The sequence below is a fragment of the Geodermatophilus sp. SYSU D00766 genome (assembly GCF_054049915.1).
Window position 1 is genome coordinate 172,121 of record NZ_JBJGYI010000004.1, and the last position, 54,151, is coordinate 226,271.

The 54,151-nt window shown below is 74.3% G+C and carries 58 protein-coding genes, 1 tRNA gene and 3 pseudogenes (2 of these 62 cut by a window edge); 31 read left to right on the plus strand and 31 right to left on the minus strand.

The annotated features are described in order from the left end of the window. The 3 genes from ACI8AD_RS05775 to ACI8AD_RS05785 all read left to right on the plus strand — a co-directional run. Window positions 1-940: the 3' portion of a carboxyl transferase domain-containing protein gene (locus ACI8AD_RS05775; protein WP_456869571.1), read on the plus strand. It extends 593 nt beyond the left edge of the window; 940 of the gene's 1,533 nt are visible here — the last part of the coding sequence; its start codon lies beyond the left edge, outside the window; the stop codon is at window positions 938-940. Between the two features lie 339 nt (window positions 941-1,279). Continuing rightward, window positions 1,280-2,587 carry an aminotransferase class I/II-fold pyridoxal phosphate-dependent enzyme gene (locus ACI8AD_RS05780; protein WP_456869572.1) on the plus strand — a complete coding sequence of 436 codons (1,308 nt, stop codon included), beginning with the start codon at window positions 1,280-1,282 and terminating at the stop codon, window positions 2,585-2,587. 41 nt (window positions 2,588-2,628) lie between these two features. Further along, window positions 2,629-3,045: a DUF1232 domain-containing protein gene (locus tag ACI8AD_RS05785; RefSeq protein ID WP_456869573.1), complete on the plus strand. Its 417-nt coding sequence runs from the start codon at window positions 2,629-2,631 to the stop codon at window positions 3,043-3,045. Between the two features lies 1 nt (window position 3,046). On the opposite strand, the gene ACI8AD_RS05790 is transcribed toward ACI8AD_RS05785, so the two are convergent. The 3 genes from ACI8AD_RS05790 to ACI8AD_RS05800 all read right to left on the minus strand — a co-directional run bounded on the left by ACI8AD_RS05790 (window position 3,047) and on the right by ACI8AD_RS05800 (window position 4,599). Beyond that, the gene (locus tag ACI8AD_RS05790; protein ID WP_456869574.1) at window positions 3,047-3,625 is read right to left on the minus strand and encodes an MBL fold metallo-hydrolase; all 579 of its coding nucleotides are present in this window, start codon (window positions 3,623-3,625) and stop codon (window positions 3,047-3,049) included. Between the two features lie 46 nt (window positions 3,626-3,671). After that, window positions 3,672-3,986, minus strand: a complete 315-nt coding sequence (locus ACI8AD_RS05795; RefSeq protein ID WP_456869575.1) for a YdhR family protein — start codon at window positions 3,984-3,986, stop codon at window positions 3,672-3,674. Window positions 3,987-4,146: 160 nt separating this feature from the next. Beyond that, entirely contained in the window at window positions 4,147-4,599 is a 453-nt protein-coding gene (locus tag ACI8AD_RS05800) for an SRPBCC family protein (protein ID WP_456869576.1), read from the minus strand. A 221-nt stretch (window positions 4,600-4,820) separates the two neighbouring features. Here ACI8AD_RS05800 and ACI8AD_RS05805 point away from each other — a divergent pair, with 221 nt between their 5' ends. From ACI8AD_RS05805 to mscL, 3 genes are all read left to right on the plus strand, one after another. Continuing rightward, a complete protein-coding gene (locus ACI8AD_RS05805) occupies window positions 4,821-5,165 on the plus strand; it encodes an FmdB family zinc ribbon protein (protein WP_456869577.1) in 345 nt (114 codons plus the stop codon). Window positions 5,166-5,249: 84 nt separating this feature from the next. Beyond that, on the plus strand, window positions 5,250-5,864 hold the full coding sequence (cpaB, locus tag ACI8AD_RS05810) for a Flp pilus assembly protein CpaB (protein ID WP_456869578.1): 615 nt from the start codon (window positions 5,250-5,252) through the stop codon (window positions 5,862-5,864). A gap of 32 nt (window positions 5,865-5,896) precedes the next feature. Then, the gene (gene mscL, locus ACI8AD_RS05815; RefSeq protein ID WP_456869579.1) at window positions 5,897-6,331 is read left to right on the plus strand and encodes a large conductance mechanosensitive channel protein MscL; all 435 of its coding nucleotides are present in this window, start codon (window positions 5,897-5,899) and stop codon (window positions 6,329-6,331) included. Between the two features lie 487 nt (window positions 6,332-6,818). Here the strand turns inward: mscL and ACI8AD_RS05820 are convergent, their stop codons facing one another. After that, window positions 6,819-7,454 carry a maleylpyruvate isomerase family mycothiol-dependent enzyme gene (locus tag ACI8AD_RS05820; protein WP_456869580.1) on the minus strand — a complete coding sequence of 212 codons (636 nt, stop codon included), beginning with the start codon at window positions 7,452-7,454 and terminating at the stop codon, window positions 6,819-6,821. 399 nt (window positions 7,455-7,853) lie between these two features. Between ACI8AD_RS05820 and ACI8AD_RS05825 the strand changes: the two genes are divergently transcribed. Then, entirely contained in the window at window positions 7,854-8,630 is a 777-nt protein-coding gene (locus tag ACI8AD_RS05825) for an ANTAR domain-containing protein (RefSeq protein WP_456869581.1), read from the plus strand. A 184-nt stretch (window positions 8,631-8,814) separates the two neighbouring features. On the opposite strand, the pseudogene ACI8AD_RS05830 reads toward ACI8AD_RS05825, so the two are convergent. Both ACI8AD_RS05830 and ACI8AD_RS05835 read right to left on the minus strand, forming a co-directional pair. After that, window positions 8,815-9,781 (minus strand): annotated as a pseudogene (locus tag ACI8AD_RS05830) (IS481 family transposase). A gap of 106 nt (window positions 9,782-9,887) precedes the next feature. Then, entirely contained in the window at window positions 9,888-10,580 is a 693-nt protein-coding gene (locus tag ACI8AD_RS05835) for a YbaK/EbsC family protein (protein ID WP_456869582.1), read from the minus strand. Between the two features lie 89 nt (window positions 10,581-10,669). Between ACI8AD_RS05835 and ACI8AD_RS05840 the strand changes: the two genes are divergently transcribed. Beyond that, window positions 10,670-11,029, plus strand: a complete 360-nt coding sequence (locus ACI8AD_RS05840) for a VOC family protein (protein ID WP_089405122.1) — start codon at window positions 10,670-10,672, stop codon at window positions 11,027-11,029. Beyond that, window positions 11,026-11,445, plus strand: a complete 420-nt coding sequence (locus tag ACI8AD_RS05845) for a PaaI family thioesterase (protein ID WP_456869583.1) — start codon at window positions 11,026-11,028, stop codon at window positions 11,443-11,445. Before ACI8AD_RS05840 ends, ACI8AD_RS05845 begins: the two co-directional genes overlap by 4 nt. 16 nt (window positions 11,446-11,461) lie before the next feature. Here ACI8AD_RS05845 and ACI8AD_RS05850 read toward each other — a convergent pair whose 3' ends face one another. Genes ACI8AD_RS05850 through ACI8AD_RS05865 form a run of 4 tightly spaced genes read right to left on the minus strand, consistent with a single transcriptional unit; the run spans window position 11,462 to window position 14,079 of the window. Then, window positions 11,462-12,424: an MSMEG_6728 family protein gene (locus ACI8AD_RS05850; protein ID WP_456869584.1), complete on the minus strand. Its 963-nt coding sequence runs from the start codon at window positions 12,422-12,424 to the stop codon at window positions 11,462-11,464. 31 nt (window positions 12,425-12,455) lie between these two features. After that, window positions 12,456-12,752 (minus strand): biopolymer transporter Tol, encoded by a 297-nt coding sequence (locus ACI8AD_RS05855; RefSeq protein ID WP_456869585.1) that lies wholly within the window; start codon window positions 12,750-12,752, stop codon window positions 12,456-12,458. Continuing rightward, window positions 12,749-13,600: an NAD-dependent protein deacetylase gene (locus ACI8AD_RS05860; protein WP_456869586.1), complete on the minus strand. Its 852-nt coding sequence runs from the start codon at window positions 13,598-13,600 to the stop codon at window positions 12,749-12,751. The genes ACI8AD_RS05855 and ACI8AD_RS05860 overlap by 4 nt, the downstream gene beginning before the upstream one ends. Window positions 13,601-13,641: 41 nt before the next feature. Beyond that, on the minus strand, window positions 13,642-14,079 hold the full coding sequence (locus tag ACI8AD_RS05865; RefSeq protein WP_456869587.1) for an SRPBCC family protein: 438 nt from the start codon (window positions 14,077-14,079) through the stop codon (window positions 13,642-13,644). 92 nt (window positions 14,080-14,171) lie between these two features. On the opposite strand from ACI8AD_RS05865, the gene ACI8AD_RS05870 reads away from it, so the two are divergent. After that, window positions 14,172-15,026: an alpha/beta fold hydrolase gene (locus ACI8AD_RS05870; RefSeq protein WP_456869588.1), complete on the plus strand. Its 855-nt coding sequence runs from the start codon at window positions 14,172-14,174 to the stop codon at window positions 15,024-15,026. Here the strand turns inward: ACI8AD_RS05870 and ACI8AD_RS05875 are convergent. Beyond that, the gene (locus ACI8AD_RS05875; protein ID WP_456869589.1) at window positions 14,977-15,306 is read right to left on the minus strand and encodes a hypothetical protein; all 330 of its coding nucleotides are present in this window, start codon (window positions 15,304-15,306) and stop codon (window positions 14,977-14,979) included. The two genes, ACI8AD_RS05870 and ACI8AD_RS05875, sit on opposite strands and share 50 nt — an antisense overlap. 94 nt (window positions 15,307-15,400) lie before the next feature. Here ACI8AD_RS05875 and ACI8AD_RS05880 point away from each other — a divergent pair. Further along, a tRNA-Arg gene (locus tag ACI8AD_RS05880) sits at window positions 15,401-15,476 on the plus strand. 30 nt (window positions 15,477-15,506) lie between these two features. On the opposite strand, the gene ACI8AD_RS05885 is transcribed toward ACI8AD_RS05880, so the two are convergent. Beyond that, complete coding sequence (locus ACI8AD_RS05885; protein ID WP_456869590.1) at window positions 15,507-16,667, minus strand: tyrosine-type recombinase/integrase; 1,161 nt, start codon at window positions 16,665-16,667, stop codon at window positions 15,507-15,509. A gap of 949 nt (window positions 16,668-17,616) precedes the next feature. Here ACI8AD_RS05885 and ACI8AD_RS05890 point away from each other — a divergent pair. Both ACI8AD_RS05890 and ACI8AD_RS05895 read left to right on the plus strand, forming a co-directional pair. Next, the gene (locus ACI8AD_RS05890; RefSeq protein ID WP_456869591.1) at window positions 17,617-18,174 is read left to right on the plus strand and encodes a hypothetical protein; all 558 of its coding nucleotides are present in this window, start codon (window positions 17,617-17,619) and stop codon (window positions 18,172-18,174) included. A 258-nt stretch (window positions 18,175-18,432) separates the two neighbouring features. Further along, the gene (locus ACI8AD_RS05895; protein ID WP_456869592.1) at window positions 18,433-18,693 is read left to right on the plus strand and encodes a hypothetical protein; all 261 of its coding nucleotides are present in this window, start codon (window positions 18,433-18,435) and stop codon (window positions 18,691-18,693) included. A 1,633-nt stretch (window positions 18,694-20,326) separates the two neighbouring features. On the opposite strand, the gene ACI8AD_RS05900 is transcribed toward ACI8AD_RS05895, so the two are convergent. From ACI8AD_RS05900 to ACI8AD_RS05910, 3 genes and pseudogenes are all read right to left on the minus strand, one after another. Further along, window positions 20,327-21,212, minus strand: a protein-coding gene (locus tag ACI8AD_RS05900; protein WP_456869593.1) for an IS5 family transposase whose coding sequence is annotated in 2 segments (ribosomal slippage) — window positions 20,327-20,833 and window positions 20,835-21,212 — 885 coding nt in all. Because the reading frame shifts where the segments join, the coding sequence is not laid out codon by codon here. Window positions 21,213-21,258: 46 nt separating this feature from the next. After that, window positions 21,259-22,172 (minus strand): annotated as a pseudogene (locus ACI8AD_RS05905) (IS481 family transposase). 722 nt (window positions 22,173-22,894) lie between these two features. Beyond that, window positions 22,895-23,314, minus strand: coding sequence for a hypothetical protein (locus ACI8AD_RS05910; RefSeq protein WP_456869594.1), 420 nt, complete (start codon window positions 23,312-23,314; stop codon window positions 22,895-22,897). Window positions 23,315-24,040: 726 nt separating this feature from the next. On the opposite strand from ACI8AD_RS05910, the gene ACI8AD_RS05915 reads away from it, so the two are divergent. Beyond that, complete coding sequence (locus tag ACI8AD_RS05915; RefSeq protein ID WP_456869595.1) at window positions 24,041-24,196, plus strand: hypothetical protein; 156 nt, start codon at window positions 24,041-24,043, stop codon at window positions 24,194-24,196. A 95-nt stretch (window positions 24,197-24,291) separates the two neighbouring features. Here the strand turns inward: ACI8AD_RS05915 and ACI8AD_RS05920 are convergent, their stop codons facing one another. The 3 genes from ACI8AD_RS05920 to ACI8AD_RS05930 form a co-directional block, all read right to left on the minus strand. Then, a complete protein-coding gene (locus tag ACI8AD_RS05920) occupies window positions 24,292-24,480 on the minus strand; it encodes a hypothetical protein (protein ID WP_456869596.1) in 189 nt (62 codons plus the stop codon). Between the two features lie 640 nt (window positions 24,481-25,120). Next, a complete protein-coding gene (locus ACI8AD_RS05925; RefSeq protein ID WP_456869597.1) occupies window positions 25,121-26,293 on the minus strand; it encodes an aminotransferase class V-fold PLP-dependent enzyme in 1,173 nt (390 codons plus the stop codon). A 55-nt stretch (window positions 26,294-26,348) separates the two neighbouring features. Then, entirely contained in the window at window positions 26,349-27,080 is a 732-nt protein-coding gene (locus ACI8AD_RS05930; protein ID WP_456869598.1) for a dienelactone hydrolase family protein, read from the minus strand. Window positions 27,081-27,318: 238 nt separating this feature from the next. On the opposite strand from ACI8AD_RS05930, the gene ACI8AD_RS05935 reads away from it, so the two are divergent. Genes ACI8AD_RS05935 through ACI8AD_RS05945 form a run of 3 tightly spaced genes read left to right on the plus strand, consistent with a single transcriptional unit; the run spans window position 27,319 to window position 28,979 of the window. After that, the gene (locus tag ACI8AD_RS05935; RefSeq protein WP_456869599.1) at window positions 27,319-27,900 is read left to right on the plus strand and encodes a dihydrofolate reductase family protein; all 582 of its coding nucleotides are present in this window, start codon (window positions 27,319-27,321) and stop codon (window positions 27,898-27,900) included. Then, window positions 27,897-28,535, plus strand: coding sequence for a Type 1 glutamine amidotransferase-like domain-containing protein (locus ACI8AD_RS05940; protein WP_456869600.1), 639 nt, complete (start codon window positions 27,897-27,899; stop codon window positions 28,533-28,535). The genes ACI8AD_RS05935 and ACI8AD_RS05940 overlap by 4 nt, the downstream gene beginning before the upstream one ends. A gap of 36 nt (window positions 28,536-28,571) precedes the next feature. Beyond that, window positions 28,572-28,979, plus strand: coding sequence for an ester cyclase (locus tag ACI8AD_RS05945; protein WP_456869601.1), 408 nt, complete (start codon window positions 28,572-28,574; stop codon window positions 28,977-28,979). 27 nt (window positions 28,980-29,006) lie between these two features. On the opposite strand, the gene ACI8AD_RS05950 is transcribed toward ACI8AD_RS05945, so the two are convergent. The 3 genes from ACI8AD_RS05950 to ACI8AD_RS05960 are packed head-to-tail and all read right to left on the minus strand — an operon-like array spanning window position 29,007 to window position 29,961. Continuing rightward, window positions 29,007-29,186: a VOC family protein gene (locus tag ACI8AD_RS05950; protein ID WP_456869602.1), complete on the minus strand. Its 180-nt coding sequence runs from the start codon at window positions 29,184-29,186 to the stop codon at window positions 29,007-29,009. Between the two features lie 26 nt (window positions 29,187-29,212). Further along, window positions 29,213-29,341: a VOC family protein gene (locus tag ACI8AD_RS05955; protein ID WP_456869603.1), complete on the minus strand. Its 129-nt coding sequence runs from the start codon at window positions 29,339-29,341 to the stop codon at window positions 29,213-29,215. Next, on the minus strand, window positions 29,338-29,961 hold the full coding sequence (locus tag ACI8AD_RS05960; protein ID WP_456869604.1) for a dihydrofolate reductase family protein: 624 nt from the start codon (window positions 29,959-29,961) through the stop codon (window positions 29,338-29,340). Before ACI8AD_RS05960 ends, ACI8AD_RS05955 begins: the two co-directional genes overlap by 4 nt. A 154-nt stretch (window positions 29,962-30,115) precedes the next feature. Here ACI8AD_RS05960 and ACI8AD_RS05965 point away from each other — a divergent pair, with 154 nt between their 5' ends. Beyond that, window positions 30,116-30,688, plus strand: a complete 573-nt coding sequence (locus ACI8AD_RS05965) for a hypothetical protein (RefSeq protein ID WP_456869605.1) — start codon at window positions 30,116-30,118, stop codon at window positions 30,686-30,688. Window positions 30,689-30,772: 84 nt separating this feature from the next. On the opposite strand, the gene ACI8AD_RS05970 is transcribed toward ACI8AD_RS05965, so the two are convergent. Continuing rightward, window positions 30,773-31,399: a hypothetical protein gene (locus ACI8AD_RS05970; RefSeq protein ID WP_456869606.1), complete on the minus strand. Its 627-nt coding sequence runs from the start codon at window positions 31,397-31,399 to the stop codon at window positions 30,773-30,775. A gap of 178 nt (window positions 31,400-31,577) precedes the next feature. Here ACI8AD_RS05970 and ACI8AD_RS05975 point away from each other — a divergent pair, with 178 nt between their 5' ends. The 5 genes from ACI8AD_RS05975 to ACI8AD_RS05995 all read left to right on the plus strand — a co-directional run bounded on the left by ACI8AD_RS05975 (window position 31,578) and on the right by ACI8AD_RS05995 (window position 35,171). Further along, window positions 31,578-31,874: a hypothetical protein gene (locus ACI8AD_RS05975; RefSeq protein WP_456869607.1), complete on the plus strand. Its 297-nt coding sequence runs from the start codon at window positions 31,578-31,580 to the stop codon at window positions 31,872-31,874. Between the two features lie 16 nt (window positions 31,875-31,890). Then, complete coding sequence (locus tag ACI8AD_RS05980; protein ID WP_456869608.1) at window positions 31,891-32,514, plus strand: hypothetical protein; 624 nt, start codon at window positions 31,891-31,893, stop codon at window positions 32,512-32,514. 112 nt (window positions 32,515-32,626) lie between these two features. Continuing rightward, window positions 32,627-32,947 carry a GNAT family N-acetyltransferase gene (locus ACI8AD_RS05985; protein ID WP_456869609.1) on the plus strand — a complete coding sequence of 107 codons (321 nt, stop codon included), beginning with the start codon at window positions 32,627-32,629 and terminating at the stop codon, window positions 32,945-32,947. Between the two features lie 48 nt (window positions 32,948-32,995). Further along, window positions 32,996-34,369, plus strand: coding sequence for a cryptochrome/photolyase family protein (locus ACI8AD_RS05990; protein ID WP_456869610.1), 1,374 nt, complete (start codon window positions 32,996-32,998; stop codon window positions 34,367-34,369). A gap of 19 nt (window positions 34,370-34,388) precedes the next feature. Further along, window positions 34,389-35,171 (plus strand): Fpg/Nei family DNA glycosylase, encoded by a 783-nt coding sequence (locus ACI8AD_RS05995; protein WP_456869611.1) that lies wholly within the window; start codon window positions 34,389-34,391, stop codon window positions 35,169-35,171. A gap of 78 nt (window positions 35,172-35,249) precedes the next feature. On the opposite strand, the gene ACI8AD_RS06000 is transcribed toward ACI8AD_RS05995, so the two are convergent. Continuing rightward, entirely contained in the window at window positions 35,250-35,561 is a 312-nt protein-coding gene (locus tag ACI8AD_RS06000) for a putative quinol monooxygenase (protein WP_456869612.1), read from the minus strand. 83 nt (window positions 35,562-35,644) lie between these two features. Here ACI8AD_RS06000 and ACI8AD_RS06005 point away from each other — a divergent pair, with 83 nt between their 5' ends. Further along, window positions 35,645-37,033, plus strand: a complete 1,389-nt coding sequence (locus tag ACI8AD_RS06005; protein WP_456869613.1) for an FAD-dependent oxidoreductase — start codon at window positions 35,645-35,647, stop codon at window positions 37,031-37,033. Here ACI8AD_RS06005 and ACI8AD_RS06010 read toward each other — a convergent pair. Further along, on the minus strand, window positions 37,030-38,091 hold the full coding sequence (locus ACI8AD_RS06010) for an inositol monophosphatase family protein (RefSeq protein WP_456869614.1): 1,062 nt from the start codon (window positions 38,089-38,091) through the stop codon (window positions 37,030-37,032). The two genes, ACI8AD_RS06005 and ACI8AD_RS06010, sit on opposite strands and share 4 nt — an antisense overlap. A 65-nt stretch (window positions 38,092-38,156) precedes the next feature. On the opposite strand from ACI8AD_RS06010, the gene ACI8AD_RS06015 reads away from it, so the two are divergent. After that, complete coding sequence (locus tag ACI8AD_RS06015) at window positions 38,157-39,077, plus strand: glycosyltransferase family 2 protein (RefSeq protein ID WP_456869615.1); 921 nt, start codon at window positions 38,157-38,159, stop codon at window positions 39,075-39,077. Between the two features lie 10 nt (window positions 39,078-39,087). Here ACI8AD_RS06015 and ppc read toward each other — a convergent pair whose 3' ends face one another. Beyond that, window positions 39,088-41,895, minus strand: coding sequence for a phosphoenolpyruvate carboxylase (ppc, locus tag ACI8AD_RS06020; protein WP_456869616.1), 2,808 nt, complete (start codon window positions 41,893-41,895; stop codon window positions 39,088-39,090). 57 nt (window positions 41,896-41,952) lie between these two features. Here ppc and ACI8AD_RS06025 point away from each other — a divergent pair. Continuing rightward, a pseudogene (locus ACI8AD_RS06025) lies at window positions 41,953-42,711 on the plus strand (SMP-30/gluconolactonase/LRE family protein); the annotation flags it as partial. 247 nt (window positions 42,712-42,958) lie between these two features. Here the strand turns inward: ACI8AD_RS06025 and ACI8AD_RS06030 are convergent. The 3 genes from ACI8AD_RS06030 to ACI8AD_RS06040 form a co-directional block, all read right to left on the minus strand. Further along, entirely contained in the window at window positions 42,959-43,819 is an 861-nt protein-coding gene (locus ACI8AD_RS06030; protein ID WP_456869617.1) for a tetratricopeptide repeat protein, read from the minus strand. 117 nt (window positions 43,820-43,936) lie between these two features. Continuing rightward, a complete protein-coding gene (locus tag ACI8AD_RS06035; RefSeq protein WP_456869618.1) occupies window positions 43,937-45,118 on the minus strand; it encodes an ABC transporter permease in 1,182 nt (393 codons plus the stop codon). Then, a complete protein-coding gene (locus ACI8AD_RS06040) occupies window positions 45,115-46,041 on the minus strand; it encodes an ABC transporter ATP-binding protein (protein ID WP_456869619.1) in 927 nt (308 codons plus the stop codon). The genes ACI8AD_RS06035 and ACI8AD_RS06040 overlap by 4 nt, the downstream gene beginning before the upstream one ends. Window positions 46,042-46,171: 130 nt before the next feature. On the opposite strand from ACI8AD_RS06040, the gene ACI8AD_RS06045 reads away from it, so the two are divergent. Continuing rightward, on the plus strand, window positions 46,172-46,849 hold the full coding sequence (locus ACI8AD_RS06045; protein ID WP_456869620.1) for a UdgX family uracil-DNA binding protein: 678 nt from the start codon (window positions 46,172-46,174) through the stop codon (window positions 46,847-46,849). Window positions 46,850-46,967: 118 nt separating this feature from the next. Here the strand turns inward: ACI8AD_RS06045 and ACI8AD_RS06050 are convergent, their stop codons facing one another. Both ACI8AD_RS06050 and pdxH read right to left on the minus strand, forming a co-directional pair. Then, window positions 46,968-48,290: an MFS transporter gene (locus tag ACI8AD_RS06050; RefSeq protein ID WP_456869621.1), complete on the minus strand. Its 1,323-nt coding sequence runs from the start codon at window positions 48,288-48,290 to the stop codon at window positions 46,968-46,970. Then, on the minus strand, window positions 48,287-48,934 hold the full coding sequence (pdxH, locus tag ACI8AD_RS06055) for a pyridoxamine 5'-phosphate oxidase (RefSeq protein ID WP_456869622.1): 648 nt from the start codon (window positions 48,932-48,934) through the stop codon (window positions 48,287-48,289). The genes ACI8AD_RS06050 and pdxH overlap by 4 nt, the downstream gene beginning before the upstream one ends. Window positions 48,935-49,049: 115 nt before the next feature. On the opposite strand from pdxH, the gene ACI8AD_RS06060 reads away from it, so the two are divergent. Next, complete coding sequence (locus tag ACI8AD_RS06060) at window positions 49,050-50,222, plus strand: citrate synthase 2 (RefSeq protein ID WP_456869623.1); 1,173 nt, start codon at window positions 49,050-49,052, stop codon at window positions 50,220-50,222. A 102-nt stretch (window positions 50,223-50,324) separates the two neighbouring features. Further along, window positions 50,325-51,440, plus strand: coding sequence for a phosphoserine transaminase (gene serC, locus ACI8AD_RS06065; RefSeq protein WP_456869624.1), 1,116 nt, complete (start codon window positions 50,325-50,327; stop codon window positions 51,438-51,440). Between the two features lie 65 nt (window positions 51,441-51,505). Here the strand turns inward: serC and ACI8AD_RS06070 are convergent, their stop codons facing one another. Beyond that, on the minus strand, window positions 51,506-52,759 hold the full coding sequence (locus tag ACI8AD_RS06070; protein ID WP_456869625.1) for an osmoprotectant NAGGN system M42 family peptidase: 1,254 nt from the start codon (window positions 52,757-52,759) through the stop codon (window positions 51,506-51,508). 180 nt (window positions 52,760-52,939) lie between these two features. Here ACI8AD_RS06070 and sepH point away from each other — a divergent pair, with 180 nt between their 5' ends. Further along, complete coding sequence (gene sepH / locus ACI8AD_RS06075; protein ID WP_456869626.1) at window positions 52,940-53,851, plus strand: septation protein SepH; 912 nt, start codon at window positions 52,940-52,942, stop codon at window positions 53,849-53,851. A 106-nt stretch (window positions 53,852-53,957) separates the two neighbouring features. Continuing rightward, window positions 53,958-54,151 carry the start of a general stress protein gene (locus ACI8AD_RS06080; protein WP_089405148.1) on the plus strand. 283 nt of this gene lie beyond the right edge of the window, so only the first 194 of its 477 coding nucleotides appear in the window; its start codon is at window positions 53,958-53,960; the stop codon falls past the right edge of the window.

Sequence of the window (54,151 nt, forward strand, 5' to 3'; positions counted from 1 at the left end):
GCGCGGGCTCATCGACGCCGTCGTCGCCCACGAGGACGTCGCCGACCTCGCCGACCGCGCGCTGTCGGTGCTCTCGGCGCGGCGGACCTGGCACCTCGACGTCCGCGACGCCGAGCGGCCCGCGCCCGAGGACGGCACCGACGCGGGGCTGGTCGGGGTGGACGGTGCAGACGGGCGCACCGCCTGGGACGTCGTCACCGCCTCCCGGCGCCGCGACCGGCCCGGCGTGCGGCGGCTGCTGCGCACGGCGGCCACCGACATCGTCGGGCTCTCGGGCACCGGCGCCGGCGAGAAGGACCCCGGGCTGTTGCTGGCGCTGGCCCGCTTCGGCGGCGCGCCGTGCGTGGTGCTCGGCCAGGACCGGCGCGGGCAGTCGCTGTCCGCGCCGCTGGGCCCGGCCGCCCTGCGGGAGGCGCGGCGCGGCATGCGGCTGGCCGCCGAGCTGCACCTGCCGCTGGTCACGCTCATCGACACCCCCGGCGCGGCGCTGTCCCGGGAGGCCGAGGAGGGCGGGCTGGCCGCGGAGATCGCCCGCTGCCTCGAGGACCTCGTGACGCTGCGGGCGCCGACGCTGGCCGTGCTGCTCGGCCAGGGCACCGGCGGCGGCGCACTGGCGCTGGTGCCCGCCGACCGGGTGCTCGCGGCGGCCAACGGCTGGCTGGGCCCGCTGCCGCCGGAGGGCGCCTCGGCGATCGTGCACCACACCGTCGACCGGGCGCCGGAGATGGCCGCCGGGCAGGGCGTGCGGGCGACCGACCTGTGGCGGGCGGGGATCGTCGACCGGGTGGTGCCCGAGCGGCCCGACGCCGCCGACGAGCCGGTGGAGTTCTGCCGCAGGCTCGGGCGGGTGCTCGGCGACGAGCTGGCCGGCCTGCTCGGCCGCGAGGACGCCGAGCGGCACCGCAGCCGGCTGCACCGGTACCGCCACCTCGGCCGCTGACGGGCTCCTGCGGAGGCGGCGCACGATCAGGTGACCTGATCGTGGGGCGTCCTCCCTCACGGTGGGACGTGCGGGAGGACGCCGCACGGTGAGGGAGGACGCGACGGGGCACCGTCCGCGCGGTCGCCGGTCCTGTCCGGCGCGTCTCACCCGTCCGCGCAGGTCACCGCCCCGAGAGGTGGTACGCAGGGTGAGTCATCGACGACCTGGGGTCACCTGACGGGGGCACGAGGGACACCCGGTCGAACTGTGAGCACACCCACCGTTGACGCACAGTGACGACGGCGGTGAGGGTGACTCGCCGCCGGACCTGCCGGCACCCAACCGAACGGAGCCCCCGTGCACGACGCCCCGACCCCCGGCCCGCTCTCCGGCCGGGACCACGGGAGCGGCCGGCGCGACGCCTTCGCCCCGCTGCTGCACGACCCGCTCGCTGCGATGTTCCGCGAGCACGCCCGCACCGGCACCGCCACGCACGGCGTCCCGACCGCCGGCGCGCCCGAGCCGGTCACCGTCTACGACGACGGCGTGCCGCGGGTGAACCTGGGCAGCAACAACTACCTCGGCCTGGCTGGGGACCCGCGGGTGGTCGAGGCCGCGGTCGACGCGGTCCGCCGCTACGGCACCAGCACGTCGGGCAGCCGGGTCCTCAACGGCACCACCCGGCTGCACCTGCAGCTGGAGGAGGAGCTCGCCGACCACTACGGCGTCGAGGCCGCGGTGCTGACCTCCTCGGGCGTCAACGCGAACACGGCGCTGCTGTCGACCGCCTGCGGCCCCGGCGACGCGCTGCTGGTCGACGCCCACGCGCACGCCAGCGTGCACGCCGGCGCGGCCGCCAGCCGCGGCACGACGATCCGCTTCCGGCACAACAGCGTCGAGTCCCTCGCACGGCGGCTGGAGCGGCTCGACCCGCGGGCCGGTGCCGTGGTCGTCGTCGACGGCGTCTACTCGATGACCGGCGAGACCGCGCCGCTGGCCGCGATCGCCGACCTGTGCGACGCGTACGGCGCCCGGCTGGCCGTCGACGAGGCGCACGGCCTGGGGGTGCTCGGCGAGCGCGGGCGCGGCGCGGCCGAGCACACCGGCGCGCTGGACCGGGTCGACGCGGTCACCATCGCGTTCAGCAAGTCGCTGGCCAGCGTCGGTGGCGCGGTCCTGACCAGCCACCGGGTGGCCGACGGCATCCGCGCGAGCGCCGTCCCCTACGTGTTCAGCGCCGCCAACGAGCCGGCCGGCGTCGGTGCGGCCCTGGCCGCCCTGCGCATCCTGCGCGCCGAGCCCGTGCGCCGGACGCGGCTGCAGGAGAACGGCCGGCGGTTGCGCGTGGAGCTCAGCGCCGCCGGCACGCCCCCGCTGCCCGGCAGCGGCGCGGTGATCGCCGTGCCGACCGGCAGCCCCGAGGCGACCGTGGCGGCGTGGCGGGCGGCCTACGAGGCCGGCGTCTACTGCAACGCGGTCGGCTACCCCGCCGTCCCGCGGGGCAAGGGGGTGCTGCGGCTGTCGGTCATGGCCACGCACACCGCCGAGCAGCTGCAGGCCGCCGCGGGCTCGGTGGCCGCCGCGGTGCTGTCCACCCGGGACGCCGAGGACGCCGGGCAGGGGGAGGCCGGGCAGGAGGTCGGCGGGCGGCTGGCCGTCGCCTGATCCCCCGCCGACGATGGTGGTCGGGGACGCGGTGCCGGGAGGTGAGCGCGGTGCCCGGCTGGGCGTGGACGCTGACCGGCGTCGCGGGCGGTCTGCTGCTGTGCTGGGGAGCGCTCGTGGCGGCGCTGTGGCGAGCCCGGCCCGACGAGCTGCGGGCCCGTGAGCTGCTGCGGCTGCTGCCCGACGTCGTCCGCCTGGTCCGCCGGCTGGCCGCCGACCGGAGCCTGCCCCGCGGGGTCCGCGTGCGGCTGTGGCTGCTGCTGGGCTACCTGGCGCTGCCGGTCGACCTCGTGCCCGACGTCATCCCGGTGGTCGGCTTCGCCGACGACGCCGTCGCCGTCGCCGTGGTGCTGCGCTCGGTGGTCCGCCGGGCCGGGCCCGGCGCGGTCGACCGGCACTGGCCGGGGACGGCGGCGGGCCTGGCGGCGCTGCGCCGGGCCACGCGGCTGCCGGGGTGAGTCAGCGCGGCGTCGACGCCTGCGGGCGGAACGGCGCGCCGTGCGCGCAGACGACGAGCGTGGCCAGGTCCAGCACCCGCTCGCGCTGCGCGCGCAGCTGGTCGCGGTCGGGCGCGTAGGGGTCGTCGGCCGGGCCCTCGCCGGTCCACCACAGGTGGGTCAGCGCGACGACGTCGTCGGGCGTACCGACCAGCGTGGTGACGTCCTGCGGCGTGTGCCCGGGCGTGGCCAGCAGCCGGACGGCGGGCGTGAGCTGCACCCCGTCGGCCGGACGGCGGGTGAAGACGTCGCCCTCGATCACCGACTGGAAGTCGTGCACCGGGACCACGGGGAACAGCGCCACGTTGAGCGTGTGGTCGAGGTGGTGGTGGCTCAGGACGACGTCGGTCACGTCCCCGGGCGCGACGCCGAGCTCGCGGAGGGGACCGAGGATCTCCTCCCGGTCGGCCACCATCCCCGGGTCGACGACGATCGTCCGCCCGGCGTCGCGGACGAGGGTGACCGTGCCGGCCACGTGCGGCAGCCGGGCGTAGCCCTCGACCAGGACGTCGACGCGGGCGGTGCGGGCGAGGTCGGCCATGCGGGCACGGTAGGGCGGGGCGCCGCTGCCCGCAGGGCGCCGGCGTTCAGGCGGGCTGCAGGTCGCCCCCGGTGACCGCGGTGGCGGCCTCGTCGACCGCCCAGTCGCGCACGGTGAGCCCCTCGATGTGCGGGTGCCGCGCCAGCCCCGCACCGAGGTCGCTGGCCAGGAACGCCCGGTAGGCCGCCTCGTCCTCCCACAGGTAGACCCCGCCGGCGCCGCCGTCGGCCGAGCGCAGCCAGATCTTGCTGCGCAGGCCGGGGACCTCGGCGAAGACAGGGGCCAGTTCCTCCGCGCAGACCCGGCCCCACTCGGACGGGTCCATCCCGCGGACGCGGTACTCGAAGACCGACACGTGCACGGAGCCTCCCCGGATCAGCGGCCACGGTCGCCCGGACCGGTGCGGCGATGCTCCTCGCCCCGCCGTCGGGCCGGGGGCTCCGGCCGCACGGGCAGGGAGCCGGACCGCGTGCCGTCACCGAGGGCCGCCCGCCGCACGCGGGCGGCAGGGCACCGGCCCGTCAGGGCCGCTCGGCCGCGGCGGCGATGTCGGCCAGGTCCCCCTCCAGCGCCCGGGCCACCGCGCGGCGGCCGAGCGGTGCGGTGACCGCCCCGAGGACCCGCGCCAGCGTGGACGTCGGCCGGGCCCCGAACGTCATCGCCAGGTCGCTGGCGCCGTCGCCGGCCGGCGTCACCGCCACCGTCGACAGGTACCGGACCCCCGGCCGCACCGCCTCGGTCGTGTAGGACCGCTGCGGCTCCACCGCGGTGACGGTCATCTCCTCGGTGGCCGGGCGCCCCAGCATCGTGCGGGTCTCCCGCCACCGCGTCCCGACGCCGAACTCCCCCGGCGTCAGCACCTCCACCGCGTCGATGCCCCGGACCACCCGCGGCGCTCCCGCGAGGTCGGTGGCCACCGCCCACACCCGCTCCACCGGTGCCGCCACGTGCCGGCGCACCTCCACGTCCCGCATGCTGACCCGCCTCCTCGCCGTAGGGCCGCCGGACCGGCGACGCCCGGCACCCTGCCAGCGGGGGACGACAGTGGCGCTCACCTCGCCCGACACGACGTCCGGCGGGAGACGTGGACGCCGGGCCGCAGCGTGGCGCATCATTGGCAGTCGAAGGCCCCGAGTGCCAACTTCTGCCGGCACCGGGCCCCGTCCGACCCCCGCTCGACCAGGAGTGCCGCCCCGTGCCCACGTACCAGTACGCCTGCACCAACCCCGAGGGCAAGCACGAGTTCGAGGTGGTGCAGTCCTTCTCCGACGCCCCGGTGGCCGAGTGCCCGACCTGCGGTGTCCCCGTGCGCAAGGTCTACGGCTCGATCGGCGTGGTCTTCAAGGGCTCGGGCTTCTACCGCACCGACAGCCGCTCGGGCTCCACCTCCGGCGAGACCGCCAAGGCGTCCGCCTCCTCCGACTCGTCCTCGGGCTCGTCGTCCTCGACGTCGTCGTCGAAGGAGTCGTCCTCCTCGTCGAGCACCTCGACGTCCTCGAGCGGCTCCTCCGGGAGCGGGAGCAAGGCCGCCGCCGGCTGACGCCGGCCGTCCACACCCGAGCAGCGCGTCCACAGGGACTCCCCGCGCGGCCCGCGGCCGGTCCGGGGCGGTCAGCCTGGGCCGGTGCCGCGCCTGCGCCGTCCCCGCTCCCCCGCCGTCCTGCTGCGCCGCTGTCTGGCCGCGCTGCTGGTCACCGGTGCCCTCGTGCTCGCCCTGCGCCCACCGGCGGTGCCCCCGGCGGAGCCACCGCCGGGCACCCCGGTGGTCACCGCGGCCGCCGACCTCCCGGCGGGCACGGTGCTGACCGGCGCGTCCCTCACGGTCACCGAGTTGCCCACGGCCCCGGCCGGGACGGCGGCCGACCCCGGTGCGCTCACCGGGCGGGTGCTCGCCGCACCGCTGCGGGCCGGTGAGCCCGTCACCGACGTCCGGCTGGTCGGCCCGGGCCTGACCGCGCTGCTGCCGGCCGGCCAGGTGGCCGTGCCGGTGCGGCCGGCCGACCTCGCCGTGGCCGGGCTCGCCACCCCCGGGGACCGGGTCGACGTGCTGGCCACCGCCCCCGACGCGGCGCAGGCCGGGGTGGTGGCGCGGGCCGCGCTCGTCCTGGCGGTCCCGGGACCCGACGACGGCGGCCTGCTGGTGCTGGCCGTCGACGAGGCCACCGCGTCGGCCCTGGCCGCGGCGGCGGCCACGGCCACCCTCACGCTGAGTCTCACTCCGCCTGCCGGCCGTGACTGAGCGCTGGACCGGCCGGGGGTGCTCGTGAGTGGATGAGGCCCGTGCTGAGGGGATTCAAGGACTTCCTGCTGCGGGGCAACGTCGTCGAGCTCGCCGTCGCCGTGGTCATCGGTGCCGCCTTCACCGCGGTGGTGACGGCCTTCACCGACTCGTTCCTCACCCCGCTGATCGGCCTGGTCGCCGGCGGCGGCGAGGTGGCGGGCACGGTCGAGGTGAACGGCCAGGTCTTCGACTACGGCAGGTTCATCAGCCAGGTGGTCACGTTCCTGCTCACCGCGGCGGTCGTCTACTTCGTCGTGGTGCTGCCGCTGCAGAAGGTCGCCGAGCGGCGGCGGCGCGGCGAGGAGGCCGGACCGGTGGCGCCCACCGAGGTGGAGCTGCTCGCCGAGATCCGCGACCTGCTGCGCGCCCAGCAGGGCGCCGCCCCGAGCGAGCGAGGGGTGGGGAGGACGGGGTCCTTCGACTAGGACCTGTCCTGCGGATCTCGGGACGGACTGGACGCGGGAGGATCGCCTGAAGCGGCATCGGTGAGCCCACCACCCGTGTCTCGCACCGAGCGCACTGGCTGGGTGCACGAGCGGGGCGAGCGGCGGCAGTGTGCGATCGACCGTGCCGTCTCGCGCGAACGGGAGGGCATCAGGACGCACGCGCGCGCGGCTGCCCTCCACGACGCCACTGCTGAGTGCTCGCGCAGTCAGCGCTGGGCGAGCCCGATACGGTGAGGTCCGCTGGTGTGGCTCGGCGAGCAGCGAACGAGCGGCGTCTTGCGGATACAGCGCGGGAGCGCGCTCGGACCGCCCGCGCCCGGTCGGCAGAGGAAGGGGTCTCTGCCGACGCCCTGGCTCCGGAAGTCAGGTGGCCATGAGTTCGGCAGCAGGGTGTGACCCTCTGTGCGTGAGCGCAGCTACCCGGTGTGAGCGGCGTGGTGCGCGTTGACGCTCTCGCGCTCCGCGGCTACAGGCGCGCTCGCACATCTGCCACGCCCGCGCCGGCGAGCTCGGGCAGGGCGGCGGTTCGGCCGGAGAGGGTGGTGAGGAGCGCGGTGGCCGGTCCGGAGACCTGGGCGCCCTCGCCGTGGTGCCAGTCGGTGTCGGTGGCCGAGAACGCCAGCCCGTCGAGGATGCCCGGCGGCAGCGAGCGACGAGCGCGCGGGCCGGTCAGCTGCTCGAGGGCGACGCGGGCGTTCTCCGGGTCGGTCGGGGATGGCACCCCGAGCGGCCGGTAGACGTCCTGGGCGTGGATGACCAGGTGACTCAGCGGCGCCTCGACCGGTGCGCCGGGCACGTTGAAGGTGCGGCGCTCGGTCTTCCGCAGGCCGGCGACCACCTCGGCCGGCGTCCGTGTGTCCGTGGTCGCCCAGCGGTCGGCGGCGCGGTCGAAGTCGAACCGTGCGCGCAGCATCGTCAGCAGGAATCGGGGCGTCGAGAGCTCGTACGGCATGAGCACGTGCACGACGAGGTCTCGCACCGACCAGCCTGCGCACAGGCTGGGGGTGTCCCACTGCTCCTCGTCGAGCCTCTCAAGCACGTGGAGCAGTCGGGTGCGCTCGGTATGGACGCACGCGTCCACGTCCTGCTGGATCTCGGTCACCTGGATTCCTCTCGTTGCCCTTGCCGGCCTGCCGACGCCGGGTCCTCGCCGTCAGGTGGAAGGACGGCCGTCGGTGCCAGGAGTCATCGCTGGCGCCGAGTCTCACCCGTACAGGGGATCCGTACGGGCCCCGCCACGCACGCACCTACGCACATCCGGCACACCTTGCTGCCGGATCCAGGTGGCCGTGGCCCTGAACAGACGTTGCTCAACGCCGTCTTCGCGCGGTGACAAGCACTGACACCGGCGAACTCGGAAGGCGCGCAGGCTCGTTCACGCGCCGAGTTCAGTGCCCGGCGTCGATGTTGCGTCACCCAGGCGGCGTAGCGCACTTGCGGAGCCCACCTCGGGGCTCGCCGCCGAGGACGCCCCCGGTGTCGATCAGACCGGAGGCCCGCGGTGGCCCGCAGCGAGCAACGATCCATCGAAGCCGCCGAGGCGCTGGAGCACCTGGGCCGGGTCTCCGTGCAGGAACTGTCCATGGAGAGCTTGCTGCAGTCGATGGCCGACCTCACCAAGAGGGTCATGCCCGGGAACCCCGAGGCATCGGTCACGCTCCTGATCGAGGACGAGCCGCGCACCGTCGTCGACACCGGGCCGCTGGCCCTCGGCCTCGACGAGGCCCAGTACGGCCGCGGGGACGGGCCGTGCCTGCACACCGCCCGCCACGGCGTCTCGGTCGAGATCGGCGATACGCGCGTCGACGATCGGTGGCCGGACCATGCGCGGTACATCACCGAACGGGGCGTTCACAGCCTGCTGGCCGTTCCGCTGATCCTCGCCGGAGAGGAGCAGGTCACCGGATCGCTGAACATCTACGCCCGAACGCCGGCCGCCTTCGACGAGGCCAGTCGGACCGTGGCCACCGGGTTCGCCCCCTACGCCGCGGTTGCCGCCGGAACGGTCCAGGCGTACCGCAGCGCCCGGGAGACCGCCGACCACCTCCGACGGGCACTGGAATCCCGAGCGGTCATCGAGCAGGCCAAGGGCATCCTCATCGAGCGCCACAAGGTGACCCCAGACCAGGCATTCGAAGCCCTGAGCACCGTCTCGACGAGCCAGAACGTCAAGGTCCGCGACATCGCCGAGCACCTGGTCCTCACCGGCGGACTCCCCCTCGTTCGCACCGGTCCACGGCGACCGGCGCGACACGCCACAGGGCAGCCGGACAACTAGCCTTCCCTGCGCAGGCCCCTGAACAGCCGCGGCAGTCACCCGGGGGGCGTGCCGCGGTCAGGCCCCACCACTCCTGACCGCGGGGTGGCGGGGCCGCCCTCCCCGACACGACGAGGCAGAACCACGGGCGACCCCCGGTGGGATGACCAAGATCCGCAGAACAGGCCCTAGTTGTACCTGGCCATCAGGTTGGTGCCAGGCGGCTGATCGGCGGGAGACCGCCGAGTGCTGAGTGGCGGCGTCGAGTGTTGTAGTGCTCGAGCCAGGGCGCGAGGGCGGCGGCGCGCTGGTCATTGCTGGTGAAGGCCTGCCGGTAGGCCCACTCGGTAGCCAGGGTGCGGTTGAGCCGTTCGACCTTGCCGTTCTGCCACGGGCGGTGCGGGCGGGTGAACTTCTGCCGGGCGCCGAGTGCGCCGATCACCTCGCGCAGGGACCACTTGTAGGCCCAGGCGCTGTCGGTCATCACCCGCTCGATCCGGTCGATGCCGTGGGCGGCGAAGTAGGCCGCGGCGCGGGCCAGAAAGCCCACGCAGGTGGCGCCCTTCTCGTCGGTGAGGATCTCGGAGTAGGCCAGCCGGGAGTGGTCATCGACGAGTGAGTGCACGTAGTCGAAGCCGACCCGGCTGGCCCGGTCTCGGCTGGTGCTGCCGGTGGCCCGGCCGTGGGCGCGCCAGCCGCCACCGTCGGGGATGCGGGCCAGCTTCTTGACGTCCATGTGCACCAGCTCGCCGGGCGCCGAGCGCTCATAGCGGATCGCGGTGGCCTTCGAGGCCCGGATGACCTCTCCGGTCATCGGGTCCAGGTCGGCCAGCCGGGGCTGGCCGCGGCGGGTCAGGACCCGGGAGACGGTGCGGGCCGGCACGCCCAGCTCGGCGCCGATGAGCGCCGGCCCGCGGCGCTGCTGGCGGCGCAGCTCGACGATGCGGTCTTCCACCTCGGCTGGGATGCGCCGTGGGCTGCTGCGCGGGCGGGAGGACCGGTCGACCAGCCCGGCTTCACCCTCGGCCTGGAAGCGGCCGATCCAGGTCCGCACGCACTTGCGGGAGATCCCCATCGCCGCCGCGATGTGCGCCTTCTTCCAGCCGTCTTGCCAACCGCTGGACGATCAGCTGCCGGCCATGGACGGTGGTGCGGGCATTAGCGTGGGACACGAGAACCTCCGGGCAGGGACTGGGCCTTCGACAAGCCACACCCCACTCGGAGGTTCTCCTTCGTTCAAGCCCGGCCCGCCGTCACCAACGTCCTGGCCGGGTACACCTAGTCGATGCCCCAGTGCGGCGGCCGGTCCTCCAGCCAGCGGCGGTCGGGGTCCCGCTCGTCGGGCCGCTCCCCCCAGCCGACGTCGCCGTCGTCGGGCGCCCGCTCCACCGGTGCGGGCGGGGCCGGCTGCGGGGGCTGCTCGACCGGCAGGCCGAGGTCCTGGAGGACCTGGGCGGCGGGTAGCGCGGCGAGCGCGGCACCGGGCAGCGCCAGCTTGGCGCCGCGGGTGCCCGAGCCGACGACGACGAGGTCGGCAGCGGCCACGGCGGCGTCGACCAGCACCGGCCACGACGGCGGCAGCCCGACCGGGGTGATGCCGCCGTAGGCCATGCCGGACTCCGCCACCGCCACGTCCTGCGGCGCGAAGGACGCCTTGCGGGCACCCAGGTGCCGGCGCACCAGGCCGTTGACGTCGGCGCGGGTGGTGGCCAGCACGACGCATGCGGCGAGCGCGGTCTGCCCGGCCCGGCGCGTGGCGACGACGACGCAGTTGGCCGAGGCGGCCAGCGGGACGCCGTAGGCCTCGGTGAAGGCGGCGGTGTCGGCCAGGTCGTCGTCGACCGGCGCGACCCAGACCGGCCCGGGCAGCGACGGCAGGGCGGCCGCCACCGGCCCGCCGAGCAGGTCGGGCCGCTCGGCGGCGGGCACCCAGGTCAGCGAGCCGAGCACGGGAGGGAGCGGGGTCGTCACGCCCCGATCCTGCCTCCCGGCCGGAACGCCGCGGCGGACGGCCGGATCCCGGTGGGTGCCGCCGCCCGGCGGCGGCCAGGATGGACCGCATGATCGGCCAGTTGCACTCCGTCGTCCTGGATGCGCCCGACGCGCACGCGCTCGCCACCTTCTACGCCGACCTGCTCGGGATGGAGGTGAGCAAGGGCGGCCCGGGCGACGACTGGGTCGTGGTGACCGGCAAGGGGTACCGGCTGGCGTTCCAGCAGGCGCCCGACCTGGTCCCGCCCGACTGGCCCGACCCGGCGCGCCCGCAGCAGTTCCACCTCGACGTGCAGGTCGCCGACGTCGACGAGGCCGAGCCGCGGGTGCTCGCGCTCGGTGCCCGGAGGCTGCCGGGCGGCGGCGGGGACTTCCGCGTGTACGCCGACCCGGTCGGCCACCCCTTCTGCCTGGTGTGGGACGCGTGAGCGAGGGCCTGCCCGCCGTCGACCGGGCCTCCGCCAGCGCCTTCGTCGCCGCCACCGGGTTCGACGTCACCGAGGCCAGCGGCACCCGGGTCGCCGGCACCGTCGACCTCGGGCCCGACCACCACACGCCGTGGGGCGTGGTGCACGGCGGGGTCCACTGCGCGGTGGTCGAGTCCGCGGCGTCGATCGGCGCGAGTCTCGCCGTGGCCGACCGGGGCCAGTTCGCCGTCGGCGTGAACAACAGCACCGACTTCCTCCGGCCGGTCACCGCCGGCCGGGTCGACGTCGTCGCCGAGCCGGTGCAGCAGGGCCGCACCCTGCAGCTGTGGCAGGTGCTCATCACCCGCGCCGAGGACGGCAAGCTCGTCGCCCGCGGGCAGGTGCGCCTGCAGAACGTGCCGCTGCCGGGGGCGTGACCGGGCGCCCCGCGGGTCACACCAGCGGCAGCGCGGGCTCCCGGTAGGTGGTGCCGGCCAGCGACGGCGGCAGCACGTCGGGGTCGACGACGACGGAGAACAGCGCGCGCGGGTCCTGCAGCGTCGCGGGCGGGCGCGCGGCGGCACGGGGGACGACGCGGTCCCAGCGGGCCGGGCGGCGGTGCGGCAGCAGCTCGCGGCCGTCGAACAGGTAGTCGCCGAGCACCTCCCCCACCAGCAGCCCGGCGCCGTGCTCGATCGGCAGCGCCACCGGGTCGCCGGGGCGGATCTCGTCGAGGAAGGTCGACAGCTGCCGCAGGTCCTTGCTCGGCCGCCGTCCCGACAGCTCCTTGGCCAGCGCGCGCAGCTCGGCCGGCGACAGCCCGGTGGCGTCGACGTCGACCCCCGACTGCGTGCCCAGCCCGACGACGCCGGCGGCCAGGCACGCGCCGAGCTCGTTGTGCGCCCGCGGCCGCACGACCCACACCCGCGTGCCCTCGGGCGCGGGCGCGGGCGGGACGTCGTCGGCACCGGGCCACAGGTAGGGCAGGTCGTCGGGCTCGGACCCGAACAGCGGCTGGAACAGCGGCCGGTAGAAGTCCGGGTCCTTGGCCAGCAGGTTCGACCGGTGCGACCGGTGCAGCGTCTCGTCGCCCACCCACGAGGGCAGCAGCCCGCCGCGGGCGAGCTCCTCCTGCGGGGCGCCGGCGACGTCGGGGGCGAACTCGGCGATCAGCGTCTGCGTGCTGTCGGCGAACCCCCGCTCGCGCCACACCTGCACCATCGCCAGCCCGTAGACGACCAGCGCGGCGGTGCGCCCTCGCCACATGTGCACGACCGGGTGCGAGGTCCAGCCGTAGTCGGGCAGCTCGAGGGCGCGCAGCACCTGCAGTGTCTCCACGCGCTGCTTGCCCAGCCGCGGCGAGTCCAGCAGGCGGGCGCTCTCGACGAAGTCGGGCACCGGCAGGAAGGTCTGCATCGCGGGCCTTCCTGCCCGGGCCGGCGCGGGGTCAACCGCCGAGCGCCTGCAGCGCGGCCTCCCAGCGGGCGCGGCGGGCGTCGTCGTCCTGGTCCCACCAGGCCGGTCCCCGCTCCCCCAGGCCGGTCTTGGCCAGCTGCACCCGGTCGCGGGCGGCGCGCCGGGCCGCCTCGTCGGGCGCCGTGCGCACCGCCGCGCGTGCGGCGCCCAGGTGCGACAGCAGCCGGGCGCGGACGTCGTCGGGCAGCGCGGGGTCGGCCGTCCGCCACCGCCGCCCGTCGACGACGACCCAGCGGCCGTCGTCGGTGCGGGAGACCTCGCGGCTCATGCCCCGCAGCGGCGGGCGAGTTCGGGCAGCACCTCGCCGAGCGGGGCGTCGACCTTGACGTCGACCTTCGCGTCGCCGCGGGTCGGCCCGAGGTTGACCACGCCGACCGGGATGCCGAGCTCGGCGGCGCGCAGCACGAACCGGTAGCCGCTCATGACCGTCAGCGAGGAGCCGAGGACGAGCAGGCTCGCGGACTCCTCGAGCAGGCGGAAGCAGCCCTCCACGCGGTCGCGCGGCACCGTCTCGCCGAAGAAGACGACGTCGGGCTTGAGCGGGCCGGCCCCGCAGGCGCGGCAGTCGACCATGACGAAGCCGTCGAGCACGTCGTCGGGCAACTCGGCGTCGCCGTCGGGGTTCACCTCGTCGGCGCGCGGGCCGAAGGCCGGGTTGGCGGCCCGCAGCCGGCGGTGCAGCTCCGCGCGCGGGGCGACGTCGCCGCAGGCCAGGCAGACGGTGCGGTCGAGGCCGCCGTGCAGCTCGACGACGTCGCGGGCGCCGGCGGCCTGGTGCAGCCCGTCGACGTTCTGGGTGACGACGCCGCCGAGCAGGCCCGCGCGCTGCAGCCGGGCGACCGCGGAGTGCCCGGCGTTGGGGCGGGCGGCGGCCATCTGCGGCCAGCCGACGAAGCTGCGCGCCCAGTACCGGTGCCGGCCGCGCGGGTCGCGGCGGAAGGTCTGCCAGGTCATCGGCGTGTGCCGGCGCAGTGAGCCGCTGGCGCCCCGGTAGTCGGGGATGCCGGAGTCGGTGGACAGGCCGGCGCCGGAGAGGACGAGGACGTCGCCGTCGGCGACCAGGCCGGCCAGCTCGTCGAGGGCCGCCGGCTCGACGGCGGGGAGGGCGGCGGTCACCGGACCATCGTCCACCGCGACGGCGCGCCGTGCCGCCGCCGTCAGGTGAGCTCGCGCTCCAGCCGGCCGAGCAGGTCGTCGTAGACCCGGCGCAGGCCGCGCGGGGCGAAGGTGCGCTCGAAGAAGCCGCCGACGCCGCCCGCGCCGTCCCAGGTGGTGCGCACCCGCACGGTGCTGCGGCCGCCGTCGGCCGGGGCGACCGTCCAGGTGGTGACCATCGACGAGCGGGTGTCGCGCTCGACGAGGGTGCCCTCGGGCTCGCTGACCTCGACCTCCTGCTCGCGCACCCGCTTCGACGTCGCGGCGAACCGCCAGTGCACCCGGGTGCCCGAGCCCTGCCCGCCGGCCTCGACGCGGTAGTCGCTGAACTGCTCGGGCAGCACCCGCGGGCGGGTGCCGGCGTAGTCGGCCAGGGCGGCGCGCACCCGCTCGGCGGGGGCGGCGACGACGCGTTCGGCGGTGGCCACGACCTGTCCCATGCCGGTCATCCTGCCCTCGGCGCCGACCCGCTGCCGCCGACGTGACCCGGTTCACCGGTCGGGGTGCGGCGCGGCCGGGTACGCAGGAGGTGATGGATGCTCCGCTCTCGTACACCCGCACCGGCTCCGGCGAGCCCCTCCTGCTGCTGCACGGCATGGGCAGCTCGCGTCGCGACTTCGCCGCCGTGCTCCCGCTGCTCGCCGCCCGCTTCGACGTGATCGACGTCGACCTGCCCGGGGTGGGCCGGTCACCCGCCCTCCAGAGGCGCCCGACCGTCGCCGCGATCACCGACGCCGTCGAGCGGACCCTCGACGTCGAGGGCGTCGCCGGGGTGCACGTCCTGGGCAACTCGCTGGGCGCCCGGGTCGCGCTGGAGCTGGCCCGCCGCGGCCGCGCGCGGTCGGTGGTCGCCATCGCGCCGTCGGGCCTGAACGTGCCGCCGGAGCGGGTCTACCAGGGCAGCGGGATGGCGCTGGCGCGGGTCGTCATGCGGACCGGCGCGCCGCTGGTCGGCCCGCTGTCGCGCTCGGCGCTCGGCCGGGCGGCGCTGCTGGCGCCGCTGAAGGCCCGGCCGTGGTCGACCTCCCCCGACGAGGCCCTCGGGGCGCGGGAGGGCTTCGCCGACTCCCGCGACTACTGGCGGACGCTGCTGTGGGGTCTGCTGCTCGACGTCCCGCGCGGCCTGGACCGCGTGGACTGCCCGGTCACCCTCGTCCAGGGCGCGGCCGACTGGATCGCCTCGGGGCAGACGGTGCGCTACCTGCCGCTGGTCCCGGGCTCCCGGTTCGTCCCGCTGCTGTGGGCCGGCCACGCGCCGCAGTCGGACCGGCCGCGGACGATCGTGCGGCTGGTCGAGGAGGCGGCGAACCAGGCGGACGCCGACCTGCTGGCCGAGGTCAGCGCCCCTCCTCGGCGTTCAGGTACCCGCACCGGAACCGGGCGCTAGCCATGGCCTCGGTGAAGCGGGCCTCCCAGGCGGGGTCGTCGGCGGGGAACGCGGTGAGGACGCGGTCCTCCAGCACCACGGGCAGGCCGTCGCTGCCGGTGTAGGAGCGCCGCAGCAGCACCCGCGTCTCGCCGTCGACCTCCTCGTGCGCCGGCGCCCAGGTCGCCCGGACCGGCACCGGCCGCGCGTCCCGCGGTGCCGCCGACAGCACGCCGAGCCGGGACAGCAGCAGCCCGAGGACCACCAGCAGCGCCACGATCTCGACCACCGCGAGCATCACGGTCCGACGGTAGCCACCGGGGACGCTGCGCGGGCGGGGTCCGGTCGCCCCGGTAGCCTCGTCGCGCACGCCCCGGTCGGCCTCCTGCCGACGAGCCCCCGTAGCTCAGGGGATAGAGCATCGGTTTCCTAAACCGTGTGTCGCAGGTTCGAATCCTGCCGGGGGCACCAGCAAGTCCGCTGGTCAGCGCACTGATCAGCTCAGTCCGCTGACCAGCGGGCACTCCCGCTGGAGCCCTCAGTCCGCATCCAGTCCGCACGAGCCGCGTCCATCCGCTCCGCCACGGCGTCGAGCTCGTCGCCGAAGAGGTGGCCGTAGCGGTCGAGCGTCATGGCCGCCGACGCGTGTCCGAGCATCGACTGGACGCCCTTGATCGAGGCACCAGAGGCGATGGCGAGCGAGGCGGCGGTGTGCCGGAGCTCGTGCGGCACCAGGCCGGCCAGCCCCACGGCGACGGCGGCCCGGTCGAACCGGTCCCGCCGGAAGTTGCCGACACGCAGCGGCCCGCCGCTCCTCGAGGGGAAGGCGAACTCCTCCGGGTCCCGGCCGGCCAGGTGGTCGGCCAGGTCGTCACGCAGGAACCGCGGCACCGGCACCCAGCGGCGCGCGTGGGACTTGGGCGGCCCAAAGACCGAGCGCCCCTCGACCTCGGTCACGGACTCGGCCACCTCGATGCGGCCGCGGAGCAGGTCGACCCGCCGGACGCGGAGTGCGGCCGCCTCTCCCCAGCGGAGCCCGGTGTAGCCGAGGACCAGGACGAGCAGCCGGTGCGGTCCGCAGTGGTCGGTCAGGTCGGCGAGCTGCCCGTGGGTCAGGTACCGCCGGTCGGTGGTCGGCAGGCGCGGAAGGTCGACGCCTGCGGCCGCGTTGCGCGCCAGCCGGCCGTCCTTAACTGCGGCGTCGAGCAGCGACGTCAGGAGGTGGTAGGCCTGCCGGGTCCGGCTGGCCGACAAGCCGTCGGCGCGCATGCCGGCCACCCACGCGACGACGTCACCGTGCGCCACCCGGCCGAGCGGGACGTGCTGCCACCGAGGGAGCACCCGCGCCCGGAGAAGTGAGCGATAGCTGGCCAAGGTCTTGGGCCCGAGGTGCGAGCGGCCCGCGAACCAGGTCTCTGCCCACTGACCGACGGTCTGACGGGACAGCTCGGGGTGCACGAACGTCCCCCGGACCAGCGCGACCGTCTGCTCGTCGAGCCACCGCTGGGCATCGACCTTGCGACCGAAGGCCTTGGTGACCTCCCGGCCGGACGGGTCGCGGAAGTGGACTCGGTAGCGCTTGCCCGTGCCGTAGAGCCCAGTTCGCTCCAGTTCTCCTGTCTGACGGTTCCTGCGGTGCCAGCGGTCCTGGATGGTGGCCATCGGTGCATCCCTCCGCTTACCGGCTCGTGGAAGCCGCCGGTAGACGTTGGCGGCCGCTCGACGAGACACGAGGACCGCCTAGATGAGCGGCTTGACGTCACATCTGTGGATGCCTGCGGGCCTGTGGAAGCTGCGGCACGTCTGTAGCCATCGCGGCTGGAGGACCACGTTGAACGCCCCTTCTCCAGTGCTTCTCCAGCCTTGCTGTCGGCACAGCAAGCGGCCGGAGCGCTACTACAGCAGTGGTCGACGGGTCGGTCAGGGCGCTCACAGGCCGGCGCTCGGAGGCGGCCTACGGCAGGTGTCCCTGAAGGCGGCTTCAGAGACATCCCCGGTGAGCAGGCAGCGGTGCCACCCCCGGTGGCCCTCACCTCGTGGGAGGGTGCGCCAGGTATGTGCTTCGCGATGACGTTCCGGTGACGCGGCAGCTCGTAACGTGGCGCTTCGTTCCGCCCAGCACGCATAAGCAGCTGCACCAAACGAGCTGGAGGACCCACAACGATGCCACCTTACGAAGCCAGAAACGCGCAAGAAAGGGCGAAAGCGCAGCCGAGCGAGCGAGGCAAGAAGAAACTCCGTCCGGAGCACCGGACGTTCGCATAGCAACGTCGTGATGCCTCCAGCATCCGCGCTGAAGATAACATCATGGTCGGGGGTTGGTGCGGGATGGCAGAGCATGGCACATGCGCTTCACCCACCAAGTTGACCTCGACGGTGCCCTACAGTGGGCTCCGCCCTGCTCGCCGAGGTGGCGGCTTCAGGGATCCCAATGCCGCCGAATGTCCTTTCGGGCGTGGCATCGTGCCATCCAACATTCCAAGTAGCGAGAACGCCTGCCCCGTGGGGAGCGGTGCTCCGCGTACTGTCCGTGGCATCCCCTCAAGGGGATACAAGACGAGCCCATCGCCGCGAGCCCGTCCGGGGTCTGGCATAAGACCGAGGGGGCCTCATGGACACGCTTACAGTCCTAGCCAACGTGTCTCAAGTAGTTGGACTGTTGATAGCTGTCGCCGCCACCGTCATCGCGATCAAAGCGCTCGACATAGCGAACAGCCAATTAACGGAGGCGGTTAGCAACACGAGATCCTCCAAGAAGGCGGCAGAGGACACGCAGCGATCAACGCGGGGCCAATTCATCCTTGCGATCGATGCAGCATTTCGTGCTTACGACCAAGTGCGCGCCGCGATCAACAATACCAGCGTCGCCAACCCGGGTACGTCGGACCTTTATCGGTATATTGCCGTGTTTGAACGCCTTGGGTACCTCATCGAGTGGAGCTTAATAGATCCGCAAACGGTCGACGACCTTTACGGTGACCGCTTCAGTAAGCTCCTCGAGTACTATGAGAAGAGAAATATGAACTTTCCTCCGCAGGTGCGGCCGGAGAGTTGGTGGGGCTTCATTGTTCTCTGGCACCATTTACGAACGATGCGTCAACTTCCCGAACCACCGCATGTTCCAGCCGCACGAGCGGTGGAGCCCAACGACTCCGACTCGGCGCCCTGAGTGGACCGCTCTGGGACATGACACCCGGGGCTCGCCAGGTGTCGATCGAGGTCCTCACTCCGGCAGCCGACAGCTGATCCCTCTTCGGCGGCTGCTCGACACGACCGCGACGCATTCGGGGGCAGCCTGTCACTGTCGCGCGTCCTTCGTGCACGACGTCTGTGACTCTGCCGCCCTCCGGCCATGCGACCTGGGATGGGCTCGCAGCCTGGTGTTGTCCCGCTACAAGACCTCCACCCAGCGCACCCACCTGCCTCGATGGAACAGGTGATGCGGCCGCCGCCGGATCAATCCGTCCGCCGCGCCGACGTAGAGCTGTGGCTGCGCACTGTCGTCGACTTGGGGTTGTCCTGCGCCTCGGTCGCCGCGCACTACGACGCGGTGGCCGGCCCCTTCCGCCTGGCCTATGAGGAAGAGTTGGTCGCGGCCCATCCCTGCGCTCGGGTCACCCGCCCGAAGATTCAGCGCGTGTGGCAGCGCCGCGAGGTACTCCCGTGCTCGAGTGCGCCGCGTTCCTGACCACCGCACGCGTCCTGGGACCGAGCCATCACGCCATCGCCGTGCCGGCGGGATGAGGGGCCTTCGTACCACCGAGATGGTCACCCTGACCATGAAGTCCTTCGGCACGGTGCGCGCTACGCCACTCTCAAGGTCGTGGGTAAGGGTCGCGAGCCCGCCCGGGTGCCAGGGCGCATCCTCGCCCTCGGCGCCATGCAGGCCGCCATCGACGGCCGCGCCACCGGGGGTCACTTCACTTACGCCCATCCAGCTCGAGACACCGACCCAGGCCGCCCCATCACCCGTGCAGAACCGAGTCAACTGAAGTCGGGGCCGTCCCGGGCCGGTTCGGACCCTTCTCCCTGGGTGACTGCCCACGGTCGGATCGCCAAGCCGGGATGTGTGATTACGAGGACAGCTTCCGTACGCTTAACCAGGTGCGGCCTGCCAGCCTCTTGAAGGCTCTCGCCCTTGTACTCCTCGGCACTGCGGTTGGCTCCCGGCGTGGGCGGCGCGCCCGTCGAGGGCTGGGATCCGACACCGGTCAAGGTCGCCCGAACTCAGAGCGGGATACCCCGACAGGTGGCCGCGGAGGGAGCCCCTCAACCGTAGGTTGGTTCGAACAGGTTGAGAGAGTTGCAACGATTCTTACCGGCATTGCGGCTGTGGTAGCGCTCGTGTTCGCTGGAGTAACCCTTAGATTACAGCTAGCACAGGACGCTAGTCAGCACGAACGGCGGCAGGCGGCTTACGCCACCAGAATGACATACTGGTGGGAGGCGCGCGTCGACGGACCGCCTGCCCTGTTCGTTTCGAATACGAGCCAGGCGCCCATGCAAGCATGGATCGCTCGCTTTCCTGACGACGAGGAGATTCCGGTTCCGGGCAACGCGAGTTCGCAGCCAGGAGGCGACATCCTGGCCGCAGGTCCAGAGATGCACTACGAGTCCGGAGAGATAGAAGCCTTAGAGGCTGTCTACCTGGGGACGATCCCCCCGTGCACGAAACTGCAGACTGTAGCCAGTCTAGAGGAACTGATCAATAGGGAGGCACCCTCCCGATCGGACGAAGGGTTTCCGTACTACCTATCCGGAAGTCTAATCTTCGTCGACCCTTATCACCAAACGTGGAGGAGATCCGCTAGGGGCCTGATAGACCAAGTTGAATTCCAGCCATCCGGCCAGGAGTCTTCTGCGCCCATATATTTCCTCGTAAACGACAGGTCGCTGCCCGGACTAATCGGCCTGTCGAATGCGGTTCAGGTTGAAGAAACGCCGACTTGCGACACGCCCAGCGAGTAGGACAAGGGCAAGTTTAGCGGCACATTGGTTAAGCTCTCGTAGCCACCCGCCGCCGCCACTGGGGTCGCACCAAGCGCAGGGCCTGTGCGGGCGTCTACACGAACTCGAAGGAAATCGAGCGCGTCATCCAGATGGCCAGCAGGCCGGATAGGTGTCATTCTCCTCCGGGCTTCTTTCCACAGGGGTCCCCAGCCCTGTGGGTTAGGCCCCGCGTGTGTAAGAGGACGTTGCGGAAGTCCATGCCGGACGAGCCCGTCGATAGACCACGCAGATCGGCCGCCCGTGGCGCCGCGCGCCGACCACACTGGCGCACTTCCGTAACAATTTCAAAGGCGCCCGCTAGGGCGCGTCTCCTAATGGCGTAGCCAGATCAGGATCGAGGCGAAGACGACCGCGCCGCGGAAGACGGTGGCGTACTTGTCGTATCGGGTGGCGATGCCGCGCCAGGCCTTGAGCTGGTTGAAGGCCCGTTCAATGACGTTGCGACGGCGGTAGGCGGTGCGGTCGTAGTTGACCGGTCGGCCCCCGGCCGAGCCGCGGCGTCGTCGATCACCGGCTTGGTCGGCCGGTTCGGGGATCACCGCAGTGATGCCCCGACGACGCAGGTCGGCACGGTGACCGCGAGCGGAGTACGCCCTGTCAGCGAGCACCGCCGCCGGGCGGGTGCGCGGCCGGCCCGGTCCCAGCCGTGGCACCCAGATGGCGGCCAGCAGCGGGCCGAACATCGGTGAGTCCCCGCCCTGACCGGGTCCGATCAGCACCGCCAGGGGGCGGCCGCGACCGTCGACGGCCAGATGCGTCTTGGTCGACAGCCCGCCGCGGGAGCGGCCCAGCCCGTGGTCAGCCGGCTCGGCCTGGCCGCCGGGCGGCGCCATCCCCCACACGGCCGCCCGACCGGGCGGCGGTGGCGCCGTGCTGGTGGACCCGGGAGATCGAGGAGTCCACGCTCACCGTCCAGTCCAGCTCGCCGGCGGCGTCGGCTTGAGCCTGCAGCGCGGTGAGGATCCGGTCCCAGGTGCCATCGAGGCTGAACCGGTGATGCCGCTTCCACACCGTCTTCCACGGGCCGAACTCCGCCGGCAGGTCCCGCCACGCACAGCCGGTCCGATAGCGGAACACGATGCCCTCGAGCACCTGCCGGTGATCTCGAAACGGACGGCCGCGCACTCCGTCCGAACTGGGCAGCAGCGGCTCCAACCGGTCCCAGACCGCGTCAGACAGCACCTCGAACCGTGCCATCCAGGAACGATCGACCCTCACCAGGCGACCGATTGGGAGACACGCCCTAGGTGTAGTGCTCCGTGAGGTTGTTGATGGGGATGCGGCTGATCGGGGGATGTCCGCCGAGCGAGGTGTGGCGCGGTGATGGTTGTAGGCGTGCAGCCAGATCGGCAAGGCCTCGGCCCGTTGCTGGCCTGAGTCGTAGGGCCGGGCATAGGCCCACTCGGTGAGCAGCGTGCGATTGAGCCGCTCGACCTTGCCGTTGGTCTGCGGCCAGTAGGGCCGGGTGCGCCGGTGGCTGATGCCGGCGGCGGCCAGGTGCTCGTGCCACTGCCGGGAGCGATAGCAGGCGCCGTCGTCGGTCAGCACCCGCTGCACGGGGATGCCGTGGCCGGCGAAGAACGCGTGCCCCGGGTCCAGAACCCAGCCGCGGTGGCGGCCTGCTCGTCGGGCAACACCTCGGCATAGGCCAGCCGCGAGTGGTCATCGACGGCGGCGTGCACGAACTCGTGGCCGACCACCTCGCCGCGGGAGCGCGCCGCGTGGTTACTGCGCCCGGTTGCACTGTCGCGGCCGTGCACCCGCCAGCCGCCGCCCTCGCGCAGCCGGCCGAGCTTCTTGATGTCGACGTGCACCAGCTCGCCGGGTCGGGCGCTCGTAGCGCACCGGGATGCCGGTCGGCCGCTCCAGCCAGGCCAACCGCGGCATCGCATGGCGGGTCAGGATCCGATGCACCGTCGAGGAGGGCAGTTCGAGGATGCCGGCGATCCGGGCCGGTCCCAGCCGCCGGGTCCGGCGCAGCGCCAGCACACGCTGCTCGACCTCCTGACCGATTCTGGTCGGGCTGGTGTGTGGTCGACTCGAGCGGTTCTACAGCCCCGCGGCGCCCTCCTCGCGCCAGCGGCGCCACCACTTGTAGCCGGTAGCCCGGCTGACCCCGAGCTCGGCGGCGATGTGCGCCACCGGCCGGCCCGACATGACCCGCTGCACCAGCAGCCAGCGCCCGTAGACAGACAGCTGCGGCCTAACCTCCAATACGAGACCTCCGGCGTGGTGAGTCCTAGACACACCTACTACGTCCGGAGGCCTCTTGCTTGATCAACCAGCCACGCCGTCAACAAGGTCCGTGGGCATTACGGCTAGGGCAAGTGGACATCGGGACTTTCGATCATCTGTATGGGTATCAATTGGAGAATATTTGGGCCAACCGGTCCATAGTCAGGAAGAAACTTGAGAACCTACAACTCCGCCAGGGTTGGTGAATGCTCATTGCCTTAAGCAACGCCATCGAGAAGGCCAAGCTCAGGACCTTGTAGAATCGCATGTACCGCTGGGAGCCGAATGAGGCGGGGCGACGGCGAAGGCCTGCCTAGTTCTGATGGATCTTCATGGGACGCAGTGAGCAGTCCGTCTGCCCCGCCATCAACATCGCCCGACTGAGGGGCCCGTAGTGTGGGCTGCTAGCGGTTCGGGGCCGTGCACCATGACTGATGATCGTCATGTTTGACTCTGCTGCTGTCCAGACTTGAGGTGCAGAGAGGATCTCAGGCGCGGCGAGGAGAGCGCATGGGCTGTAATCGAGAGTGGTGACCTGTCAGGCGGCAACATGCGGGTCGGGCCGTTGAGTCGCTGACCACCCGTAGCCGCCGCCTCCGCCCGGGGATTGCTGACGTTTCACTTACGCTCGTGACACCTTGCTTCTATTCAACTTGGACCTTGGCGAGTACGTCGTTCCCGAACGTGAATAGGATCTGCAGCTTACTGAGTTGCAGGCTTCGAGGGACCTCGATTTCGACCTCATACCGGTCACGGATTGATTCCTCATGGAGGCCTATGCGGCGAACCGCGAGCACCTTGTGTGGAATTGAGTCACCATCCTCGTCAACCAGTTGCACCCTCGAAGTAGAGCCGCTGTCGATATCGCTTTTATGGATGTAATCATTGATGTCCCCGGGGGACGTGTCGAACGCCAAGCATGCCCGGATCGCCCCGCTGGTATCACCCTCGTTCAGGATTGACACAGAGATCGACCCTTGAAAGAAGCCTTGCCACGCTTGGGTCTGCTTTCGAATCGGGGTGCCGTCAAGCTTCTTGAGTAGCGCCTCCACAGTCCTCTGCATCTCAACCTCCTCCGCGGCCGAGCATTGACCCGGGCCGTCTCCGGTCGGTGTGGACTCGTCGGACGCCGAGCCGATCTCGCTCCAATCCTTCCAAAGACATGCTGGTCGGACGGGCGTCACCACGACGTCACGGCTGAGTCACCAAGTGCTGTTGCGACGACCAAGGGCGCCTCCCGCGGGTCGTGCGGAGGTGTCTCTGAGGCCGCCTCCAGGGACACCACAGTTCGCCGAACCGACGGCTCACTGACCGGCTCGAGCTCCGTGCGCCCGACGGCAGCGGACCCGTCCGGGCCCCGCTGGCAGCACTGGAGACACGCAAGATCAAGAGGGACACACCTCATGCATTCGGCGTCCGGGCACTCGTCGGACGGGTTACCGGAGACCCATGCGGAGGCTCGGCGGATGGCAGCGCGAGGACGAGTGAGACGTAGCGGCCGCTGGTGGGAAACAGGGCGTGCGAGCGACAACCACCCCGGGTCGCAGGTGCCCAAGCCGAGCGCCAGAGCCGGTGCTCCTGCCGGTGACTCGATCGATGGGACCGCCCGGCGCGGCGCCGCTGTGTGCTGCGCCTGGTGCGGTGGCGCCATCACGCCACGGTCGCGCGGGCCCGTCCCCAAGTGGTGCTCGGCGGGTTGCCGGCGCCGTGCGTGGGAGCAGAACCGTGCGGCCGCCTCGGGTCGTTCAGCGGTCGAGGTGGTCGAGCGCCGCGTCGAGGTGCGAGTGCCCGTGACCCCCACGCGGCGGGACTGGCCCCGTCTGCTCGAGGAACTGGCCGCACAGATTGGCGACGGACGCATCTACGACCGCGATCTCGGACCGTTGGCGGGCGGTCTCAAGACGGCGCTCGAGGCGATCGGGCTCCGGGCTCGCTTGCTGCCCTGACGCGCAGCCTCGACCTGGCGGCGTCGAAAAGCGACTCAGTCCCTCGGCTCTCGCTCAAGAATCGGGTGCCTCGGACCGATTCCTGCGGCCGCCGCCTACTGCTGCGCGTCGAGCACCTGGCGCAGTCTTCGCTCGAGCTCGGGCGTCAACGCGATACCGCGGTGAGTCGCCCACGCGTAGATCGTGCGGTCGTACTCCCAGGCACGACGTCGTTCACGCTCCGCCTCCTGGTCGGCCTCACGCATGGCCTCACGGTCCCCGTCGGTGAACCAGCGGATCGTCACAGCTGACCTCCCCACACCCACTGCCCCTGGGTCCACACCGGCTCAAGATCCGCCAGTGCGATCGTCGCTGTCGAAGGTGAGATGCAGCGTGGAGCGGTAGGCCGGTGAGGGTCTGGACGTCCTGTCGTCCCTGCGGGCTGGCGCTTGGGTGGCAGGCCACACCTCGACGGCCCGAAAGGCGTATCCGTCCTGTTCGGCGACCTCGAAGGTGAAGTCCACGGCGCCTGTAGTGCTGAGAGCCCGGTACCCGGGCGCGGGGACGGTCGAGAAGTGCGCCCAGCAGCCACACGGAGTGGCTGGGGAGTCCAGGACGCCGCAGCCCTCGTCGGCATGCCACTCCCGTACCACGCCCCGCGACATCACACCTCCAGTCTCGCGGAACGCCTGTTGGAGTGCCCCATTGGCGACGTGCGCCCCAGCCAGATGTTGAGTACCCAGGACATCGGGACGACGGCTCAGTCCGCATCCAGTCCGCACGAGGTCCAGCAACAGCACCAACCGGCCGAAGAAGGCCAACGGTGAAAGCACTGGTCAGACCCCAGATTCGACGTCAGACGATGACGACCAACACCCCCAAGATCACTTTCCTAAACCGTGTGTCGCAGGTTCGAATCCTGCCGGGGGCACCAGCGAGAGCCCCTCATCGGACCGGGGACCGCCGGTGGCGTCGGAGGGTGTCGGCGGCGCGGTGCAGGTCGGCGTCGCTGGTGAAGACGTGGGGTGCGAAGCGCAGGCCGTCGCCACGCAGCGAGCAGCGCACGCCGTCGGCCAGCAGCCGCTCGTGCAGCTCCGGGTGCGCGCCGCCGGGGCTGCTCGCGACGACGATGCCCGAGCGCCGCTCCCGGTCGGCGGCGACGTGCACGCGCATCCCGGCCTCCTCGAGGAGGGTCCCGAGCTGCTCGGCCCGGTCGAGGACGCGGTCCTCGACGCGCTGCCGGCCGAGTCGGTGCAGGAGGTCGACGGTGGCGCCGAGGCCGGCGATGCCGGCGCTGTTCTCGGTGCCGGACTCGAAGCGCCGGGCGTCCGCGGCCAGCTGCGGCTCGGCGTCGAAGGCGAACGGGTCCTCGACGCTGAGCCACCCGACGGTCGAGGGGCTCAGCCGGTCCGCGGCCCGCCCGGACAGGTGCACGAAGCCGATGCCGAAGGGCCCGAGCAGCCACTTGTGCGCGCTGACGGCGAGCACGTCGACCCCGAGGGCCGCGGTGTCGACGGCGAGCGCCCCGACGGCCTGCGTGCCGTCGACCACGAGCAGGGCGTCGCCGCTCCGGAAGGCAGCCCCGAGGCGGCCGAGGTCGTAGCGGTGACCGGAGGAGTACTGCACCGCGCTGACGGCCAGCACCCGGGTCCGCCCGTCGACGGCGCCCAGCAGGTCCTCCACCCGGGCGTGGCCGTCGGCCGTGGCCACCTGCCGGACCTCGACCCCGTGGCGCCGCAGCTGCCGCCACGGGTAGGAGTTGCTGGGGAACTCCCCGGCGGGGAGGACGACGTTGTCACCGCCGCGCCAGTCGATCCCGTTGGTGACCGTCGCGAGCCCCGTGCTGGTGTTCTGGGTGAACGCCACCTGCTCGGCCCTGCCACCGACGAGGCGCGCGACGGACGCGCGCACGGCACGGGCGTGCTCGCGCCAGGCCGGCGCCGCCGCGATGCCGGACCGCTCGTGCGCCGTCAGCACCTCGGTCATGGCCTCCCGCACGCGGCAGGAGACGAGGCCGACGGCCGCCGAGTCCAGGTAGGCGACGTCCGCCGTGCCGGGGAAGAGCTCCCTGACCTCCTCCCACGTGAGGGACGCCAGCTCACCGCCGGGAGTGGTCATGCCCGGAGAAGCTACGGGGGACGGCGGACCGCGCCCGGCGAGGACCGTGCCGACCTCAGGTCAGGTGCCGGGCGAGGAACCGGTTCGCGTCGTCCCCCTCGAACGGCGGGACGCCGGTGTGCCCGCCGGTGTTGGCGTGCAGCGTCTTCTCCGCGGAGCCGAGGGCGTCGAACAGGTCCAGCGCCTCCTGCCGGTCGTTGCCCTTGTCGTCCCACTGCAGCAGGACCAGCACCGGGACGGTGACGTGCCGGGCCTCCTCGAACACGGTGCGGGGCACGCGGCTCCCGGCGAACAGCAGCGCGGCCGCGAGGCGCGGCTCGACCACAGCCAGCCGGACGCCGATGGCGACCACCCCTCCCGCGTACCCGACCGGGCCGCCGATCCCGGGCAGCGGGAGGAGGGCGTCGAGGGCCGCCCGCCACTCCGGCACCGCCTGCTCGACCAGCGGCAGGACGAGCCGGTCGACGATCCCGTCGTCGACCGGCCCGCCGGCCGCCAGTGCCCGCCGCAGGTCGGCCCGGGCCTCCTCGGCGTCGGCCAGGCGCGGCCGGTCGCCGCAGCCGGGGAGCTCGAGGGTGGCCGCGGCGAAGCCCGCGGCCACGCAGTGCCGGGCCCGGGCCACCAGCCGTGGGTACCCCGCCCGCAGTCCGCCGGGGTGGCCGAGCAGGACCAGCGGGACGGGCTCGGTCGGGGACCCGGGCGTCCACAGGACGCCGGGGACGTCGCCGAGGGTGAGGTCGCGCTCGAGGACACCGTCGTCGAGGTGTCGTTCTGCGGTGACGTGCACGGTCGTGCCTCTCGGGAGAGCTCCTGGACGGCGCTCCCGGGCGACCTACCGCCCGACCGTGACCCCGGAGGGGAGCACCCACGTCGATGCGTCCACGGGTACCACCTCCTCGGCCTCTCGCACGGCCGTCCGGAAGGTAGCAGTGGCCGTGGTCCGCCGGCAGGTCCGGCGGGACCGATGAGTTCGCGCGTCTCCGCCGGTCCGAGCTCGCAGGGCGGGCCGTGCAGCAGGAGGACACATGCGGAAGATCGTCGTGCAGCTGATGCTGTCGCTGGACGGGTACTTCGAGGGGCCCGACCACGACCTGGGCTGGCACCGCGTCGACGAGGAACTGCACCGGCACTTCAACGAGCACCTCGCGACCATGAGCGCCTTCATCGAGGGCCGGGTCACCTACGAGCTGATGGAGGCGGTCTGGCCGACCGCCGACCAGGACCCGGACCTCCCGCCGGTCATGCACGAGTTCGCCGGCACCTGGCGGGCGGTGCCGAAGATCGTGTTCTCCCGCACGCTGCAGGAGGTCGGCCCCAACGCCTCGCTGCGGGCGGAGGTCGACCCCGACGAGATCCGCGCACTGAAGCAGCAGCCCGGAGGGGACATGACGCTGGGCGGGGCCGACCTGGTGGAGACCTTCCGCCGGCTGGACCTGGTCGACGAGTACCGGCTCTACGTCGCCCCGGTCGTCGTCGGCCGCGGACGGCGGCTGTTCGGGACGGCCGGCTCCCCGACCGACCTGGAGCTGGTGGAGACCCGGAGGTTCGGCAACGGCGTCGTCCTGCTGCGCCACGCCGTCCAGCGGCCGCAGGACCTCCGGTCGTGACCGCCGTCGCGCGGGGGAAGCTCCTCCTGTCGTCGATGGGCCCCTCGCCCTCGCACGACCAGGCGCTCGCCGGCCTGGTCGGCAAGCCCCTGGGGGAGATCCGGGTCGGGTACGTCGAGAACGCCTACGACGTCTACGACGACCGGGAGACGCTGGAGGAGGGGCGGGAGAGCCTGCGCCGCGACGGGTACGTCTTCGACCTGGTCGACCTGCGCGGGTGGCGGGACGACCACCAGGGGCTGCGGGAGCTGCTCGGCCAGTTCGACGCCCTCCTGCTCACCGGCGGCAACCCGTTCCACCTCCGGTCGCTGATGCGGCTCACCGGCGCCGACGCGCTGATCACCGAGCGCGTCCGGGACGGCATGGTCTACGCGGGCGCCAGCGCCGCCGCCGTGGTCGCCGGCCCGACCCTGCGGCACTTCGACGAGCTCGACGACCCCGCTGAGGCGGAGGAGCTGATCTGGGACGGCCTGGGGCTGACGTCGGTCGTCGTGGCACCGCACGTCGACGACCCCGAGTTCGGCGCCGGCTGCCGCCGGGCCGGGGACCTGTGCGCGGCCGAGGGGCACACCGTCGTGCGCCTGACCAACACCCAGGCGCTCGTGATCGACGGGGACGAGCGGCGCCTCGTGTGAGCCCGGAGCGGCGGCCGCGGTGCCACGCTCGCGGGCATGGACGGACGAGGCGCGCGGGCGGTCGTCGAGGAGATGCTGCGGCGCCAGCAGGCGGGGGACGACGGCTGGCTCGACGAACTCGTCGCCGTCGACATGGTCAACCACGCGGCCGGTCCCCAGGGCCGCGAGGGGCTGACCGAGATCCTGCGCACCATCGACCACGACCTCGGGCCGGTCACCCTCGAGCAGCACCACCTCGTCGGCGACGGCGACGTCGTGGCGCAGCACCTGACCCTGCGCGGAACCCACCGGGCCTCGACGATGCCGCTGCTCGCGGGCGTGCCCCCGTCGGGTCGTCGCGTGGCGTGGCGCTTCATCCACCTCTGGCGCGTCGCGGGCGGGGTGGTCGTCGAGCACTGGGCGTGCCGCGACGACATGGGCCTGCTCGAGCAGGTGCGCGGCTGATCGCGCCGGTCCGGGCCGGGACCGCCGTCAGGCCCAGTCGGCCGCGGTGAGACCGACCGCGTGACCGGGGGGCCACTGGACCAGCTCGATCCGGTTGCCGTCGGGGTCGGTGACCCAGCTGGTGAGGAAGTCCGCCGACCCGTCGGGTGACCGGGGTTCGGCGACCTCGATGCCCCTCGCCCGGAGCGCGGCGACCGTGCCGGCCATCGACTCCACCTGCACGACCAGGTGGCTCAGGCCGCTGCCCCGCTCCCGGCCGGGCTGTCCGGCACCCGGCCGACCACCTCGTAGCCGACGGCGGTGTGGAACGCGACCGCCCGGTCGGGATCGGCCACCCGGAGCCCGACGTGCAACGTCCTCACGGGTCCGCTCCCGGCCGCCGGACCTGGTAGCGCAGGTGCAGGACCCGGTGCTCGGGGTCGGTGTCCGACGCGTCCAGCACCCGGGTCAGCTCGAGCTCGGTCCGCTCGGCGGGGAGCTGGTCGAACAGCCGCCGTCCCTGGCCGAGGAGGACGGGGACGACGTGCAGCTCCATCTCGTCGAGCTCACCGGCCAGCAGCAGCGCTCGCCCGGCCCCGGTGCCCAGGACCAGCACGTCGGCGTCACCGGCGGCGACGCGGGCCTGCGCGGCACAGGTGGCGACGTCGCTGACGTAGCGCACGCTGCCCGGCGGGGGCTCCTCCGGCACGTGGTGGGTGAGCACGAGGACCGGGACGCCGTCGTGGTGGTCGCCGCCCCACCGGCCGGCGTGCTCGTAGGTGCGCCGGCCCGCGATCACCGCGCGGGTCGCGTTCGCCTCGGTGAACACCTGACCGTCCGGCCCCGGGTCGAGGCGGTGGTCGAGCCAGTTGAACAGCCGGAACCCGCCGACGCCCATCGGCTCCTGCGGACCGTCCTGCGGCCCGACGACGAGACCGTCGAGGGACACGGTCATGTCGAGCCGGATCGCCTGCGTCCTCGGTGGCGTCGTGGGTGTCGTCATGGGTCGGACCTCCCGTCCCGGAGTCCCCCGTCGCGGTGCTGCCGCGAGCCGAGCACCGGCCCGACCCCGGGTCAACCGGAGACCGGCCCGCGGGCGCCACCACGGGGACCTCCGTGCCTGGACGGGCGACGACGCCCGCTGCCACCGTCGGCCGGTGGACCTCAGCCGCGCGCGTCCGTGGGCACGCGCGGCCGGGCTCACCGGCACGGCCGCGAACGTCCTCCTGGTCGCCTTCTACGCCGTCGAGGCGGGACGCCGCCGGGTCCTGCCCGTGTCGCTCGGGTCGGCCAACGACGTCGTCGGGTCGGTCGGCACGGCGCTGATGGTGCCGGCGGTGCTGGCGGTCAGCCCGGGCCGGTGGACCCGCCGGCTGGGGCTGACCTCGACCGGGGTGCTCACCCTCGCCGGACCGGCGCTGGTGCTCGGGCTCGTGCCGTTCCGCGTGCAGGCGCCGGTCGCGCTCGGCGCGTTCGGGGGCCTGGCCGGCTGGCTCCTGCTGAGCAGCCGGGGCCGGCGCGGGGAGCTGCCGGACGAGGTCACCCGGCTCGGCGAGGTGTGCGGTGGCGCGGTGCTCGCCGGCGGGGCCGTGGCCGGCGCCGGCCTGCTGCTGCCGCGGGGGTCCCTCCTGCGGCGGGCCGTCGTGGCGGTCGGCGCGACACCGGCCGCCCTGGGTGCGCTCGCCGTACCGGTGTGGTTCCTGCGGCTCGGCCGGGCGCCGTCCTCCTGACGACGCGGCCGCGAATGGCGTGGGAAAGGGGCACTCCCGGCCCCGGGAACGGGGCCGGGAGTGCCCGTCAGGAAAGGGCGGGAATCACCACCCGCGCGCCGAGTGCGCGGGACCCCGACCGTGGTCGCGCGCATTCCCCCGGTCGAACCAGCGGCACAGGTCGATGATCCGGGCGTCCAGCCGGACCCATTCCTCGGACACCGGCACGCCCTCGGCGTCCACGGTCACCCGCACCTCGGCCTCACCCTTCTTGAAGTAGGCGAGGTCCCCCTCCGGCAGGCCCGCGGCGTCCCACGCGGCCTGCTGGACCTCGTCGATCGGGAACAGCACCGACGGGCCGGCCAGGGTGATCGTCGCCCCGGTCGGGCCGGAGACCTCGACACCCGGCCCCGAGATGTCCAGCTCGTCGATCACCGCACCGTCGGCGCGGGTGAGGTCGACGGTCCATGCGCCACGGAACTCCGTCCTCGTCGTGCCGTCCGGGTTCTCGGTCACCCGCACCTCGACCTCCCGCACGTCCCCGCTCTCCAGCGTGACGGTGCTGTCGCACGCCTGGAACGAGACGGGGGCGTAGTAGTCCGGGATGACCTCCTCGACCGGGACGAACCCGTCGTCCTCGTGTCCGTCGGGACCACCGTCCGCCAGTGCCGGAGTGGCACCGAGTCCGACGACGACAGCCGCCAGGACACCGACCGTGGAAGTGCGTCGCATCGTCTTCTCCCCGTCGTTCTCGAAAGACACCGGCCCCGCTTTTCTCCCACGCGTGTCAACAGAGACCAAGGTCCCCGTTCGAGGACCATTTCCGTGACGGCACGTCATTTTCCCGGTGCATTCCGGAGCGCTTCTCCACAGCGCGTGGCGGCGGTCCTACGGCGGGTACCGACCCGGTATGGCACTGCGCAACGCGGCGGTCGCGGCCACCGGCCGGTGGACCGACCCCGACGACGGCGTCCGCTACCCCTCCGGCGAGGTGCACGCCTGGGAGCAGGGGCGCAACGAGACCGTCTGCGGCCTGTCGCTGTCGCGGTCGCGGCTCGCCCGCTTCCCGCACGTCGCCTGGTCCGACGTCCAGCCCGAGTCCGGCCGGCACGCGGAGGAGGTGGCGGCGGTCTGCCGCCGCTGCCGCGCCGGGCTCGGCGCCCGCCGGGACGACCGCGGCTGGACCCGCACCGACCCGCGCCCCTGACCGGGATCCTCCCGACGTGGCGGACGAGGACTGGGACGGGGCGACGTCGATGCGCCTGGCCTGCCTGGCCCTCGACGACCGCGGCCGGCTGACCGACGACCTCGTCACCGCCCTCGCCGTCCGCGGGACGCTGCTGGTCGACCTGGCGCTCCGGGGCCGCCTCGCCGAGACCGAGGACGCCGTGGCGCTCGACGGCCGGCCGACCGGCTTCCCGCCCGCCGACCGGTTGCTCACCGGGGCGGTCGGGTCCCCCGGGTCCCTGGCCGACCTCCTGCGCCGCGGCCGCGTCGACCAGCGCGATCTGGCCGCCGAGCACCTGCGCCGGGGCAGCTGGACCCGCAGGGGGCGGTGGCCGCGGCGGTACGTCGACCACCGCGCGGCCCGCACCCGCGACGACGAGCGCGCGATGACCGCCGGCCCCGACCACGCCTGGCCCCCCGACGACGCCGCGCTCGCCGCGGTGGCGAGCACGCTCGGCATCCTCGCCACCGAGCGCGCCCTGCCCACGGAGGCGCTGCTGGCGGCGGCCGGGCCGGTGCGGTGGGTCGTGGAGATCGTGGTGGCCGAGGTCGACCGGGCGCTGGCCCGCGGCCGGGCGCTGCGCCGCGCCGTGACCTCGGCCGACGGGACACCCGGATGAGCGCGGCGCACCCGTCGAAGGGAAACCTCCGGGGCTCCGAGGCGTTACCGTTCCAGATGCACGACGGAACCCCGGCAACGGCGCCGGGGCGATGCGGAGGTGGCACAGCACGATGGAGACCACGGTGGTCGACGTCCCGGAACGGGGACGGTTCGAGGTGCGGGTCGGCGAGCGCGTCGTCGGACTGGCCAGCTACCACGTCGAGAACGGCACGATGGCCCTGCCGCACACCGAGGTGGACCCGTCCATGGGTGGCCGCGGGCTCGGCACCGTCCTGGTCGCCGGCGTCCTCGACGCCGTCCGCGAGCGGGGGCTGACCGTCCTCCCCTACTGCTCCTTCGTCCGCCACTACATCCAGCAGCACCCGGAGACGCTGGACCTGGTCGCCGACGAGGACAAGCCCCGGTTCGGGCTGGCCACCGCCGACCACTGACCGGCCGCTGACCTGCGGCGTCGCACCGGGCCACCTATTCTGGGGCGGGTGCCGACCGCCCTGCTCTGGTTCCGCCGCGACCTCCGGCTCAGCGACCACCCGGCACTGCTGGCCGCGGTCGACGCCGCCGGCGCCGGCGGCACGGTGGTGCCCGTCTTCGTCGTCGACCCGCGGCTGTGGGAGCCCTCGGGGCGCCCGCGCCGGGAGTTCCTGCGCGGCTGCCTGGCCGACCTGCGCGAGCAGACCGGCGGGGCGCTGGTCGTCCGCTCCGGCGACCCGGTGCGCGTGCTCCCCGACCTCGTCCGCGAGACCGGGGCGGTGAGCGTGCACGTCTCCGCCGACGCGGGCGTCTACGGCCGGGCCCGCGACGCCGCCGTCGAGGAGGCACTCGGCGAGGTCCCGCTGGTGCGCACCGGGTCGCCCTACGGCGTCACCCCGGGGCGGCTCACCAAGGACGACGGCACGCCGTTCAAGGTCTACTCGCCCTTCGCCCGCGCCTGGCGCGCCCGCGGCGTGCACTCCCCCGCCGCCCGCCCCGACGCCGTCGCCTGGGCCGACGGCGTCCCCACCGAGGACCTGCCGCCGGCCCAGGACCTCGGCGGCACGGTGCTCCCCCCGGCCGGCGAGCGGGCCGGCCTCGACGCGTGGGCGCTCTTCCGCGACCAGCGCCTCCTCGGCTACGCCACCGGCCGCAACACCCCGGGCGCCGACGGCACCAGCCGGCTCTCGGCGCACCTGAAGTACGGCACCGTCCACCCCCGGACGCTGCTCGCCGAGGCGCGGGCCCTCGGCGGGGACTCCGCCGAGGCGGTGGACAAGTTCGTCGGCGAGCTGATCTGGCGCGACTTCTACGCCGACGTCCTGTGGCACCGCCCGGAGACCGCGCGCGAGCCGTTCACCCCCGCCATGCGGCGGATGCAGTACGACACCGGCCCGGTCGCCGACGAGCACTTCGCCGCCTGGGCGGAGGGCCGCACCGGCTACCCGATCGTCGACGCCGGGATGCGGCAGCTGCACGGTGAGGCCTACGTGCACAACCGGGTGCGGATGGTCGTCGCCTCGTTCCTGTGCAAGGACCTGCACATCGACTGGCGGCGCGGGGCGCGCCACTTCCTCGACCACCTGGTCGACGGCGACCTGGCCAGCAACCAGCACGGCTGGCAGTGGGTGGCCGGCACCGGCACCGACCCCTCGCCGTACCACCGGGTGTTCAACCCGACCCGGCAGGGCCAGCAGTTCGACCCCGACGGCACCTACGTGCGGCGCTGGGTGCCCGAGCTGCGCGACGTCCCCGACCGGTACGTGCACGAGCCGTGGGCGATGCCCGGCGGTCCTCCGGAGGGCTACCCCGCGCCCGTCGTCGACCACGCCGAGGAGCGCCAGGTGGCGCTGGCCCGGTACCAGGCGGTGCGGGATGCCTGAGGGCCACACCCTGTTCCGGTTGGCGAGGGAGCAGTCGGAGCTGTTCGCCGGCCGGCCGGTGCACGTGACCAGCCCGCAGGGCCGCTTCGCCGCCGGTGCCGCGCTGCTCGACGGCCGCGTGCTGGAGGAGGTCACCAGCTACGGCAAGCACCTGTTCGCCGACTTCGGCGGCCCCGTCCTGCACGTGCACCTGGGCCTCTACGGCACCTACACCACCGGCCTCGGCGACCCGCCGTCCCCGCGCGGCGCGCTGCGGATGCGGTGGACCGCCGACGGGCCCAAGGGCGAGGGCGCGTGGACCGACCTGCGCGGCGCGACGGCCTGCGACGTCCTCACCCAGCCCGAGGTCGACGCGATCCTCGACCGGCTGGGCCCCGACCCGCTGCGCACCCGCCGCGGCGGGCCGCTGTCCCACGCGAAGGTGGCGCGCAGCCGGACGGCGGTCGGCGCGCTGCTGATGGACCAGTCGGTGCTGGCCGGCGTCGGCAACGTCTACCGCGCCGAGATCCTCTTCCGGCACCGGATCTCGCCGTTCCGCCCGGGCCGCGACGTCGGCGCGCCGGAGTGGCAGGCGCTGTGGGACGACCTGGTGGTGCTCATGCGCGCCGGCGTCCGGATGGGCCGGATCGTGACCACCCTCCCGGCCGACCGCTCCCGCCGGTCGGGGGCGGTGCGCCGGGAGGACGCGCACTACGTCTACCGGCGCACCGGCCTGCCCTGCCGCACCTGCGGCACCGAGGTGCGCACCGAGGAGATGGTCGGCCGCAACCTCTACTGGTGCCCCGTCTGCCAGGCGGCCTGAGCGCGGCGCGAGATCGGCGGTCTCGTGGCCATCAGGCGTCGATGGCCACGAGAGCGCCGATCTCGTCGGGCGGTGGCGTCAGAGGGCGCCCTTGGCCGGGTCGCCGGCCGGCAGCGCGTCGAGCACGGTCACCGACGGCGGGGCGGTCAGCTTGCCCTCCAGCCGCCCCGACAGCTCGCTGAGCGGGCCGGCCTTGCCGTGGGCGGCCAGCGCCTCCGGGCTCTCCCACTTCTCCACCATCACCAGGGCACCGTCGCGGCCCTCGTGCAGCGAGTAGCGCTCGCACCCGGGCTCCTCGTGCACCCTCGGCACCGTCTCGAGCACCGCCTGGCGGACCTCCTCCGCGTGCTCGGCCTTCGGGCTGATGGTGGCGACGACGACGACGGACACGGGCGGTCCCCCCTGCTCTCGCGGATCGGGTTCGGCGACGGTGATCTGGCGGACCACTACCCGGGCGGGCCAGGATCCCAGTCGTGTCGGACGAGACTGATCCGGGAGACGGCCGGCCGCTGCGGGTGGCCGTCATCGGCGCCGGCCCGGCCGGCATCTACACCGCCGAGGCCCTCACCCGCCGCGCGCCGGTCCCGGTGACCGTCGACCTGCTCGACCGGCTGCCGACCCCCTTCGGCCTGGTCCGGCACGGCATCGCCCCCGACCACCCGAAGATGCGCGCGATCCGCGACACCCTGCACCGGGCGCTCGACGACCCCGGCGTGCGGTTCGTCGGCAACGTCGAGGTGGGCACCGACATCACCCTCGAGGACCTGCGCGCGCACGTCGACGCCGTCGTCTACACCTACGGCGCGGCGCTGGACCGCCCGCTGTCCATCGACGGCGAGGACCTGCCCGGCAGCCTCGCCGCCACCGACCTCGTCGCCTGGTACTGCGGCCACCCCGACGCCGACCGGGCGCGGGTGGAGGCCTCGCTGGCGGGGGTGCGCCGCGCCGTCGTCGTCGGCGTCGGCAACGTCGCCCTCGACGTCGCCCGGGTGCTGTCCCGCGCGCCGCAGGAGCTCGAGCCCACCGACATGCCGCAGCACGTCCTCGACGCGCTGGCCGCGGCGCCGGTCGAGGAGGTCACCGTGCTCGGTCGCCGCGGCCCGGCGCAGGCCTCCTTCACCACGATGGAGCTGCGCGAGCTCGACGGCCTCGAGCAGGCCACCGTGCTGGTCGACCCCGCCGACCTGGAGCTGAGCCCAGCCGCCGAGGAGCGCATCGCCGGCGACCGCAACGCCACCCGCAACCTCGCCGTGCTGCGGGAGTGGGCCGGGCACCGGCCCGAGCCCGGCCGGGTGCGGCTGCACCTGCGTTTCCACCGCCGGCCGGTGCGGCTGCTCGGCGCCGACCGGGTCACCGGCGTGGAGGTCGAGCGCACCACGGTCGACGACGAGGGCCGCGCCGTGGGCACCGGCGAGTACGAGGTGCTGCCCGCCGACCTGGTGGTGCGCTCGGTCGGCTACCGCGGGCAGGGCCTGCCCGGGCTGCCGGTCGACCAGCGCAGCGGCACCGTGCCCAACGAGGACGGCCGGGTGCTGCGCGACGGCGCCCCGTCGGCCGGGGAGTACGTGGCGGGCTGGATCAAGCGCGGGCCCACCGGCGTCGTCGGCACCAACAAGCACGATGCCCGGGAGACGGTCGCGTCGCTGCTGGCCGACGCCGAGGCCGGGGTGATCGGCCCGCACGGCGACCGCGACGACCTGGTGCACACGCTGCGGGCCCGCGGCGCCGAGCCGGTGCTGCTGGAGGACTGGCGGGCCATCGACGCCGCCGAGGTCGCCCTCGGCGCCACCCGCGGCCGGGCGCGCACCACCCTGCACGAGCGGGAGTCGCTGCTGTCGGCCGTGCGCGCCGCCGCCCGCTAACCGACCGCGGCGATCAGGTCGCGCGCGGCCCGGTCGGTGGCCGCGGCGGCGAAGCGGATCAGCGTCTCGGTGTCCGGCCGCAGCCGCAGCGGCGCGCCGTCCGGGGTCAGCGCCACCCCGCCGGCCCCGGCCAGCACCGCCAGTCCCCCGGCGACGTCGTGCACGTGCGTCCCGCTGCGGTCGAGGTCGTGCCAGGCGCCGGCCGACCCGTCGGCGACCAGGCACAGGTCGACGGCGGTGCAGCCGGTGACCCGCACCCGCGCCGCCGTCGCCGGGACCCGCACCACCCGCCCCGACGGCGCGACGACGGTGCTGCCCTCGCGCACGTGCGCCGGCACCCCGTCGCGCCAGGCGCCCACCCCTGCCGTCCCCGACCAGCGCCGGCCCGAGGACAGGTCGACCACCAGCCCGGCCACCGCCTGCCCGCGGTCGACCAGCGCGGCGGAGAACGCCCACGGCGGCAGCCCGGCGCGGAAGTTGCCGGTGCCGTCGAGCGGGTCGAGCACCACCCACGGCCGGTCCTCGGGCACCGACGGGTCGGCCCGCTCCTCGGAGAGCACCGGCACCCCGAGCGGGGCCAGCACCTCCACCGCCGCGGCGTGCGCCGCCTCGTCGGCGGCGATCGACCAGCTGCCGTCGTCCTTGCGGTGGTCCCGACCGGTGTCGCGGGCGAGGGCGACCGCCATCTCCACCCGGGTGGCGGCCAGCGCGGCCAGGTGCGCGAAGCGCTCGGTGAGCGGCGCGTCCTCCGGTGGCGGCTCGACGTCGAGCACCCGGCCGGTGCCGGTGTCGCGGACGCTCGAGCAGCCCCAGGCGGAGGCGACGGCGAGCAGCGCGGCGCGCCCGGTGACGTGCGTGGAGCGGTGCAGGACGACGGCCTCGGTGGTGCCCTCGTCGGTCCAGCGGCGGCGCAGGTGGGCCGCGGCGTCGTCGGCGACGAGCAGCCGGGCGCCCGGGTCGAGCAGCTCGGCGGCGAGCGCCGGCGGGCCGACGCCCAGCAGCCGGGCCACGGCGCGCAGGTCCGCCCCCGACGCCGCCACCCACATCGTCTCCGTCACGGTCCCCCCGCCGTCCGCCCTGACGGCACGGTAGGCCACCGGGACCGGGCGGGTAGGGCGCCACGGTGACCGTCTCCGCGCGCACCGGCCTCGACGACGTCGACGTCGTCCTCCTCGTGCACCGCGAGCCCCCCGAGCTGCTCGCCCGCCACCACGCGGCGCTCGCGGCGGCCACCGGCCCGGGCTGGCGCGGCCGGGCGCTGCTGGTGGAGAACGACCCCGCGCCGCGCACCTCCGCCGCGGCGCGGGCCCTGCTGCGCGAGCGCTACCCGGACGCCGACCGGCGGGTGCTGCGCGCGCCGCGCAACCTCGGCTTCGCCCGCGCCATGGACCTCGCCGTCGACGCCTGCCGCGGCCGCTACGTGGCACTGGTCAACTCCGACGGCGAGCCCGAGCCGGGGATGCTGCACCGGCTGGCCGAGGTCCTCGACGCCGAGCCGGCCGCGGTCTGGGCGGCGCCGGCCGTCGAGGGCCCCGGCGAGGAGGACCACCCGCCCGGCCCGCCCTTCGCCGCCGACGACCTGCCCGGCACCGCGCTGCTCCTCCGCCGCGAGGACTTCCTCGCCGCCGGCGGCTTCGACCCGCTCTACTTCTTCTACAACGAGGACCGCGACGCCTCCCTGCGGCTGCGCGCCGCCGGGCACCTGCTGCTGCGCGTCCCCGGCACCCGCTTCCGGCACGGCAAGGACGGCCCCCGCGCCGGGCTGCTGCGCGAGTGGCACTACGCCCGCACGGCGCAGGTGCTCGTCCCGCAGCACGCCCGCCGCCCGGTGCGGGAGACGGCGGCCTTCCTCGCCCGCCGGCCGCCGGCCGTGGCCCGGCACCTGCGCGACGGCGACCCGGCCGGCGCCGCCGGCATCGCGCTGGCCCTGCTGGAGCTGCCGCGCGCGCTGGCGCTGGCCGCCGCCCGGCGCCGCCGCCCCTGGGACGGCGACCGGCTGGCCGCCTGGCTCGACCGGCACCGGCTGCCGGTGACCGCCCCCTGACCGGAGTTGCCTAACCGGAGTTGCGCAGCGCCGTGGCGATCCCGTTGATGGTCAGCTGGATGTTGCGGCGCACCAGCTCGTCGTCGTCGCCGGTGCGGCGGCGGCGCAGCATCTCCACCTGCAGGTGGTGCAGCGGCTCCAGGTAGGGGAAGCGGTTGCGGATCGAGCGCACCAGCGACGGGTTGTCGGCGAGCAGGTGGTCGTCGCCGGTGACGGCCAGCAGCACCCGGCAGGTGCGCTCGTGCTCGGCGGTGATCTGGTCGAACACCCGCGCCCGCAGCTCCTCGTCGGGCACCAGCCCGGCGTAGCGGGCGGCGAGGTCGAGGTCGGTCTTGGCCAGCACCATCCCCATGTTCGACAGCACGGTGCGCAGGAACGGCCAGCGCCGGTGCAGCTCCTGCAGCCGGGCCAGGCGCGCCGGGTCGCCGTCGATCCACGACTCCAGGGCCGTCCCCGTGCCGTACCAGCCCGGCAGCATGATCCGCGCCTGCGACCAGCTGAACACCCAGGGGATGGCGCGCAGGTCGGCGATGCGGTCACCGGCCTTGCGCGAGGGCGGGCGGCTGCCGATGTTGAGCTCGGCGAGCTCCCGGATCGGCGTCGCGGCGCGGAACCACTCCACGAAGCCCGGGGTCTCGTGCACCAGCGCCCGGTAGGCGGCCTGCGCGCGGGCGGCGAGGTCGTCGAGCAGCGCGTAGGCGTCCTCGGCGTCGTCGCCGAGCCCCTCGACGTCGAGCAGGGTGGCCTCCAGCGTGGCCGCGACCAGCGCCTCGAGGTTGCGCCGGGCGAGGTCGGGCTCGCCGTACTTGGCCGCGATCACCTCGCCCTGCTCGGTGATCCGCAGCGCGCCGGCCACCGCACCGGGCGGCTGGGCGCGGATCGCCTCGTAGCTCGGCCCGCCGCCGCGGCCGACCGTGCCCCCGCGGCCGTGGAACAGCCGCAGCCGCACGCCCTCCCGCCGCGCCACCTCCACCAGCGCGAGCTCCGCCCGGTACAGCGCCCAGTTGGCGGCGAGGTAGCCGCCGTCCTTGTTGCTGTCGGAGTAGCCGAGCATGACCTCCTGCGCGTCGCCGCGGCTGCGCACCAGCGCCCGGTACAGCGGCTGGGCGAGGACGGCGGTCATGGTCTCGCCGGCGGCCTGCAGGTCGGCGATGGTCTCGAACAGCGGTGAGATGCCCACCGGGCACGAGGGCCCCGCGGGCCCGTCCGGGTCGAGCAGCCCGACCTCCTTGAGCAGGACGGCGACCTCGAGCACGTCGCTGACCGACTCGCACATGCTGATCACGTAGTTCGGGATGGCCCGGGGGCCCAGCAGCGCCACCTGCTCGGCGGCGGCGACCAGCAGGTCGAGTTCCCCGCGGGCCAGCTCGGACAGCTGCGCGTCGGGCCGCACCAGCGGCCGGCGCATCCGCAGCTCGCCGGCCAGCAGCTCCACCCGCGCGGCCTCGTCGAGGGCGGCGTAGTCGGGGCAGACCCCGGCCCAGGCCAGCAGCTCGCCGACGACCTCCTCGTGGACGGCGGAGTTCTGCCGCATGTCCAGTCCGGCGAGGTGGAAGCCGAACACCTCGACGGCGTCGCGCAGCCGGGCCAGCCGGTCGTCGGCCAGCGCCCCCGCGCCGTGGCTGCGCAGCGAGGCGTCGACGACGGCGAGGTCGGCGAGCAGCTCGCCCGGCTCGTCGTAGGGCTCCAGGTCGGCCACCGGCGGGACACCCGGCACCCGCCCGAGGACCCGCCGCGCGGTGGCGGCCAGCCGGGCGTGGATGCCGTTGACCGCCCGGCGGTAGGGCTCGTCGGCGCGGAACGGCGAGTCGTCGCGGGAGGCCTCGGCCAGGTGGGACAGCTCCGGCGTCGGGGTGACCAGCCGATCGGACATCGACAGCTCGCGGTAGAGCCCCACCAGCTCGCCGAGGTGGTGGGTCAGCGCCGTCTCGGCGTGCCGGGTGCTGGCCCGCCGGACCGCCTCGGCGGTGACGAACGGGTTGCCGTCGCGGTCACCGCCGATCCACGAGCCCGGCTGCAGCACCGGCTGGGTGGGCAGCCCGCTGCCGGGCCAGCGCGCGCCCAGCTCCCGGCGCAGGTCGGCGTTGATCTCGGGCACCACCCGGAACAGCGACAGGTCGTAGTAGCGCAGCGCCTCGTCGATCTCGTCGGTGAGCCGCAGCCGCGACAGCCGCAGCAGCGCCGTCTGCCAGAGCGTGAGGACCGCGCGCTCCAGCTCCGCCGACCAGGCGGCCTCGTCGACCTCGCCGGGCGCCATCCGGTCGCGCCGGCGGATCAGCTCGGTGACCTGCTGCTGCACCTGGGAGATGGTCGTGCGGCGCACCTCGGTGGGGTGGGCGGTGACCACGGGGACCACCAGCGCGCCGGCCAGCTCGCGGGCGACGGCGTCGGGGTCGAGGCCGGCGCGGTCGAGGAGGGCGAAGGTGGCCGCCAGGCTGCCCGGCTGCGGCGGGGAGCCGGCACGGCGGTGGTGCCGACGGCGGCGCTCGTGGTGCAGGTCCTCGGCGAGGTTGGCCAGCAGCGAGAAGTGGCTGAACGCGCGGATGACGTGGTTGGCCGCGCGGACGTCGAGGTCGCCCAGGCGGTGCGCCAGGTCGGCCCGGTCGGTCTCCGAGCGGCGCACCGCGAAGGCCTGCACGCGGGTGGACTCGACCAGGTCCAGCACGTCGTCGCCGGACTGCTCGCGGATGACCTCGCCGAGGACGCGGCCCAGCAACCGGATGTCCTCGCGCAGCGGGGCGTCGTCGGCCCGGCCGCCGCCCTCCGGGTCGCGCCCGGGCAGGCGGAGGTCGGCGACGTCGACGGTTGCTTCCGACATGGCCCGCAGTATCGACCGCCCGTGTGACGGGCACGTGTCCCGGGCACCTGCGCGGGGGTGGAGACCCTGCGCGCCACCCCCGCCTCCGCCGCGCCCGCCGACCACGGCGAGGGCCCGACCTGGGACGACACCCGCCGCGAGCTGCTGTGGGTCGACATCTCGGCGGGCACGGTCCGCCGCGGCGCCGTCGACGGCGACGACGTGCGCGACACCGGGTCGCTGCACGCCGGTGACACCGTCGGCGTCGTCGTCCCCGCCGCGGCCGGTGGCTGGCTGGCCGGCGCCGGGGGCGGGTTCACCCACGTCGCCGAGGACGGCACCGCGCGCGTGCTGGTCGACCTGGCCGGCGAGGGCGGCGGGGAGGACGACGGCGGCACCCGGATGAACGACGGCAAGTGCGACCCCGCCGGGCGCTTCTACGCGGGGACGATGGCCTTCGACCAGCGGCCCGGCGTCGGCGCCCTCTACCGGCTCGACACCGACGGCACCGTCACCACCGTGCGCGAGAGCATGACCGTGTCCAACGGCCTGGGCTGGTCACCCGACGGCCGCACCGTCTACCTGACCGACTCCGGCCCCGGCCTGGTGCACGCCTTCGCCTACGACCTCGCCGACGGGGCCTTCGGCGACGGCCGGGTGCTGCTGGAGACCGGTGGCCCCGACGGCGTCGCCGACGGGCTGACCGTCGACGACGAGGGCTGCCTGTGGACCGCGATGTGGGGCGGCGGCCAGGTGCGCCGCTGGTCGCCCGAGGGGGAGCTGCTCGCCGTCGTCGAGGTGGGCGTGGCGCACACGTCGAGCTGCGCGTTCGTGGGTGACCTGCTCGTCGTCAGCACCGCTCGGGGCGAGGAGGACGAGCCCGACGCCGGGCGGCTGTTCACCGTGCGGCCGGGGGTGTCGGGCCCGGCCGCGGAGCCCTACCGGGGCCCGCTGGCCGGCCTCCGCCAGGTGGTTAAGCTGGCGTGCACTGCCGCGGAAGTGCACGGATCCAGCGTGCACTTCCGCGGAAGTGCCCGGATCCAGCGTGCACTTCCGCGGAAGCGCCCGGGGAGGGGCGGTGGGGTCAGCTGTCCTGCAGCAGCGCCAGCGCGGCGGCGGCCAACTGGTCGCCGGCGTCGGCGCCGCGCCGGAACTCCTCGGCGGCGCCGGCGAGGTCGCCGCGGTCGGCCAGCAGCACGCCCAGGTTGTGGTGGCAGTAGGTGTCCCCGGCCTGGATGCCGGCGCGGTAGGCCTCCTCGGCCGCCTCGTCGTCGGCGAGCTCCTCGCGGTAGAGGTTGCCCAGCGGCAGCCAGGCGACCTGCTCGCCGAGCTTGGCGCCGCGCTCGAGCACCGAGCGGGCCTCGACGGCGCGGCCGGTCTGCAGCAGCAGCGCGGCCAGGTCGGCGCGTGCGGCCGGGAAGTAGGTGGCGCCGGCGCGCAGCCGGTCCTCCAGCGCCGGGTCGAGGGTGGCGCACCACTGCCAGCAGGCGGCGACGGCGTCGGCCTCCTCGTTGCCGGCGGCGGCGAGCTCCTGGGCCACGGTCAGCGCGTGCTCGCGCTCCCCCTGCTCGCGCAGCAGGAACGCCAGCTGCAGGCCGCCCTCGGTGTCGCCGGCCTCCGCCGCGCCCCGGTAGGCGTCCATGGCGCCGGCGAGGTCACCGAGCTGCTCGAGCACCAGGCCGAGGTTGCGCCAGGCGTCGATCTCCCCGCCGGCCAGCGCCACCTCGTAGGCGTCGACGGCCTCGGTCCAGCGCTCCTGCGCGGCGAGGCTGTTGCCCAGGTCGTAGTAGCCGGTGACGTCGCCCAGGGCCGCCGCGCGGCGGAAGCACCACTCGGCGTCGGTCTGCCGGCCGGCCTCGGCGAGGTCGCAGCCCAGCTCGATGAGCTCGTCGGCGTCCTCGGAGGCCTGCAGCCGCCAGAGGCGCGCGTCCAGGTCCTCCGTCATGACGCCGATGATGTCGGCCCTGACCTGGGCGCACGCCCTCCCTGAGGGTGAGGTCACCCCAACGTGTCCGGGCCTCGTCCGGGCGGGTGTCCCCTGCCCGGACGGGGCCCGGCGGACTCAGGCGCGACCGGCCCGGAGGGCCTCCTTCAGCTTGGTCTTGCCGCTGGTCCGCAGCAGCGCGCCGGAGTACACCCGCCCGCCGAGGCGGACCACCAGCGCGATCGCCACCAGCATGAGGACGACGGCCACCGCGACCTCCCACGCCGCCACGTCACCGGCGGCCTGGCGCACCGGCATGACCATGGGCGACAGACCCGGCACGAAGGAGGTCACCACCGCCGCGGTGCCGTCCGGGTCGCCGGCGGCCTGGATCGCCACGACGAAGCCGACGAAGAGCACCAGGGTCGCCGGGGTGAGCACGCTGCCGAGGTCCTCCTGCCGGCTGACCAGCGAGGCGGCCACGGCGAACAGCGAGGCGAACAGGGCGTAGCCGAGGACGAACCAGAACAGCACCCACCCGACCGTGCCGATCAGGTCGCCGGGCACGTCGACGACGTCGAACGCCAGCGCGCCGCCGACGCCGATGACGGCGATCAGCGCGATCTGCGCCAGCCCGAGCGCGCCGAGGCCGAGGATCTTGCCGGCGAGCAGGTGCCAGGGCCGCATCGTGGCCAGCAGCAGCTCCACCACCCGGCTGGCCTTCTCCTCCACCACGCCCTGCGCGACGAACTGGCCGAACAGGACGATCAGGCTGTAGAGCAGCACGACGCCGACGAGGGCGACGGCGGTGCGCTGGCCCGCAGCCGCGGAGGACTCCTCCAGCGCGGTGACCGTCAGCTGCGGCAGCCCGCCCGGGTCGACGCCGGCCTCGGTGAGCACCCGCTGCAGGGCCACCGCGCCGACGGCTCCGGACACCAGCCCCTCGACCGTGGGGTCGGACTCGCGCACCAGCAGCTCCGGGGCGCCACCGGTGGCATCGAGCACCGCGGCGTCGACGTCCTCGTCCTCGACGGCGGTGCGCGCCGCGGCGTCGTCGTCGAGCCCGACGACGGTGACGTCGCGGCCGAGCAGCTCGCCCTGCGCCTCCAGCGCCGGGCCGAGCGCGCCGGGGTCGCCGACGACGCCGATGCGGTTCTCGTCGCTGCCGGAGTTCACCACCGCCTGGAAGACCAGGATGCCGAGGATGATCAGCAGCATCACCGCGGAGCTGACCAGGAACGTCTTGTCGCGCAGCCGGGTGGAGACCTCGCGGGCGGCGACCAGCCGGACCAGCTGCCCGCTCGACAGGGGCGCGCTCACGCCGCGACCTCCTGGCGGGCGGCCTGCTGCGCGGGGTCGGCGACCGCCTCGCGGAAGAGCTCCACGAGGGTGGCCTGCCGCCAGGCGAAGTGGGTGACCCGGCCGGTGCGGAGTGCGGCGGCCAGCACGGCCTGGTCGTCGGCGCCCTCGGCGAGCTCCAGCAGGGTGTCGCCGGCCTGCTCGGAGACGACGTGGACGCCGGGGACGGCGGTGGCCCAGCCCGGCGCGGCGTCGGGGACGACGACCCTCAGCACCCGCCCGGCCTCCCGGCGGCGCAGCTCCTCGACGGTGCCGGTGGCGACCATGCGGCCGCGCGCGAGGATGCCGACGGCGTCGCACAGCCGCTCGACGAGGTCGAGCTGGTGGCTGGAGAAGACCACCGGCACGCCCGCGCGGCACTGCTCCAGCAGCGCGTCGGCGAGCGCGTCGACGCCGACCGGGTCCAGCCCGCTGAAGGGCTCGTCGAGGATCAGCACCTCCGGCCGGCTGACCAGCGCCGCGGCCAGCTGCACCCGCTGCTGGTTGCCCAGCGACAGCTCCTCCACCCGGGACCGGCGGCGCTCGCCCAGGCCCAGCCGGCCGGCCCACTCCTCGGCGGCGCGGGCGGCCGCGGCGGGGTCGAGGCCGTGCAGGCGGGCGAAGTAGGCCAGCTGCTCGCCGACCCGCATCTTCGGGTAGAGCCCACGCTCCTCCGGCATGTAGCCGATGCGGCGGCGCGACTCCTCGTCCAGCGGCCGGCCGCGCCAGCGGACCTCGCCGGCGTCGGCGCGGGCCAGGCCCATGGCGACCCGCATGGTCGTCGTCTTCCCGGCCCCGTTGGACCCGCAGAAGCCGAACATCGAGCCGGGGGCGACGGTGAAGCCGACGCCCTCCAGCACGTGGTGGTCCCCGTAGCTCTTGTGGAGCCCGTCGAACTCGAGCACCGCTCCTCATCCCGTCGTCGGCCCCGTGCACGCCCGACGCTATCGGTGCCCGGCGACGGGTTGCGGCCCGACGCGGGACCGGATCGTGATCCACGTCGCGCAGCGGCTGGACCTGCGGTGTCATCGGTCCATGAGCCAGGAGAACCACCCCGCCTCCCCACCGTCGGGCGTCGGGCTGGAGGGGCTGCGCGCGGCGGCGGCCGGCTGCCGCGCGTGCGAACTGTGGGAGCCGGCCACCCAGACGGTGTTCGGCGAGGGCCCGGAGACCGCGCGCATCGTCTTCGTCGGCGAGCAGCCCGGCGACCAGGAGGACCGCAGGGGTGAGCCGTTCGTCGGCCCGGCCGGCCGGCTGCTCGACCGCGCCCTGGCCGACGCCGGCATCGAGCGGCGCGACGCCTACGTCACCAACGCGGTCAAGCACTTCCGGTTCACGCCGACGCCCAAGCGGCGGATTCACCAGTCCCCGGGCGCCGAGCACATCCGCGCCTGCCGGCCGTGGCTGGAGGCGGAGTTCGAGGTGCTCAAGCCCGAGGTCGTCGTCTGCCTGGGGGCGACGGCGGCCAAGGCGCTGATCTCGCCGTCGTTCCGGATCACCAAGGACCGCGGGGTGCTCATGCCGTGGACGCCGCCGGGCGTCGCGCGGGTCGAGCAGGGCGACGACGAGGCCGACGAGGAGGCCCCCGCCCAGACCTGGATGCTCGCGACCGCGCACCCCTCGGCGGTGCTGCGCGTCCCGGACGCGGACCGGCCCAAGGCCTACGACACGCTCGTCGCGGACCTTCGCGTCGTCGCCGGCGCGCTGGCGTGAGGCGCGGCGCCCTCCGCTGACCCGCCGCCGGTCGAGTGGGCAGTCGTGGCCGGCGACGCGCGACGACACACCAGGTGCGGCGAACGCCACTGCTCACCCGGCGGACTCGGCCGCAGGGTCAGCCGGGCGGCTGAGCGAGCGCCCGCGAGGCCCGGAAGTGCAGGAACGAGGGCACCACCAGCGCGACGACGGCCATGGCCACCACCACGACGACGCCGCCGGACACCATCGCCACGCCGACGCCGGCCGCGCTGGCCACCGCCCCGGCGCGCAGGTCGCCCAGCCGCGGGCCGCCCGCGACGACGACGAGGAACACGCCCTGCATCCGGCCCCGCATGTCGTCGGGTGCCGCCGTCTGCAGCATCGAGGAGCGCAGCACCGCGCTGACCATGTCGCCGGCGCCGGCGACGGCCAGGCACAGCACGGCCAGCCACAGGGTCGGCGCCAGCCCGAACCCGACGATCGCCACGCCCCACACGACGATGGCGGCGAGCACCACCGCGCCCTGCCGGTCGACCCGCGACACCCACCCCGACGTCAGGCCCATGAGCAGCGCGCCGATCGAGACGCCGGCGAACAGCCAGCCCAGCGCGTTGGGCGACCCCGCGTACCGGCCCTCCGACAGCTCCGGGAACACCGCCTGCGGCCAGGCGAACAGCATCGCGACGACGTCGACGACGAAGGTCATGAGCAGCACCGGCTGGGTGCGCAGGAACGCGAACCCCTCCCCCACCCCGCGCAGCGCCGCGCCCAGGCGCAGCGGCCCGGTCACGCCCGCGGGGGGCAGCGGCGGCAGGCCGCGCAGCAGCAGGACCGCGACCGCGAAGCCCAGCGCGTCGACCGCGTAGGCGAGGAAGAGGTCGCCGAGGCCGATGAGCACCCCGGCCAGCAGCGGTCCGGCGATGACGCCGACCTGGCGCACCGTCATCGCCAGCGCGTTGGCCGCGGGGACCCCCTCCGGGCCGACCAGCGCGGGGATCACCGCGCTGCGGGTGGGCTGGTTGACCGCGGTGAAGCCGGAGACGGCCGCGACCAGCGCCCACAGCAGCCACAGGTTCCCGCCGCCGGGCAGCAGCGCCTGCACCGCGAGCAGCGCGCTGGTCAGCGCCGAGCCGGCCCCGGTGACAAGCATCAGCCGCCGGCGGTCCATGGCGTCGGCGATGGCGCCACCGAGCAGCCCGAAGACGACGAGCGGCACGAGCGCGACGACGGAGGTGACGCCGACCAGCAGCGAGGAGCCGGTGAGCGCGTAGACCTGGTACGGGACGGCGACCAGCGTCATCTGCTGGCCGAGCATGGTGGCCGCCACGCCCCAGAACAGCCGCCGGTAGCCGGGGTCGCGCAGGGGCGAGGTGTCGATCGCCCACGACCGGCGCTGTCGGCCCCGCTGCAGGGGCCCGCGCCGAGCCTGCGAGGCGTGGGGGGCAGCGGGGTCCTTCACGGGGCCAGCCGCTGCAGGACCCAGCCGCCGCCCTCCTCGTTGTCGCGCACGAACCGCAGCCGGTCGTGCAGCCGGCCCGGGCCGCCCTGCCAGAACTCGACCCGCTCGGGGACCACCCGGTAGCCGCCCCACACCGGCGGCCGCGGCAGCTTCTCCGTCGCCGACTCCTCGTCGAGCAGCCGCACCCGCGCCTCGAGCTCCTCCCGGGAGTCGACGACGGTGGACTGCACGGAGGCGACGGCGGCCAGCTGCGCCTCGCGCGGGCGGGGGTCCCACAGGTCGTCGGAGGCGGCCTCGCCGATCCGCTCGACCCGGCCGCTCACCCGCACCTGCCGCTGCAGCGCGTGCCACGGGAAGACCAGCGCCGCCCGGGGGTTGGCCGCCAGCTGCGCGCCCTTGGTCGAGGCGTAGCTGGTGCCGAACACGAAGCCGGCCTCGTCGTAGCCCTTGAGCAGCACGATGCGCGCGTCGGGTGCGCCGTCGGCGTCGGCGGTGGCGACGACGACCGCGTTGGGGTCGGGGACGTCGGCGGCGACGACGTCGCGGAACCAGCGGTCGAACTGCTCGACCCAGGTCGGCGCGAGGTCCTCCTCGCGCAGTCCGGGGCGGTCGTAGTCCCTGCGCATGCGGGAGAGGTCGGCCACCCCGCCATGCTGACACCGCCCCGCCGGGCGGGCCCCGGACGGCTCCCGCTGGGCGGCAGCCCCCCGTGGAGGGCGGGGGTGGACGGGGCCTAGTGTCGCGGTTCAGTCGTGCGGCATGACCGGTGCGCACGAGGTCCGCAGCAGAGAGGCGTGCGAGATGGCCGACGACTTCGTACCCGGCCTGGAGGGCGTCATCGCCTTCGAGACCACGATCGCCGAGCCCGACAAGGACGGCGGGTCCCTGCGCTACCGCGGGGTCGACATCGAGGACCTGGTCGGCAAGATCACCTTCGGCAACGTGTGGGCGCTGCTGGTCGACGGCAAGTTCGGCCCCGGGCTGCCCCCGGCCGAGCCCTTCCCGATCCCGGTGCACAGCGGCGACGTCCGCGTCGACGTGCAGGCGGCGCTGGCGATGCTGGCCCCGTTCTGGGGGTACCGCCCGCTGCTGGACATCAGCGACGACGAGGCGCGCGACCAGCTGGCCCGCGCCGCGGTCATGGCGCTGTCCTACGTCGCCCAGTCCGCGCGCGGCATCGGCGTCCCGGCGGTGCCGCAGAGCCGCATCGACGAGGCCTCCACCATCGTCGAGCGGTTCATGGTCCGCTGGCGCGGCGAGCCCGACCCCCGCCACGTGGCCGCCGTCGACGCCTACTGGACGTCGGCCGCCGAGCACGGCATGAACGCCTCCACCTTCACCGCGCGCGTCATCGCCTCGACCGGCGCCGACGTCGCCGCGGCGATGTCCGGCGCGATCGGCGCGATGTCCGGCCCGCTGCACGGCGGCGCCCCCTCCCGGGTGCTGCACATGCTCGACGGCGTCGAGCAGGCCGGCGACGCGGAGAAGTACGTCAAGGACCTGCTCGACCGCAAGGAGCGGTTGATGGGCTTCGGGCACCGGGTCTACCGGGCCGAGGACCCCCGCGCGCGCACCCTGCGCAAGGCCGCCAAGGAGCTCGGCGCCCCGCGCTTCGAGGCCGCGCTGGCGCTGGAGAACGCCGCGCTCAAGGAGCTGCGCGAGCGCCGTCCCGACCGGCCGATCGAGACCAACGTCGAGTTCTGGGCGGCGATCGTCCTCGACTTCGCCGAGGTGCCCAGCCACATGTTCACCTCGATGTTCACCTGCGCCCGCACCGCCGGCTGGTGCGCGCACATCCTCGAGCAGAAGCAGACCGGCCGCCTCGTGCGCCCGTCGGCCCGCTACGTCGGGCCCGCCGCGCGCAAGCCCGAGGAGGTCGACGGCTTCGACACCATCACGGTGAAGGCCGTCAACGAGGCCGCCCCCGCATGACCCCCTGACGACGGCCCGGGCCCGCCACCGCGCGGACCCGGGCCGTCGTCGTCGGTGCGCCCCCGCCCCCGGGCGCCGGGCGGCCGCGGGGAAGATGACCCGGTGACCCTCCAGATCCCCGCTGACCTGCTCCCCGCCGACGGCCGGTTCGGCTGCGGCCCGTCCAAGGTCCGCCCCGAGGCGCTGCAGGCGCTGGCCTCCGACGGCGCGGCGCTCATGGGGACCTCCCACCGACAGGCGCCGGTCAGGGGGCTGGTCCGGCAGGTGCGGGAGGGGCTCACCGAGCTGTTCGGCCTGCCCGACGGCTACGAGGTGGTGCTCGGCAACGGCGGCAGCACCGCGTTCTGGGACGCCGCCACCTTCGGCCTGATCCGCGAGCGCAGTGCGCACGGCACCTACGGCGAGTTCTCGGCCAAGTTCGCCTCCGGCGTGGCGGAGGCGCCGTTCCTCGCGGAGCCGGTGGTGGTCACGGCGGCGCCGGGCTCGCTGGCGCTGCCCGAGGCCCGGCCGGGGGTCGACGCCTACGCCTGGGCGCACAACGAGACCTCCACCGGCGTCATGGCGCCGGTGGTCCGTCCCGCCGGGGCCGACGACGGCGCGCTGGTGCTCGTCGACGCCACCAGCGGCGCCGGCGGCCTGCCGGTCGACGTCTCGCAGACCGACGCCTACTACTTCGCCCCGCAGAAGTCCTTCGCCGCCGACGGCGGGCTGTGGATCGCGCTGATGAGCCCGGCCGCCCTGCAGCGCGTCGCCGAGGTCAAGGCGTCGGGCCGGTGGATCCCCGCGTTCCTCGACCTGTCGGTCGCCGTCGACAACTCCACGAAGGACCAGACCTACAACACCCCGGCCATCGCCACGCTGTTCCTGCTGGCCGACCAGGTGCGCTGGATGCTCGGCCTCGGCGGGCTCGACGGCGCCGTCGCCCGCAGCCGGGAGTCCTCGGACCGGCTCTACGGCTGGGCGGAGCGGTCGCCCTACGCGACGCCGTTCGTCGCCGAGCCCGGCCAGCGCAGCCTGGTCGTGGGCACCGTCGACTTCGACGGGTCGGTCGACGCCGCCGCCCTGGCCGCGACGCTGCGGGCCAACGGCGTCGTCGACGTCGAGCCCTACCGCAAGCTCGGCCGCAACCAGCTGCGCGTGGGGATGTTCCCCGCCGTCGACCCCGACGACGTCAGCGCGCTGACCGCCTGCATCGACTACGTCGTGGAGAGGTCGTAGTACCGGCCTCCCTGCAGGGGCCCGCCGCGAGCGTGCGAGCGGTGGGGGGCAGGGAGGTCCTTCGTCTAACGGGCCTGCTCGCCGTCGGCGGGCTGGACCGCGGTGCTCGGGAAGTCGCGCAGGTCGCCGGTGGGCGTGCGGTCCCAGCTGCGGAACGTGAGGTCGGTCTGCAGGTAGAGCGCGACCAGTTCAGCGGTGGCGCGGATGCCGTCGAGGTGGGTGCGCTCGTTGCCGTGGCTGCCGTCGATGCCGAACCCGATGAGCGCGGCGCGGGTGTTGGCCCCGGCCTCCAGCGCCGAGGCGGCGTCGGAGCGGTAGTACTTGTAGACGTCGCGGCGGTGCGGCACGTCGTGGACCCGGCACAGGTCGATCAGGTGGCGGGTCAGGTGGTAGTCGAACGGGCCGGTCGAGTCCTGCATCGCGACGTTGACGCAGTGCTCGGACGACGACTGCCCGGGCGCGACCACCGACGTGTCGATCGAGACCAGCTCGGCGACGTCGGCGTCGAGGCCGTGGCTGGCGCCCAGGCCCACCTCCTCGGCGATGGTCACGAGCAGGTGCGCGGTGACCGGCACCTCGACGCCGTGGTCCAGGATCGCCTTGAACGCACCGAGCGCGGCGGCGATGCCGGCCTTGTCGTCGAGGTGGCGGGAGTTGACGAACCCGCTGGAGGTGATCACCGGCTGGGCGTCGATGGCCACGAAGTCGCCGACCTGGATGCCGCGGCGCTCGAGGTCGGCCCGGCTGTGCACCACCTCGTCGACGCGGACCTCCACGTGGTCCCAGCCCACGCCCTGCTCGTCGACCTCGTCGCCGTAGCGGTGCCCGCTGGCCTTGATCGGCAGGATCGTGCCGGTGTGCCAGTAGTCGCCGGAGACGTCGTCGCTGAAGATCGTCACCCGGGCGCCCTCGGCGAAGCGAGCGCTGTGCGTCCCCACCGGCACGATCGCCAGCCGGCCGTTGTCCTTGAGCCGGCTGACCATGCAGCCGATCGTGTCGGCGTGCACGACCACCGTGCGGTCGGCGCCGGGCGTCTGGCTGGGCAGCTCGGCGACCAGCGCGCCGCGGCGGGTGACCTCGAAGTGCAGGCCGAGGTCGCGCAGCTCGCCGCCGATGAGCTGCATGACGTGGTCGGTGCGCCCGGACGGGCTGGGGATGGTGAGCAGCTCCATCATCACGCGCTCGACGTAGTCCATGTCGATCGGCAGCCGCTTCTGGCCGGCGTCGACCGGCGAGGGCAGGAAGCGCTCGTTGGGCTCGGCGTCGTCGCGGGTCTCGTCGCGGACGAGGCCGGCGTCGTCGCGGGGACCGGTCAGCATGAGCGCCGAGTCTAGGGCCGCGACGGGGACCGGCCGCGGTGCCCGGCCCGGGGCGAGCGGGGTGCCGGGGTCCGCCACGCCGGGTGGCCTGCCAGCGCGCGGGCCCGTCCGCGGATAGCCTCGCCCGTGGCTCCGGTGTACCCGGGGCCCCCGCCCACCGCCCGCCCGAGGAGGTCTCCCGTGCGCACGCTGCGCCTCGTGGGCCTGTCCGAGGACGGCCGGAACCTGGTGCTGGCCCTCGACGGCGGCGACGGGACCGACGACGGCGAGCGCTTCGAGCTGGCGATCGACGACCGGGTGCGCGCCGCGGCCCGCGGGGACACCCGCCGGCTGGGCCAGATGGAGGTCGACGGCGGGCTCTCGCCGCGGGTGATCCAGGCCCGCATCCGCGCCGGGGAGACCCCCGAGCAGGTCGCGGCGGCCTCGGGCACCCGGGTCGAGCGGATCATGCGCTTCGCACACACGGTGCTGCAGGAGCGCGCCCGCCTGGCCGAGCAGGCCCGCGAGGCGCGGGTGCGGCTGTCGGAGGGCGTCCCCGGCGCCCCGCTGCAGCAGTTCATGGCCGAGCGGCTGCGGCTGCTCGGCGCCGACCTCGACGCCGTCCGCTGGGACGCCGCCCGCTCCGACGACGGCACCTGGGTGGTCACCGCCGCCTGGCGCGCCGGCGCCAAGGAGGGCACCACGCACTGGGTCTACGACGTCCCGGCCCGCACGGTCGCCCCGCTGGACGCCGCCACCCGCGACTTCGCCGAGGGCACCCGGCTGGTCCGCGTCGTCCCCGGGGTGCCCGCCGAGCGCCCGGTGCCCGCCGAGCGCCCGGTGCTGCCGGTGCACCGCGCGGCCGCCGTCCCCGAGCGCCCCGCCCCGGAGCGGCCCGCGCCCGCCCACCGCGGCCCCGCGCCCGCCGAGCACCCCCCCGCCGTCTCGCCGGCCGAGCGGCGCACCGACGCCGCCGAGCTCACCGACGACGAGATCGCCGAGCACGACACGGTCGTGCTGCGGACCGGCGAGACCGACGGCGAGGACGAGGACCCGCGGGCCCGCGTCCCGGCCTGGGAGGACATCGTCTTCGGGGTCCGCCGCAACCACTGAGCGCCGGCCACCGAGCAGTACGCTCGCGCCACCGGACCGACGTGTCCGTCCGGGGGGCCACGGGTACGTCGTCCACAACCGAACGAGTGCGGGAGTGGAGCCACACATGTCGATGTCCGTGTCGATGCCCCTGGGCGGGGTCCAGGTGGGGTCCTACGACACCTACCAGCAGGCGCAGGCCGCGGTCGACCACCTGTCCGACGAGAAGTTCCCGGTGGAGAACGTCACGATCATCGGCTCGGACCTGCGGATGGTCGAGCGGGTCACCGGCCGGCTGACCTGGGGCCGCGCGATCGGCGC

What these genes read in the sequence shown, in the direction of transcription:
- ACI8AD_RS05790 (WP_456869574.1), bottom strand. Translation starts at nt 3,625, where the DNA reads ATGGCCGACCTCGCCCGCACCGCCCGCGTCGACGTCCTGGTCGAGGGC.
- ACI8AD_RS05800 (WP_456869576.1), bottom strand. Translation starts at nt 4,599, where the DNA reads ATGCGGGACGTGGAGGTGCGCCGGCACGTGGCGGCACCGGTGGAGCGG.
- mscL (WP_456869579.1), top strand. Translation starts at nt 5,897, where the DNA reads ATGAGGCCCGTGCTGAGGGGATTCAAGGACTTCCTGCTGCGGGGCAAC.
- ACI8AD_RS05840 (WP_089405122.1), top strand. Translation starts at nt 10,670, where the DNA reads ATGATCGGCCAGTTGCACTCCGTCGTCCTGGATGCGCCCGACGCGCAC.
- ACI8AD_RS05850 (WP_456869584.1), bottom strand. Translation starts at nt 12,424, where the DNA reads ATGCAGACCTTCCTGCCGGTGCCCGACTTCGTCGAGAGCGCCCGCCTG.
- ACI8AD_RS05855 (WP_456869585.1), bottom strand. Translation starts at nt 12,752, where the DNA reads ATGAGCCGCGAGGTCTCCCGCACCGACGACGGCCGCTGGGTCGTCGTC.
- ACI8AD_RS05865 (WP_456869587.1), bottom strand. Translation starts at nt 14,079, where the DNA reads ATGGGACAGGTCGTGGCCACCGCCGAACGCGTCGTCGCCGCCCCCGCC.
- ACI8AD_RS05870 (WP_456869588.1), top strand. Translation starts at nt 14,172, where the DNA reads ATGGATGCTCCGCTCTCGTACACCCGCACCGGCTCCGGCGAGCCCCTC.
- ACI8AD_RS05885 (WP_456869590.1), bottom strand. Translation starts at nt 16,667, where the DNA reads ATGGCCACCATCCAGGACCGCTGGCACCGCAGGAACCGTCAGACAGGA.
- ACI8AD_RS05890 (WP_456869591.1), top strand. Translation starts at nt 17,617, where the DNA reads ATGGACACGCTTACAGTCCTAGCCAACGTGTCTCAAGTAGTTGGACTG.
- ACI8AD_RS05895 (WP_456869592.1), top strand. Translation starts at nt 18,433, where the DNA reads ATGGAACAGGTGATGCGGCCGCCGCCGGATCAATCCGTCCGCCGCGCC.
- ACI8AD_RS05910 (WP_456869594.1), bottom strand. Translation starts at nt 23,314, where the DNA reads ATGCAGAGGACTGTGGAGGCGCTACTCAAGAAGCTTGACGGCACCCCG.
- ACI8AD_RS05925 (WP_456869597.1), bottom strand. Translation starts at nt 26,293, where the DNA reads ATGACCACTCCCGGCGGTGAGCTGGCGTCCCTCACGTGGGAGGAGGTC.
- ACI8AD_RS05935 (WP_456869599.1), top strand. Translation starts at nt 27,319, where the DNA reads ATGCGGAAGATCGTCGTGCAGCTGATGCTGTCGCTGGACGGGTACTTC.
- ACI8AD_RS05945 (WP_456869601.1), top strand. Translation starts at nt 28,572, where the DNA reads ATGGACGGACGAGGCGCGCGGGCGGTCGTCGAGGAGATGCTGCGGCGC.
- ACI8AD_RS05950 (WP_456869602.1), bottom strand. Translation starts at nt 29,186, where the DNA reads ATGGCCGGCACGGTCGCCGCGCTCCGGGCGAGGGGCATCGAGGTCGCC.
- ACI8AD_RS05960 (WP_456869604.1), bottom strand. Translation starts at nt 29,961, where the DNA reads ATGACGACACCCACGACGCCACCGAGGACGCAGGCGATCCGGCTCGAC.
- ACI8AD_RS05970 (WP_456869606.1), bottom strand. Translation starts at nt 31,399, where the DNA reads ATGCGACGCACTTCCACGGTCGGTGTCCTGGCGGCTGTCGTCGTCGGA.
- ACI8AD_RS05975 (WP_456869607.1), top strand. Translation starts at nt 31,578, where the DNA reads ATGGCACTGCGCAACGCGGCGGTCGCGGCCACCGGCCGGTGGACCGAC.
- ACI8AD_RS05985 (WP_456869609.1), top strand. Translation starts at nt 32,627, where the DNA reads ATGGAGACCACGGTGGTCGACGTCCCGGAACGGGGACGGTTCGAGGTG.
- ppc (WP_456869616.1), bottom strand. Translation starts at nt 41,895, where the DNA reads ATGTCGGAAGCAACCGTCGACGTCGCCGACCTCCGCCTGCCCGGGCGC.
- ACI8AD_RS06030 (WP_456869617.1), bottom strand. Translation starts at nt 43,819, where the DNA reads ATGACGGAGGACCTGGACGCGCGCCTCTGGCGGCTGCAGGCCTCCGAG.
- ACI8AD_RS06045 (WP_456869620.1), top strand. Translation starts at nt 46,172, where the DNA reads ATGAGCCAGGAGAACCACCCCGCCTCCCCACCGTCGGGCGTCGGGCTG.
- ACI8AD_RS06060 (WP_456869623.1), top strand. Translation starts at nt 49,050, where the DNA reads ATGACCGGTGCGCACGAGGTCCGCAGCAGAGAGGCGTGCGAGATGGCC.
- ACI8AD_RS06070 (WP_456869625.1), bottom strand. Translation starts at nt 52,759, where the DNA reads ATGCTGACCGGTCCCCGCGACGACGCCGGCCTCGTCCGCGACGAGACC.